The sequence below is a fragment of the Streptococcus mitis genome (assembly GCA_001560895.1).
GTDB classification, from domain to species: Bacteria; Bacillota; Bacilli; order Lactobacillales; family Streptococcaceae; genus Streptococcus; species Streptococcus mitis_Q.
On record CP014326.1, the window covers coordinates 721,372 to 779,042 of the forward strand.

The 57,671-nt window shown below is 41.0% G+C and carries 59 protein-coding genes (2 of these 59 only partly in view); 51 read left to right on the top strand and 8 right to left on the bottom strand.

What is annotated here, in order from left to right; genetic code table 11:
* Together AXK38_03595 and AXK38_03600 are read right to left on the bottom strand one after the other, a co-directional pair.
* Window positions 1-953: the 5' portion of an ATP-dependent Clp protease ATP-binding subunit gene (locus AXK38_03595; protein ID AMH88389.1), read on the bottom strand. It extends 1,306 nt beyond the left edge of the window; only the first 953 of its 2,259 coding nucleotides appear in the window; the start codon lies at window positions 951-953; the stop codon falls past the left edge of the window.
* A 229-nt stretch (window positions 954-1,182) separates the two neighbouring features.
* A complete protein-coding gene (locus tag AXK38_03600) occupies window positions 1,183-1,413 on the bottom strand; it encodes a hypothetical protein (GenBank protein AMH88390.1) in 231 nt (76 codons plus the stop codon).
* A gap of 190 nt (window positions 1,414-1,603) precedes the next feature.
* On the opposite strand from AXK38_03600, the gene AXK38_03605 reads away from it, so the two are divergent.
* The 4 genes from AXK38_03605 (at window position 1,604) to AXK38_03620 (ending at window position 5,020) form a co-directional block, all read left to right on the top strand.
* Window positions 1,604-2,287, top strand: coding sequence for a glutamine ABC transporter permease (locus AXK38_03605; protein AMH88391.1), 684 nt, complete (start codon window positions 1,604-1,606; stop codon window positions 2,285-2,287).
* Window positions 2,287-3,021 (top strand): glutamine ABC transporter ATP-binding protein, encoded by a 735-nt coding sequence (gene glnQ, locus AXK38_03610; GenBank protein AMH88392.1) that lies wholly within the window; start codon window positions 2,287-2,289, stop codon window positions 3,019-3,021. Before AXK38_03605 ends, glnQ begins: the two co-directional genes overlap by 1 nt.
* Before the next feature lie 153 nt (window positions 3,022-3,174).
* Window positions 3,175-4,032, top strand: a complete 858-nt coding sequence (locus AXK38_03615) for a bifunctional 5,10-methylene-tetrahydrofolate dehydrogenase/5,10-methylene-tetrahydrofolate cyclohydrolase (protein AMH88393.1) — start codon at window positions 3,175-3,177, stop codon at window positions 4,030-4,032.
* 133 nt (window positions 4,033-4,165) lie between these two features.
* Complete coding sequence (locus AXK38_03620; protein ID AMH89621.1) at window positions 4,166-5,020, top strand: carbohydrate kinase; 855 nt, start codon at window positions 4,166-4,168, stop codon at window positions 5,018-5,020.
* A 253-nt stretch (window positions 5,021-5,273) separates the two neighbouring features.
* On the opposite strand, the gene AXK38_03625 is transcribed toward AXK38_03620, so the two are convergent.
* Window positions 5,274-6,515, bottom strand: coding sequence for a D-alanyl-D-alanine carboxypeptidase (locus AXK38_03625; GenBank protein AMH88394.1), 1,242 nt, complete (start codon window positions 6,513-6,515; stop codon window positions 5,274-5,276).
* Window positions 6,516-6,617: 102 nt separating this feature from the next.
* On the opposite strand from AXK38_03625, the gene AXK38_03630 reads away from it, so the two are divergent.
* Together AXK38_03630 and tuf are read left to right on the top strand one after the other, a co-directional pair.
* On the top strand, window positions 6,618-7,727 hold the full coding sequence (locus tag AXK38_03630) for a hypothetical protein (protein AMH88395.1): 1,110 nt from the start codon (window positions 6,618-6,620) through the stop codon (window positions 7,725-7,727).
* Between the two features lie 206 nt (window positions 7,728-7,933).
* Window positions 7,934-9,130, top strand: a complete 1,197-nt coding sequence (gene tuf, locus AXK38_03635; GenBank protein ID AMH88396.1) for an elongation factor Tu — start codon at window positions 7,934-7,936, stop codon at window positions 9,128-9,130.
* A 147-nt stretch (window positions 9,131-9,277) separates the two neighbouring features.
* On the opposite strand, the gene AXK38_03640 is transcribed toward tuf, so the two are convergent.
* The 3 genes from AXK38_03640 to AXK38_03650 all read right to left on the bottom strand — a co-directional run bounded on the left by AXK38_03640 (window position 9,278) and on the right by AXK38_03650 (window position 12,757).
* Complete coding sequence (locus AXK38_03640) at window positions 9,278-10,534, bottom strand: transposase (protein ID AMH89622.1); 1,257 nt, start codon at window positions 10,532-10,534, stop codon at window positions 9,278-9,280.
* Window positions 10,535-10,700: 166 nt separating this feature from the next.
* Entirely contained in the window at window positions 10,701-11,783 is a 1,083-nt protein-coding gene (locus AXK38_03645) for an RNA helicase (protein ID AMH88397.1), read from the bottom strand.
* Window positions 11,780-12,757, bottom strand: coding sequence for a dehydrogenase (locus AXK38_03650; GenBank protein AMH88398.1), 978 nt, complete (start codon window positions 12,755-12,757; stop codon window positions 11,780-11,782). The genes AXK38_03645 and AXK38_03650 overlap by 4 nt, the downstream gene beginning before the upstream one ends.
* 153 nt (window positions 12,758-12,910) lie before the next feature.
* On the opposite strand from AXK38_03650, the gene AXK38_03655 reads away from it, so the two are divergent.
* The 21 genes from AXK38_03655 to AXK38_03755 all read left to right on the top strand — a co-directional run bounded on the left by AXK38_03655 (window position 12,911) and on the right by AXK38_03755 (window position 30,522).
* Window positions 12,911-13,603, top strand: a complete 693-nt coding sequence (locus AXK38_03655) for a hypothetical protein (protein ID AMH89623.1) — start codon at window positions 12,911-12,913, stop codon at window positions 13,601-13,603.
* Between the two features lie 182 nt (window positions 13,604-13,785).
* A complete protein-coding gene (locus AXK38_03660; protein AMH88399.1) occupies window positions 13,786-14,100 on the top strand; it encodes a 50S ribosomal protein L21 in 315 nt (104 codons plus the stop codon).
* Between the two features lie 15 nt (window positions 14,101-14,115).
* Window positions 14,116-14,460, top strand: a complete 345-nt coding sequence (locus AXK38_03665; protein ID AMH88400.1) for a hypothetical protein — start codon at window positions 14,116-14,118, stop codon at window positions 14,458-14,460.
* 16 nt (window positions 14,461-14,476) lie between these two features.
* Window positions 14,477-14,770, top strand: coding sequence for a 50S ribosomal protein L27 (locus AXK38_03670; GenBank protein AMH88401.1), 294 nt, complete (start codon window positions 14,477-14,479; stop codon window positions 14,768-14,770).
* 344 nt (window positions 14,771-15,114) lie between these two features.
* Window positions 15,115-16,023, top strand: coding sequence for a LysR family transcriptional regulator (locus tag AXK38_03675; protein AMH88402.1), 909 nt, complete (start codon window positions 15,115-15,117; stop codon window positions 16,021-16,023).
* Complete coding sequence (locus tag AXK38_03680; protein ID AMH88403.1) at window positions 16,020-16,481, top strand: signal peptidase II; 462 nt, start codon at window positions 16,020-16,022, stop codon at window positions 16,479-16,481. Before AXK38_03675 ends, AXK38_03680 begins: the two co-directional genes overlap by 4 nt.
* Complete coding sequence (locus AXK38_03685) at window positions 16,471-17,358, top strand: pseudouridine synthase (protein AMH88404.1); 888 nt, start codon at window positions 16,471-16,473, stop codon at window positions 17,356-17,358. Before AXK38_03680 ends, AXK38_03685 begins: the two co-directional genes overlap by 11 nt.
* Before the next feature lie 2 nt (window positions 17,359-17,360).
* Window positions 17,361-19,244, top strand: coding sequence for a choline-binding protein (locus AXK38_03690; protein AMH88405.1), 1,884 nt, complete (start codon window positions 17,361-17,363; stop codon window positions 19,242-19,244).
* 100 nt (window positions 19,245-19,344) lie between these two features.
* Window positions 19,345-20,454, top strand: coding sequence for a glutamate 5-kinase (locus AXK38_03695; GenBank protein AMH88406.1), 1,110 nt, complete (start codon window positions 19,345-19,347; stop codon window positions 20,452-20,454).
* A 9-nt stretch (window positions 20,455-20,463) separates the two neighbouring features.
* Window positions 20,464-21,726: a gamma-glutamyl-phosphate reductase gene (locus AXK38_03700; protein AMH88407.1), complete on the top strand. Its 1,263-nt coding sequence runs from the start codon at window positions 20,464-20,466 to the stop codon at window positions 21,724-21,726.
* Window positions 21,727-21,729: 3 nt separating this feature from the next.
* The gene (locus AXK38_03705; protein AMH88408.1) at window positions 21,730-22,527 is read left to right on the top strand and encodes a pyrroline-5-carboxylate reductase; all 798 of its coding nucleotides are present in this window, start codon (window positions 21,730-21,732) and stop codon (window positions 22,525-22,527) included.
* A gap of 113 nt (window positions 22,528-22,640) precedes the next feature.
* On the top strand, window positions 22,641-23,279 hold the full coding sequence (locus AXK38_03710; GenBank protein ID AMH88409.1) for a thymidylate kinase: 639 nt from the start codon (window positions 22,641-22,643) through the stop codon (window positions 23,277-23,279).
* Window positions 23,276-24,166 carry a DNA polymerase III subunit delta' gene (locus AXK38_03715; GenBank protein ID AMH88410.1) on the top strand — a complete coding sequence of 297 codons (891 nt, stop codon included), beginning with the start codon at window positions 23,276-23,278 and terminating at the stop codon, window positions 24,164-24,166. The genes AXK38_03710 and AXK38_03715 overlap by 4 nt, the downstream gene beginning before the upstream one ends.
* Before the next feature lie 39 nt (window positions 24,167-24,205).
* Window positions 24,206-24,523 carry a DNA replication initiation control protein YabA gene (locus AXK38_03720; GenBank protein AMH88411.1) on the top strand — a complete coding sequence of 106 codons (318 nt, stop codon included), beginning with the start codon at window positions 24,206-24,208 and terminating at the stop codon, window positions 24,521-24,523.
* A gap of 2 nt (window positions 24,524-24,525) precedes the next feature.
* The gene (locus tag AXK38_03725; GenBank protein AMH88412.1) at window positions 24,526-25,395 is read left to right on the top strand and encodes a 16S rRNA methyltransferase; all 870 of its coding nucleotides are present in this window, start codon (window positions 24,526-24,528) and stop codon (window positions 25,393-25,395) included.
* A 186-nt stretch (window positions 25,396-25,581) separates the two neighbouring features.
* Complete coding sequence (locus tag AXK38_03730; protein AMH88413.1) at window positions 25,582-26,916, top strand: tRNA (uracil-5-)-methyltransferase; 1,335 nt, start codon at window positions 25,582-25,584, stop codon at window positions 26,914-26,916.
* Between the two features lie 83 nt (window positions 26,917-26,999).
* Window positions 27,000-27,737, top strand: coding sequence for a UMP kinase (gene pyrH / locus AXK38_03735; protein ID AMH88414.1), 738 nt, complete (start codon window positions 27,000-27,002; stop codon window positions 27,735-27,737).
* An 8-nt stretch (window positions 27,738-27,745) separates the two neighbouring features.
* Window positions 27,746-28,303 carry a ribosome recycling factor gene (locus AXK38_03740; protein ID AMH89624.1) on the top strand — a complete coding sequence of 186 codons (558 nt, stop codon included), beginning with the start codon at window positions 27,746-27,748 and terminating at the stop codon, window positions 28,301-28,303.
* A 59-nt stretch (window positions 28,304-28,362) separates the two neighbouring features.
* On the top strand, window positions 28,363-29,217 hold the full coding sequence (locus tag AXK38_03745; GenBank protein AMH88415.1) for an RNA-binding protein: 855 nt from the start codon (window positions 28,363-28,365) through the stop codon (window positions 29,215-29,217).
* An 8-nt stretch (window positions 29,218-29,225) separates the two neighbouring features.
* Entirely contained in the window at window positions 29,226-29,441 is a 216-nt protein-coding gene (locus AXK38_03750) for a hypothetical protein (protein AMH88416.1), read from the top strand.
* A gap of 85 nt (window positions 29,442-29,526) precedes the next feature.
* On the top strand, window positions 29,527-30,522 hold the full coding sequence (locus AXK38_03755) for a phosphate starvation-inducible protein PhoH (GenBank protein ID AMH88417.1): 996 nt from the start codon (window positions 29,527-29,529) through the stop codon (window positions 30,520-30,522).
* Window positions 30,523-30,578: 56 nt separating this feature from the next.
* Here the strand turns inward: AXK38_03755 and AXK38_03760 are convergent, their stop codons facing one another.
* The gene (locus AXK38_03760) at window positions 30,579-31,691 is read right to left on the bottom strand and encodes an alanine dehydrogenase (protein AMH88418.1); all 1,113 of its coding nucleotides are present in this window, start codon (window positions 31,689-31,691) and stop codon (window positions 30,579-30,581) included.
* Between the two features lie 170 nt (window positions 31,692-31,861).
* On the opposite strand from AXK38_03760, the gene AXK38_03765 reads away from it, so the two are divergent.
* From AXK38_03765 to AXK38_03820, 12 genes are all read left to right on the top strand, one after another.
* On the top strand, window positions 31,862-32,431 hold the full coding sequence (locus AXK38_03765; GenBank protein ID AMH88419.1) for a GNAT family acetyltransferase: 570 nt from the start codon (window positions 31,862-31,864) through the stop codon (window positions 32,429-32,431).
* Window positions 32,432-32,498: 67 nt separating this feature from the next.
* The gene (locus AXK38_03770) at window positions 32,499-33,137 is read left to right on the top strand and encodes a competence protein CelA (GenBank protein AMH88420.1); all 639 of its coding nucleotides are present in this window, start codon (window positions 32,499-32,501) and stop codon (window positions 33,135-33,137) included.
* A complete protein-coding gene (locus tag AXK38_03775; protein ID AMH88421.1) occupies window positions 33,121-35,370 on the top strand; it encodes a competence protein ComEC in 2,250 nt (749 codons plus the stop codon). Before AXK38_03770 ends, AXK38_03775 begins: the two co-directional genes overlap by 17 nt.
* Window positions 35,371-35,539: 169 nt before the next feature.
* Window positions 35,540-35,728, top strand: a complete 189-nt coding sequence (locus AXK38_03780; GenBank protein ID AMH88422.1) for a hypothetical protein — start codon at window positions 35,540-35,542, stop codon at window positions 35,726-35,728.
* Between the two features lie 20 nt (window positions 35,729-35,748).
* The gene (locus tag AXK38_03785) at window positions 35,749-36,336 is read left to right on the top strand and encodes a peptide ABC transporter ATP-binding protein (GenBank protein ID AMH88423.1); all 588 of its coding nucleotides are present in this window, start codon (window positions 35,749-35,751) and stop codon (window positions 36,334-36,336) included.
* Window positions 36,337-36,339: 3 nt separating this feature from the next.
* Window positions 36,340-37,524, top strand: coding sequence for a hypothetical protein (locus AXK38_03790; GenBank protein ID AMH88424.1), 1,185 nt, complete (start codon window positions 36,340-36,342; stop codon window positions 37,522-37,524).
* A gap of 307 nt (window positions 37,525-37,831) precedes the next feature.
* On the top strand, window positions 37,832-38,362 hold the full coding sequence (locus tag AXK38_03795; protein AMH89625.1) for a translation initiation factor IF-3: 531 nt from the start codon (window positions 37,832-37,834) through the stop codon (window positions 38,360-38,362).
* A 32-nt stretch (window positions 38,363-38,394) separates the two neighbouring features.
* A complete protein-coding gene (rpmI, locus tag AXK38_03800) occupies window positions 38,395-38,595 on the top strand; it encodes a 50S ribosomal protein L35 (GenBank protein ID AMH88425.1) in 201 nt (66 codons plus the stop codon).
* A 51-nt stretch (window positions 38,596-38,646) separates the two neighbouring features.
* Entirely contained in the window at window positions 38,647-39,006 is a 360-nt protein-coding gene (locus AXK38_03805) for a 50S ribosomal protein L20 (protein ID AMH88426.1), read from the top strand.
* Between the two features lie 58 nt (window positions 39,007-39,064).
* A complete protein-coding gene (locus tag AXK38_03810; GenBank protein AMH88427.1) occupies window positions 39,065-39,445 on the top strand; it encodes a lactoylglutathione lyase in 381 nt (126 codons plus the stop codon).
* A gap of 248 nt (window positions 39,446-39,693) precedes the next feature.
* Complete coding sequence (locus AXK38_03815; protein ID AMH88428.1) at window positions 39,694-40,494, top strand: dihydroorotate dehydrogenase electron transfer subunit; 801 nt, start codon at window positions 39,694-39,696, stop codon at window positions 40,492-40,494.
* Window positions 40,495-40,504: 10 nt separating this feature from the next.
* Window positions 40,505-41,443: a dihydroorotate dehydrogenase gene (locus AXK38_03820; protein ID AMH88429.1), complete on the top strand. Its 939-nt coding sequence runs from the start codon at window positions 40,505-40,507 to the stop codon at window positions 41,441-41,443.
* Between the two features lie 73 nt (window positions 41,444-41,516).
* Here the strand turns inward: AXK38_03820 and AXK38_03825 are convergent, their stop codons facing one another.
* Window positions 41,517-43,172 (bottom strand): dihydroorotate dehydrogenase, encoded by a 1,656-nt coding sequence (locus tag AXK38_03825; GenBank protein ID AMH88430.1) that lies wholly within the window; start codon window positions 43,170-43,172, stop codon window positions 41,517-41,519.
* Between the two features lie 104 nt (window positions 43,173-43,276).
* Between AXK38_03825 and AXK38_03830 the strand changes: the two genes are divergently transcribed.
* The 12 genes from AXK38_03830 to AXK38_03885 form a co-directional block, all read left to right on the top strand.
* Entirely contained in the window at window positions 43,277-43,774 is a 498-nt protein-coding gene (locus AXK38_03830) for an rRNA maturation RNase YbeY (protein AMH88431.1), read from the top strand.
* Window positions 43,755-44,150, top strand: a complete 396-nt coding sequence (locus AXK38_03835) for a UDP kinase (GenBank protein ID AMH88432.1) — start codon at window positions 43,755-43,757, stop codon at window positions 44,148-44,150. The genes AXK38_03830 and AXK38_03835 overlap by 20 nt, the downstream gene beginning before the upstream one ends.
* Before the next feature lie 16 nt (window positions 44,151-44,166).
* Window positions 44,167-45,066: a GTPase Era gene (gene era / locus AXK38_03840; GenBank protein AMH88433.1), complete on the top strand. Its 900-nt coding sequence runs from the start codon at window positions 44,167-44,169 to the stop codon at window positions 45,064-45,066.
* 48 nt (window positions 45,067-45,114) lie between these two features.
* Window positions 45,115-45,939, top strand: coding sequence for a 5-hydroxymethyluracil DNA glycosylase (locus AXK38_03845; GenBank protein AMH88434.1), 825 nt, complete (start codon window positions 45,115-45,117; stop codon window positions 45,937-45,939).
* The gene (locus AXK38_03850) at window positions 45,939-46,529 is read left to right on the top strand and encodes a dephospho-CoA kinase (GenBank protein ID AMH88435.1); all 591 of its coding nucleotides are present in this window, start codon (window positions 45,939-45,941) and stop codon (window positions 46,527-46,529) included. The genes AXK38_03845 and AXK38_03850 overlap by 1 nt, the downstream gene beginning before the upstream one ends.
* A gap of 76 nt (window positions 46,530-46,605) precedes the next feature.
* The gene (locus AXK38_03855; protein ID AMH88436.1) at window positions 46,606-46,746 is read left to right on the top strand and encodes a multidrug transporter; all 141 of its coding nucleotides are present in this window, start codon (window positions 46,606-46,608) and stop codon (window positions 46,744-46,746) included.
* Entirely contained in the window at window positions 46,737-46,886 is a 150-nt protein-coding gene (locus AXK38_03860; GenBank protein AMH88437.1) for a 50S ribosomal protein L33, read from the top strand. Before AXK38_03855 ends, AXK38_03860 begins: the two co-directional genes overlap by 10 nt.
* Before the next feature lie 39 nt (window positions 46,887-46,925).
* Window positions 46,926-47,159 carry a preprotein translocase subunit SecG gene (locus AXK38_03865; GenBank protein ID AMH88438.1) on the top strand — a complete coding sequence of 78 codons (234 nt, stop codon included), beginning with the start codon at window positions 46,926-46,928 and terminating at the stop codon, window positions 47,157-47,159.
* 101 nt (window positions 47,160-47,260) lie between these two features.
* Window positions 47,261-49,615 (top strand): ribonuclease R, encoded by a 2,355-nt coding sequence (locus AXK38_03870; GenBank protein ID AMH88439.1) that lies wholly within the window; start codon window positions 47,261-47,263, stop codon window positions 49,613-49,615.
* On the top strand, window positions 49,578-50,045 hold the full coding sequence (locus tag AXK38_03875; protein AMH88440.1) for an SsrA-binding protein: 468 nt from the start codon (window positions 49,578-49,580) through the stop codon (window positions 50,043-50,045). Before AXK38_03870 ends, AXK38_03875 begins: the two co-directional genes overlap by 38 nt.
* Before the next feature lie 14 nt (window positions 50,046-50,059).
* On the top strand, window positions 50,060-50,920 hold the full coding sequence (locus tag AXK38_03880) for a tellurite resistance protein TehB (protein ID AMH88441.1): 861 nt from the start codon (window positions 50,060-50,062) through the stop codon (window positions 50,918-50,920).
* A 240-nt stretch (window positions 50,921-51,160) separates the two neighbouring features.
* Window positions 51,161-57,671 carry the start of a hypothetical protein gene (locus AXK38_03885; GenBank protein AMH88442.1) on the top strand. 6,698 nt of this gene lie beyond the right edge of the window, so only the first 6,511 of its 13,209 coding nucleotides appear in the window; its start codon is at window positions 51,161-51,163; the stop codon falls past the right edge of the window.

The following is a 57,671-nucleotide window of genomic DNA, read 5'->3' on the forward strand; positions in this document are numbered from 1 at the left end:
TCGGTATACTGAACGTGGTGGTAGTCTTCGTATTTCTTTTGAATTCCTTTGAGGATAGTGATTGTTTCTTCCACTGTTGGTTCATCGACCTTAACAGGTTGCATACGACGCTCTAGGGCAGCATCCTTTTCAATGATACGGTATTCATTGAGGGTAGTAGCACCGACCAGTTGCAGTTCACCACGAGCGAGGGCTGGCTTGAGGATATTTCCAGCATCCATATTGCCATCGCCTGCAGAACCTGCACCGACAATTTCATGGATTTCATCGATAAAGAGGATAATATCCTCACGTTTGCGAATTTCTTCCATGAGTTTTTGCATGCGTTCTTCAAATTGTCCACGGATACCCGTTCCTTGAACCAAGCTAACCACATCCAAACGGATGACTTGTTTTCCTTGGAGTTTATGTGGAACATCGCCATCAACGATTTTCTGAGCTAGACCTTCGACAACGGCCGTTTTACCGACACCTGGTTCACCGATAAGAACAGGATTATTCTTAGTTCTGCGATTGAGAATTTCGATGACACGGATAATTTCATCATCTCGTCCAATAACGGGGTCGATATCTCCACGACGGGCAATTTCAGTTACGTTGATACCAAATTCTTCTAGTAGGCCTTTTTCTTGGCTAGGTGGAGGAGTTTGAGCAGGTCCACGATTTTGGGAGCCATAACCGCCGTTTCCACCGTAACCTCCACCTGATTGGGTTGGGGGAATAGGAGGAGTATTGCTAGAAGGTCTGAAATTGTTTAGATCATTGAAGAAATCACCAAAGGGATCGAAGTCACGATTGTTCAAATCTGTCATTCCTTTAAAGAGACTGTTGTTAGGATCAGTCTTGATAATCTTGTAGCAGTTTTGACAGAGGTCAATTTGTTTTTGTTTTCCATTGAGATTGGTGTAAAGATGAATTGTTGAGTCGTTGATTTTACAGTTTTGACAAAGCATACATCTACCTCATTTCTTTCTTTAGCCTGACCTGTTTAAAGGTCAAAAATAGTCAAATTTCTATACTCTCATTATAACAGGATTGGACTGTAAAGCAAGTAAAAAGATTGCAGCTTTGAGAAGTTGTTACAATGAAAATTTTTGTGAATTTGGACTATAAAAAAATCCTATTTGTGAGACAAAAAGGATTTTGGTTAGACATGCAGGGACAATCCCAGCTTGTTTTAGATTAGTAGAGGAGTTCGTAAATCTCCATTGCAATCAAGTCAATGCTGTCAAAAGTATAAGTTTCGCGAGCCTCTACATCACGAAGGGTAAAGATTGATCCGTTTTCTTCGTCGTGGCTGTATGCAACTTCTGCAACAACAACTCCTTCGCGTTCAAAATTACGTTTTAAATTTCCGCCGTCTTTTGCCATTGCTTCAAGGCGGTTGATGATTCTAACCAAATGTGATTCCATTTTGATTCTCCTTCATTTCTTATCGTTACTATTTTACCATAAAGGAGGCCAACTTGACTAGAAAAAACTAAGATTTCTCGCTAATTCTACCAGCTTAAAGTTTTTTTGAATAAATTGGATAAAAGGTTTGAATTTTAATTCAATACATGTTATAATCATACAGTATTCTATTTTAGAAAGCAGTGTGACTATGAATTTTTCTTTTTTACCTAAGTATTTACCTTATTTTAACTATGGGGCTGTTGTGACGGTTCTCATTTCTATCTGTGTTGTCTTTTTGGGAACTATTTTGGGTGTTGTCTTGGCTTTTGGGCAACGTTCAAAGTTTAAACCGCTTGTTTGGCTCGCCAACTTGTACGTTTGGATTTTCCGTGGGACACCGATGATGGTTCAGATTATGATTGCCTTTGCTCTTATGCATATCAATGCTCCGACTATTCAGGTTGGAATTTTGGGTGTCGATCTTTCTCGCTTGATTCCAGGGATTTTGATTATCTCTATGAACAGTGGTGCTTATGTTTCTGAGACTGTTCGTGCCGGAATCAATGCGGTTCCAAAAGGTCAGCTAGAGGCGGCTTATTCGCTAGGGATTCGTCCTAAAAATGCGATGCGCTATGTGATTTTGCCACAAGCAATCAAAAATATTTTGCCAGCTTTGGGGAACGAATTTATCACCATTATCAAGGATAGCTCCCTCTTATCAGCTATTGGTGTCATGGAGTTGTGGAACGGGGCTACAACAGTTTCTACAACAACCTATCTACCTTTGACACCACTTTTATTTGCAGCCTTTTACTACTTGATTATGACCTCTATTTTGACAGTGGCTTTGAAAGCTTTTGAAAAACGTATGGGACAAGGAGATAAGAAATAATGACAGAAACCTTGATAAAAATTGAAAATTTACATAAATCATTTGGAAAGAATGAAGTATTGAAGGGTATCAACCTTGAGATTAAAAGAGGTGAAGTTGTGGTTATCATTGGTCCTTCAGGTAGCGGGAAATCTACCTTGCTTCGCTCTATGAATTTGTTGGAAGAAGCAAGCAAGGGGAAGGTTATCTTTGAGGGAGTCGATATTACGGACAAGAAGAATGACCTGTTTGCCATGCGTGAGAAGATGGGCATGGTTTTCCAACAATTTAATCTCTTTCCTAATATGACTGTGATGGAAAATATCACCTTGTCACCTATCAAGACCAAAGGTGAGAGCAAGGCTGTTGCTGAGAAGAGAGCTCAAGAACTTTTGGAAAAAGTTGGTTTACCAGATAAGGCAACTGCTTATCCACAGAGTTTGTCAGGTGGGCAGCAACAACGGATTGCCATCGCGCGTGGTTTGGCCATGGAACCAGATGTTTTGCTCTTTGACGAGCCAACTTCAGCCTTGGATCCTGAGATGGTTGGAGAAGTTCTGGCTGTTATGCAAGACCTTGCCAAATCAGGAATAACTATGGTTATCGTAACACATGAAATGGGATTTGCCCGTGAGGTGGCAGATCGTGTTATCTTTATGGCAGACGGTGTAGTTGTTGAAGATGGAACACCTGAGCAGATTTTTGAACAAACCCAAGAACAACGGACTAAAGACTTCTTGAGTAAGGTTTTATAATCTATTTTAAAATTTCAAGACAAGATTAATGAAAAGCTCGACCCGAGCTTTTTCTTATAGTTTGAAACTATAGGATTGCCTAGGAAAGAAGTGTTAGAGGGGACCAACAGTTTTTGGTATAATGGAAGATATTTGAAAGAAAAGAGAATTGATATGACACAGATTATTGATGGGAAAGCTTTAGCGGCCAAATTGCAGGGGCAGTTGGCTGAAAAGACTGCAAAATTAAAGGAAGAAACAGGTCTAGTGCCTGGTTTGGTAGTGATTTTGGTTGGGGATAATCCAGCCAGCCAAGTCTACGTTCGCAACAAGGAACGTTCTGCCCTTGCGGCTGGTTTCCGTAGCGAAGTAGTGCGAGTTCCAGAGACCATTAGTCAAGCGGAATTGTTAGACTTGATTGCTAAATACAATCAAGATTCAGCTTGGCATGGGATTTTGGTTCAGTTACCATTACCAAAACACATTGATGAAGAGGCGGTTTTATTGGCTATTGACCCAGAAAAGGATGTAGATGGTTTCCATCCTCTAAATATGGGACGTCTTTGGTCTGGACATCCAGTTATGATTCCATCAACACCTGCAGGAATTATGGAAATGTTTCATGAATATGGGATTGACTTGGAAGGTAAAAATGCGGTCGTCATCGGTCGTTCAAATATCGTTGGAAAACCCATGGCTCAGCTTCTTTTGGCCAAGAATGCAACAGTGACCTTGACTCACTCAAGGACTCATAATCTTGCTAAGGTGGCTGCGAAAGCAGATATTCTTGTGGTCGCAATCGGTCGTGCTAAGTTTGTGACTCCTGACTTTGTGAAACCAGGTGCGGTAGTCATTGACGTTGGGATGAACCGCGATGAAAATGGCAAGCTTTGTGGAGATGTTGACTATGATACCGTTGCACCACTTGCTAGGCATATCACACCAGTTCCTGGAGGCGTTGGTCCTATGACCATTACTATGCTAATGGAGCAAACCTATCAGGCAGCAGTTCGGACATTGGAAAGAAAATAAGAGAAAATTCGCTGAAGAGAGTGTATTTTCAATAGCTATATCTAAAATGGCATACAATAATTGTAAAAATAAAATTACAAAAGGAGGTCTGCGCCTCCTTTTTGTTGTATAATAAATGCGAGAGGAAAAAACGATGAAAGTGATTGATCAAGCCTTACTAGAAAAAGTTATTATTGAACGTTCTCGTACAAGTCATAAAGGAGACTACGGTCGCTTACTTCTGTTAGGTGGTACCTATCCTTATGGTGGTGCTATTATCATGGCTGCTTTGGCAGCTGTTAAAAGCGGTGCAGGATTGGTAACTGTTGGAACAGATAGAGAAAATATCCCTGCTCTACACAGCCATTTACCTGAGGCTATGGCCTTTGCTCTTCAAGACAAGCAATTATTAAAAGAGCAGTTGGAGAAGGCAGAAGTGGTCTTAGTGGGGCCTGGTTTACGAGACGATACTTTTGGAGAAGAACTAGTCAAACAGGTCTTTGCTAGCTTAAGCCAGAATCAGATTTTGATTGTAGACGGAGGGGCCTTGACCATACTTGCTAGGGCAAGATTGTCATTTCCTTTGAGTCAGCTTATCCTAACTCCTCACCAAAAGGAGTGGGAAAAACTGTCTGGAATTACGATTGAAAAGCAAAACGAAGCTATAACAGCTAGTGCCTTGATTTCCTTCCCTCAAGGAACAATTTTGGTAGAGAAAGGTCCAGCTACTCGTATTTGGCAAGCTGGCCAATCTGATTATTACCAGTTACAGGTTGGCGGTCCATATCAGGCGACTGGGGGAATGGGAGACACTCTGGCTGGAATGATTGCAGGATTTGCAGGCCAGTTTAAACAAGCTAATCTCTATGAACGTGTGGCAGTAGCGACTCATCTTCATTCAGCCATTGCTCAAGAGCTAGCTCAAGAACATTATGTGGTCTTGCCGACGGAAATTAGTAATTGTCTTCCTAAAGTAATGAAAAAAATATCTCAAAAAAGACTGGGATAAACTTCAATTTCATACTCAATGAAAATCAAAGAGCAAACTAGGAAGCTAGCCGTAGCCTGTACTTGAGTACGGTAAAGCGACGCTGACGTGGTTTGAAGAGATTTTCGAAGAGTACCGGGAGAAAACGAAGTGAATATTACCACAATAAAACGCATAATATCAAGTTTTTTTTAATACCTGATATTATGCGTTTTTGACTTTAAAGCCTTTTTTCTCTGTCTCTATTTTGGAGCAAGCTTCTGCTCAGAATGTTTTATAATTTCTCGTTGATAAATCGGATAAACTGATTCCACCAAACTTTTAAGAAGAAAGCTTTTTCAATTTTCTTTTCTGCTACCATTTCGAAACTAGGATGTTCTGTGGTAATGTAACCTTGACCAATCAAATCCTTGTCTTCGTAAGTCAAATGGCCGACCACTGTTCCAGCTTCAAGTGGTGCTGGGATTGCTTTGGAATCAGGAGTGAATTGAACAGATTGGGAAGATTGATTCCCAACACGTTCAATTAGATAGATATCCTCTGGGGCCACTGCAGTGACCGTATCTTCTTTTCCATCTTCTACAGGGGCTTTGCTATCTTGATAGGCATCACCTTTTTGCACGATTTTACGAAGTGTAAATGTAGAAGAAATATAATCCATTAGGGAAGATGTAGCTGTAAAACGAGCGTAAGGATTATTATCTTGATGGTCTGCATTCAAAACAACTGTAATAACTCTCATACCTTTTTCGACAGTGGTACCAACAAAAGACTCTCCAGCCTTATCTGTTGTTCCTGTTTTCAGTCCATCAAAACCACCACGGTAAGCAGGCAGACCTTCTAACATGTAGTTGGTCGAAGTGATTGTCATCCCAGCAAAAGTAGAAGAAGGTTTTTTGGTAATTTCTAAGACTTGTGGGTATTTTTTGATGAGGTTACGAGCAACGATAGCAACATCATAAGCACTGAGCTTATTTTCATCATCTTTATTAGACCCTGGGTAAATGTTATCTCCTAGAGTCTCGTTGTTAAGACCAGTTGTATTGACAAGGGTGGCATCTTTGATTCCCCATTCCAAGAGTTTGGCACGCATCATATCGACGAAGTCTTTCTCTGAGCCAGCAATTTTCTCAGCTAAGGCAATAGCGGCACTGTTGGCACTAGATACCAGGGTTGCTTCAAGCAACTCTTCGACAGTATAATTACGTGCCTCCATAGGAACATTACTGGCTTCAGAATTTGTCGTTAATTGATAAGGATAATCAGAAATATCTACTGGGGTGGAGAGTGTGATACTTCCATTTTCTAGAGCCTCATAGACAAGATAAACCGTAAGTAGTTTTGTTATAGAAGCAATTTCGACAGGTTGAGTTGCATCTTTCTCATAGAGAATTTTACCAGTATTGGCCTCAACAGCAATCGCATGTTTAGCAGCAATATTAAAATCTTGAGCAGCAACAGTAGATGCAGAGCCAAGTACGGATAAGCTTAGTAGAGTTAAAATGATTTTTTTCATAGCAAGTTTATTCTAACATAAAGAAAAAAATATTCCCAGTTTCATGATGGAAGAAAGAAGCTTTTTTGAAAGTATGGTAAAATAGATGAATGGAGGTAGCTCATGTTTCGTAAGAATAAATTATTTTTTTGGACCAGTGAGATTTTATTAGTAACAATCATTTTTTATTTATGGAGAGAGATGGGGGCGATTATCACGCCTTTTGTAAGCGTCGCAAACACCATCATGATTCCTTTTCTTCTAGGTGGTTTTTTATATTATTTGACCAATCCTATTGTAATTTTTTTACAAAAGTATTTCAAAATTAATCGTATCATTGGTATTCTACTAACCTTGTGTGCCTTGGTTTGGGGTCTTGTCATTGGGGTAGTCTATCTGTTACCGATTTTGGTCAATCAGTTGACCAGCTTGATTGCGACTAGCCAGACTATCTATAGTCGTTTACAAGATTTGATTGTGGATTTATCTACTTATCCAGCCTTTCAAAATTTGGATATTCAAGCGACGATTCAACAGTTAAATCTATCCTATGTAGATATTTTACAAAATATCCTAAATAGTGTGACAAATAGTGTCGGAAGTGTCATATCAGCTCTCTTTAGTACCGTTTTGATTATTATTATGACCCCCGTGTTTTTGGTTTATTTTTTGTTAGATGGTAACAAATTTTTACCGATGCTTGAGCGCACTGTTTTAAAGAGAGATAAGTTGCATATTGCAGGTCTCTTAAAGAATTTGAATGCGACAATTGCTCGCTATATTAGTGGAGTCGCAATTGATGCGATTATTATCGGTTGTTTGGCCTTTATCGGATATAGCGTGATTGGTTTGAAATACGCTTTGGTCTTTGCCATCTTTTCAGGATTGGCCAATCTCATTCCTTATGTGGGACCAAGTATTGGCTTGATTCCGATGATTATTGCCAATGTCTTTACGGATCCTCATAGAATGCTAATTGCAGTTGTTTACATGCTAATCATTCAACAAGTGGATGGAAATATCCTTTACCCTCGAATCGTAGGTGGGGTAATGAAAGTCCATCCAATAACAATTTTAGTATTACTTTTGTTATCAAGCAATATCTATGGGGTTATTGGTATGATTGTCGCTGTACCAACTTATTCTATCTTAAAAGAAATTTCTAAGTTCTTATCACGTTTGTATGAAAATCATAAAACAATGAAAGAACGAGAAAGAGAATTAGCTAAGTAAAAGTCAGGAAATTCCTGATTTTTCTTTTTCTTTAGGTAAATTATAGGAGTAGAAGTGCCATTTAGATTAGCCGATTAAGAATAATTCACAAAAACTTTGTAAAACACTTGCAATTTAGCTGAAATTTGATAAAATAGTAAGGAAAGTTAGACTGTATTGCCTACTGTCTATCTATAAAATATATTTTATTGGAGGCTTTTACTCAAATGGCAAAAGAAAAATACGATCGTAGTAAACCACACGTTAACATTGGTACTATCGGACACGTTGACCACGGTAAAACTACCCTAACTGCAGCTATCACAACTGTTTTGGCACGTCGCTTGCCTTCATCAGTTAACCAACCTAAAGACTATGCGTCTATCGATGCTGCTCCAGAAGAACGCGAACGCGGTATCACTATCAACACTGCGCACGTTGAGTACGAAACTGAAAAACGTCACTACGCTCACATCGACGCTCCAGGACACGCGGACTACGTTAAAAACATGATCACTGGTGCCGCTCAAATGGACGGAGCTATCCTTGTAGTAGCTTCAACTGACGGACCAATGCCACAAACTCGTGAGCACATCCTTCTTTCACGTCAGGTTGGTGTTAAACACCTTATCGTCTTCATGAACAAAGTTGACTTGGTTGACGACGAAGAATTGCTTGAATTGGTTGAAATGGAAATCCGTGACCTATTGTCAGAATACGACTTCCCAGGTGACGATCTTCCAGTTATCCAAGGTTCAGCTCTTAAAGCCCTTGAAGGTGACACTAAATACGAAGACATCGTTATGGAATTGATGAACACAGTTGATGAGTACATCCCAGAACCAGAACGTGACACTGACAAACCATTGCTTCTTCCAGTCGAAGACGTATTCTCAATCACTGGACGTGGTACAGTTGCTTCAGGACGTATCGACCGTGGTATCGTTAAAGTTAACGACGAAATCGAAATCGTTGGTATCAAAGAAGAAACTCAAAAAGCAGTTGTTACTGGTGTTGAAATGTTCCGTAAACAACTTGACGAAGGTCTTGCCGGAGATAACGTAGGTGTCCTTCTTCGTGGTGTTCAACGTGATGAAATCGAACGTGGACAAGTTATCGCTAAACCAGGTTCAATCAACCCACACACTAAATTCAAAGGTGAAGTTTACATCCTTACTAAAGAAGAAGGTGGACGTCATACTCCATTCTTCAACAACTACCGTCCACAATTCTACTTCCGTACTACTGACGTTACAGGTTCAATCGAACTTCCAGCAGGTACTGAAATGGTAATGCCTGGTGATAACGTGACAATCGACGTTGAGTTGATCCACCCAATCGCCGTAGAACAAGGTACTACATTCTCTATCCGTGAGGGTGGACGTACTGTTGGTTCAGGTATGGTTACAGAAATCGAAGCTTAATTCGATTTAGTTCCCAGAAGAACAATTATTTAAGTCAGACACTAAAAGAATCTTGCTTTGCAAGATTCTTTTTTCGAATATTGAACTAAAATTGAAGAATTGCTTATAAAAAAGGCTCTTTGTCAACTGTAGTGGGTTGAAGAAAAGCTAAGCTCGAGAAAGGACAAATTTCGTCCTTTCTTTTTTGATATTCAGAGCGATAAAAATCCGTTTTTTGAAGTTTTCAAAGTTCCGAAAACCAAAGGCATTGCGTTTGATAAGTTTGATGAGATTATTGGTTGCTTCTAATTTGGCATTAGAATAGGGTAACTGAAGGGCATTGACGATTTTCTCTTTGTCCTTTAGAAAGGTTTTAAAGACAGTCTTAAAAAGAGGATGAACTTTCTTTAGATTTTCCTCAATGAGTCCGAAAAATTTCTCCGGTTCCTTATTCTGAAAGTGAAAAAGCAAGAGTTGATAGAGATGATAGTGGTGTTTCAAGTCTTCTGAATAGCTCAAAAGCTTGTCAATAATCTCTTTATTGGTTAAGTGCATGCGAAAAGTAGGGCGATAAAATCGCTTATCACTCAGTTTACGGCTATCCTGTTGAATGAGTTTCCAGTAGCGCTTGATAGCCTTATATTCATGAGATTTTCGCTCAAATTGCTTCATGATTTGGACACGAACACGACTCATAGCACGGCTAAGATGTTGTACAATGTGGAAGCGATCTAGAACGATTTTGGCATACGGAAAAAGATGTTTAGCCAAGTCATAGTAAGGACTAAACATATCCATAGTAATGATTTTCACCTGACAACGAACAGAGCGATTGTAGCGCAGAAAATGATTTCTTATGATAGTTTGTGTTCTACCCTCAAGAACAGTGATAATATTGAGCTTATCAAAATCTTGAGCAATGAAACTCATCTTTCCCTTAGTGAAGGCATATTCGTCCCAGGACATAATCTCAGGGAGGTAAGAAAAATCAGACTTAAAACAGAAGTCATTGAGCTTGCGAATAACAGTTGAAGTTGAAATAGACAGCTGACGGGCAATATCGGTCATAGAAGTCTTCTCAATTAGCTTCTGGGCAATCTTTTGGTTGATGATACGAGGGATTTGGTGATTCTTCTTGACGAGAGAAGTCTCAGCTACCATCATTTTCGAGCAATGATAGCACTTGAATCGACGTTTTCTAAGGAGAATTCTAGTAGGCATACCAGTCGTTTCAAGGTAAGGAACCTTAGACGGTTTTTGGAAGTCATATTTCTTCATTTGACTTCCACACTCAGGACAAGATGGAGCGTCGTAGTCCAGTTTAGCGATGATTTCCTTGTGGGTATTCCTATTAATGACATCCATAATTTGGATATTTGGGTCTTTAATGTCTAGTAATTTTGTGATAAAATGTAATTGTTCCATAGGATTCTTTCTAATGATGGTTTGGTTGCTTTTCATTATAGATCTTATGGGACTTTTTTTCTACAACAAAATAGGCTCCATAATATCCATAGGGGATTTACCCACTACAAATATTATAGAGCCATAAAAAAGCCCTATACACTAGATGTGCATAGAGCAATGAAGATTATTTGATATAGAGTTCTTGATTTTTTAGGACAATTTCTCGTACACTTGTATACTTTTTGAGTTTTTTGATTTCTTCTGGATGAGTGACGAGAGTGATAACATAGCCTTCTTTACCCATGCGACCTGTACGACCAGCACGGTGAGTGTAGGTTTCAATATCTCTAGGAACATCAAAGTTTACGACGCATTCTAGACTATCGATATCAATTCCACGAGCCAAAAGGTCAGTTGCAAGGAGTAGGGTTAGTTGCTTATCTTTAAACTTTTCTAAGATGACTTTTCTAAATTTGACATTAACATCACTAGCGAGGGAAACAGCCAAGATATCCCGATACTGTAGTTTTTCTTCTGCGCTTCCAAGGTCTGATAGGCTGTTAAAAAAGACTAGTCCGCGGAAATCCTCAACATGAGCCAGTTTTCGTAGCATATCCACTCGGTGACGTTGGTCTACCTGCATGTAGAAATGCTGGATATTGTCCAGTTTTTGATCAGAGAGATTAATAGTGCGTGTATTCGGCACAATCTTTTCTTGGTCAAACTTGGTCGTCGCACTCATGTAGATGAGTTGGTGGTCACGAGGTGCGTAGTGAGTGATTTTCTCGACAAAGTGAATCTGAGAATCATCAAGCAATTGGTCAAATTCATCCAAGATGATGGTTTCTACATTCATCATCTTGATTTTTTTCAATTTAATTAACTCAAAGATACGACCAGGGGTTCCAATCAGAATTTCTGGTCCTTTTTTGAGGCGTTCAATCTGGCGTTTCTGACTTGAACCTGATAAGAATAGTTGGGCTGTCAAACCGATAGCTTCTGACCACGTTTTACATACATCAAAAATCTGTCCAGCCAGTTCTGTATTTGGTGCTAGAATCAAGAGTTGTTGCGCTTTTTTCTTTTGTAGTCGGAGAAGACTTGGTAGGAGGTAAGCTAGTGTCTTACCAGTTCCTGTTGGGCTCACTCCTAGAAGATTTTTTCCTGAAAGAATGGGCTCAAATAGTTGAATTTGAATGGGGGTGAATTCTTGGAAACCGAGCTGGTCACTCAATTCTTGCCATTCAGTCGGTAGTTTAGTTTTCATTTTTCTGCCTCAAATCTAATGCCAGCAGTCTGGCGCATGGTATATAGTAGGTCATGAACAGAGCTTGCATCGTCCAGCCAAGTCTGGTAGAGTGTCTGGTCTGGTTGCTGAATCATCTGTGCAAATGCAGCGACTTCTTCAGTCATCGTATGAGGAGCCTGTTGGATAGGGAGTTGGACTTGATTGCCTTGATGGTCGGTAAAAATAGCCGAACGAACATGCTCAATTGTGTTGAGCGTCAGGGTTCCATCTGTCGTATAAATCTCGCAAGGAAGATTGGAAGTGATGTTTTTCCCAGCCTTGATGTGAACTTGAAAGTCTGGGTAGAAGAGGATACCATCTCCATTTAGGTCAATGCTATTGTCAAGCTGTTGAGCTTGATAGGTTGCGACCTTAGCTTTTCCAAAAAGACGAACGGCAGCGTAGAGAGGATAAATCCCTAAATCCATAAGAGCTCCACCAGCAAAACGGTCTGAGAAGACATTTGGTGTCTGACCAGCCAACAAGTCAGGCATCTTGGAAGAGTATTTGGCATAATTGAAATCAGCTCCTAAGATTTGCTTGTCTGCTAAAAAGTTTTTGATAGTAGTGAAAGCTTTCTCGTGATAATTACGAGCTGCCTCAAAGATAAAACAGTGATTTTTATTAGCTGTTTGAATCAAATCCAGCCATTCTTGTGGCTGCGTGACAGCTGGCTTTTCAAGAATGACATGTTTACCTGCAGACAATGCAGCTTTTGCCTGAGAAAAATGTAAGGAGTTTGGACTGGCGATATAGACTACATCAAAGGAGCTCTTAAAGAAGTCCTCTACTTGATCGAATAGTTGGATATTTTCATAGCGAGAAGCAAAGGTTGCTGCAGTTTCTAGTTTTCTAGAATAGACTGCGACCAACTGATATTCTCCACTGGTATGGGCTGCTTCTATGAAGTGATGGCTGATAGCGCCAGTTCCGATGACACCTAATTTTAGCATAAATACTCCTTTTCCAATTTTAAATCCTTCTTTCATTATAACATAGATAGACGTGACTATCCAACAAGGGGTAAAAAATTTCAAATAAGCTACTAGGACTTTCCCAAAGAAAGTGGTACAATAATGAGATGAGTAAATGAAATGGGAGGAAAAATGAGGTTACTACCTATAAGAAAAATATCACGTCAGTCTAAGAGGCTAGCGCTTTTTTTGACTTTTTGTGCAGGATATGTAGATGCCTATACTTTTATTGTGAGAGGGAATACTCTTGTAGCTGGACAAACTGGGAATGTCGTCTTTCTATCAGTGGAACTCATTCAACACAATGTCTCAGATGCCAGTGCCAAAGTAATGACCTTGCTAGCTTTTATGATGGGGGTCTTTTTACTAACTGTTTATAAGGAAAAATTGAGAATTGTAAAAAAACCTATTTTATCATTGATTCCTTTGGCAATCCTATCAATCATTATTGGTTTTGTACCGCAAACTGTAGATAATATCTATCTAGTACCGCCCTTGGCCTTTTGTATGGGCTTGGTGACAACCGCTTTTGGAGAAGTGTCAGGTATAGCTTATAATAACGCGTTCATGACAGGGAATATCAAACGGACCATGCTGGCTTTTGGAGATTATTTCAGAACTAAGCACACTCATTTTTTACGTGAAGGTTTCATATTTGTTAGCCTGCTTAGCAGTTTTGTCCTCGGCGTTGTCTTTTCGGCTTATTTGACGATTTTTTATCATGAAAAGACCATTCTTGGTGTTCCTATTATGATGAGCATTTTTTACCTCAGTATGCTTTTTGCTTCGTGGCGGAAAAAAGTAAAAGAAAAAGCTTCATTTTAGGTGTTATTACTTGTAAGAAAATAGGAGATATGCTATACTTGAAGAGTTGACTATGCACGATCCTGTGCAACCGCACGAACATCGTTGCTTGATTATTCAAGTTTAAGTGGTTCGTCCCACGATGCTAGGCGAGTCTTCACAAAAAATTCGGGGAAACCCATAAAAATCATAGGAGGTGCATAATGAGCACATACGCAATTATCAAAACTGGCGGAAAACAAGTTAAAGTTGAAGTTGGTCAAGCAATTTACGTTGAAAAATTGAACGTTGAAGCTGGTCAAGAAGTTACTTTTAACGAAGTTGTTCTTGTTGGTGGTGAAAACACTGTTGTCGGAACCCCACTTGTTGCTGGAGCTACTGTAGTTGGAACTGTTGAAAAACAAGGAAAACAAAAGAAAGTTGTTACTTACAAGTACAAACCTAAAAAAGGTAGCCACCGTAAACAAGGTCACCGTCAACCATATACAAAAGTTGTCATCAACGCAATCAACGCTTAATTTTAAGGAGAACACATGATACAAGCAGTCTTTGAGAGAGCCGAAGATGGCGAGCTGAGGAGTGCGGAAATTACTGGACACGCCGAGAGTGGCGAATACGGCTTAGATGTCGTGTGTGCATCGGTTTCTACGCTTGCCATTAACTTTATCAATTCCATTGAAAAATTTGCAGGCTATGAACCAATCCTAGAATTAAACGAAGATGAAGGTGGCTATCTGATGGTTGAAATTCCAAAAGATCTTCCTTCACACCAGAGAGAAATGACCCAGTTATTTTTTGAATCATTTTTCTTAGGTATGGCAAACTTATCGGAGAACTCTTCTGAGTTCGTCCAAACCAGAGTTATCACAGAAAACTAACACGGAGGAAAACATTATGTTAAAAATGACTCTTAACAACTTGCAACTTTTTGCCCACAAAAAAGGTGGAGGTTCTACATCAAACGGACGTGATTCACAAGCAAAACGTCTTGGAGCTAAAGCAGCTGACGGACAAACTGTAACAGGTGGATCAATCCTTTACCGTCAACGTGGTACACACATCTACCCAGGTGTAAACGTTGGACGTGGTGGAGACGATACTTTGTTCGCTAAAGTTGAAGGCGTAGTACGCTTTGAACGTAAAGGACGCGATAAAAAACAAGTTTCTGTTTACCCAATCGCTAAATAAAAAGGTCCAGTGAACCTTTTTATCCCGAGCCTTGAAATGTAAAGGTGAGGAAGCTAGAGATAGCATAAAAATAGGCTTTCCGAGTTTTCGGAGAGCCTATTTTTTTGTTTTGATACCCATATTATGAGAATTGTATTTGCATCATATTATAAACGGTAAATCAACAAGATTTGCTGTTTTTATTTGTTTGAAATAAAATGAGGACTGAAAAAAGATATCATTCTAATTCTTGCATTGGAATGTTAGAATCTTCATTGAGACTTGACAATTTCCATACTTTTTTCCTTTTTGGAAAACTTCTAAAATATGGTATAATGAAAAGATAAAGAAGTTGGGGGTAGAAGATGAACATTCAACAATTACGCTATGTTGTTGCTATTGCCAATAGTGGTACTTTCCGTGAAGCTGCTGAAAAGATGTATGTAAGTCAGCCGAGTCTGTCTATTTCTGTTCGTGATTTGGAAAAAGAATTGGGCTTTAAGATTTTCCGTCGGACCAGCTCAGGGACTTTCTTGACTCGTCGCGGTATGGAATTTTATGAAAAAGCGCAAGAATTGGTCAAGGGATTTGATATTTTTCAAAATCAGTATGCTAATCCTGAGGAAGAAAAAGATGAATTTTCCATTGCTAGCCAGCACTATGACTTCTTGCCACCAACTATTACGGCTTTTTCAGAGAGCTATCCTGACTACAAGAACTTCCGCATTTTTGAATCAACTACTGTTCAAATCTTAGATGAAGTAGCGCAAGGGCATAGTGAGATTGGGATTATCTACCTCAACAATCAAAATAAAAAGGGGATTATGCAACGTGTTGAAAAGTTAGGCCTAGAGGTTATTGAACTAATTCCCTTCCATACCCATATTTATCTCCGTGAGGGGCATCCTTTAGCCCAGAAAGAGGAATTGGTCATGGAGGATTTAGCGGATCTACCAACGGTTCGTTTCACTCAAGAGAAAGACGAGTACCTTTATTATTCAGAGAACTTTGTTGATACTAGCGCTAGCTCGCAGATGTTCAATGTGACAGACCGTGCTACCTTGAATGGTATTTTGGAGCGGACGGACGCCTATGCTACAGGTTCTGGATTTTTAGATAGTGACAGTGTTAATGGCATCACAGTTATTCGTCTCAAGGATAATTTGGATAATCGCATGGTCTATGTTAAACGTGAGGAAGTGGAGCTCAGTCAAGCTGGGACTCTCTTTGTAGAAGTCATGCAAGAATATTTTAATCAAAAGAGGAAATCATGAAAAAAAGAGGAATAGTGGCAGTCATTGTACTGCTTTTGATTGGGCTTGATCAGTTAGTTAAATCCTATATCGTCTGGCAGATTCCACTGGGTGAAGTACGTTCTTGGATTCCCAATCTCGTTAGCTTGACCTACCTGCAAAATCGAGGGGCAGCCTTTTCTATCTTACAAGACCAGCAGTGGTTATTTGCTGTCATTACACTGGTCGTTATGGTAGGTGCCATTTGGTATCTACATAAACACATGGAGGACTCACTCTGGATGGTCTTGGGCTTGACCTTGATAATTGCAGGTGGTCTTGGAAACTTTATTGACAGGATCAGTCAGGGTTTTGTTGTGGATATGTTTCACCTTGACTTTATCAATTTTGCAATTTTCAATGTGGCAGATAGCTATCTGACTGTTGGAGTGATTATTTTATTGATTGCAATGCTAAAAGAGGAAATAAATGGAAATTAAAATTGAAACTGGTGGCCTGCGTTTGGATAAGGCTTTGTCGGATTTGACAGAATTATCACGTAGTCTCGCGAATGAACAAATTAAATCAGGCCAGGTCTTGGTCAATGGCCAAGTCAAGAAAGCTAAATACACAGTTCAAGAGGGTGATGTCGTCACTTACCATGTGCCAGAACCAGAGGTATTAGAGTATGTGGCTGAGGATATTCCGCTAGAAATAGTCTACCAAGATGAGGATGTGGCTGTTGTCAACAAACCTCAGGGGATGGTGGTGCATCCGAGTGCTGGTCATACTAATGGAACTCTAGTAAATGCTCTTATGTATCATATCAAGGATTTGTCGGGTATCAATGGGGTTCTACGTCCAGGAATTGTTCACCGTATTGATAAGGATACGTCAGGTCTTCTTATGATTGCTAAAAATGACGATGCGCATCTAGCACTTGCTCAAGAACTTAAGGATAAAAAGTCTCTCCGAAAATATTGGGCGATTGTTCATGGAAATCTGCCTAATGATCGTGGTGTAATTGAAGCACCGATTGGCCGGAGTGAAAAAGACCGTAAAAAACAGGCTGTGACTGCTAAAGGGAAGCCTGCAGTGACTCGTTTCCACGTCTTGGAACGCTTTGGTGATTACAGCTTAGTGGAGTTGCAGCTGGAAACAGGACGTACTCACCAAATCCGTGTTCACATGTCTTATATTGGCCATCCAGTTGCTGGTGATGAAGTCTATGGTCCACGTAAGACTCTGAAAGGACATGGACAATTTCTTCATGCCAAGACTCTAGGATTTACCCATCCGAGAACAGGTGAGAGCTTGGAATTTACAGCAGATATCCCAGAGATTTTTAAGGAAACCTTGGAGAGATTGAGAAAGTAAGAATGAAAAAGAAATTAACTAGTTTAGTACTTGCAGGCGCTTTTTTAGGTTTGTCATGGTATGGAAATGTTCAAGCTCAAGAAAGTTCAGGAAATAAAATTCACTTTATCAATGTTCAAGAAGGTGGCAGTGATGCGATTATTCTTGAAAGCAATGGACATTTTGCCATGATTGATACAGGAGAAGATTATGATTTTCCAGATGGTAGTGATTCTAGTTATCCATGGAGAGAAGGAATTGAAACATCTTATAAGCATGTTCTAACAGACCGTATCTTTCGTCGTTTGAAGGAATTGGGTGTTCAAAAACTTGATTTTATTTTGGTAACCCATACTCACAGTGACCATATTGGAAATGTTGATGAATTACTGTCTACCTATCCAGTTGACCGAGTCTATCTTAAAAAATATAGTGATAATCGTATTACTAATTCTGAACGTTTATGGGATAATCTGTACGGTTATGATAAGGTTTTACAGACTGCCGCCGAAAAAGGTGTTTCAGTTATTCAAAACATCACACAGGGAGATGCTCATTTTCAGTTTGGGGACATGGATATTCAGCTCTATAATTATGAAAATGAAACAGATTCATCAGGTGAATTAAAGAAAATTTGGGATGACAATTCCAATTCTCTGATTAGTGTAGTGAAAGTCAATGGCAAGAAAATTTACCTTGGGGGAGACTTAGATAATGTTCATGGAGCAGAAGACAAGTATGGTCCTCTCATTGGAAAAGTTGATTTGATGAAGTTTAATCATCACCATGATACCAACAAATCAAATACCAAGGATTTCATCAGAAATTTGAGTCCGAGTTTGATTGTTCAAACTTCGGATAGTCTACCTTGGAAAAATGGTGTTGATAATGAGTATGTCAATTGGCTTAAAGAACGTGGAATTGAGAGAATCAACGCAGCTAGCAAAAACTATGATGCAACAGTTTTTGATATTCGACAAGACGGTTTAGTAAACATTTCAACATCCTACAAGCCGATTCCAAGTTTTCAAGCTGGTTGGCATAAGAGTGCATATGGGAATTGGTGGTATCAAGCACCTGATTCTACAGGAGAGTACGCTGTTGGTTGGAATGAAATCGAAGGTGAATGGTACTATTTTAATCAGAGGGGAATCCTGTTATATAATCAATGGAAAAAATGGAACAATCATTGGTTCTATTTGACAGACTCTGGTGCTTCTGCTAAAAATTGGAAGAAAATCGATGGAATCTGGTATTATTTCAACAAAGAAAATCAGATGGAGATTGGTTGGCTTAGTACTGGAGGACAGACCTATTATCTATCAAACGATGGCTCTATGAAGACAGATTGGCTTCAATATAAGGGTCAATGGTATTATTTTGCTCAATCAGGGGAAATGAAAACGGGTTGGGTAAAAGATAAAGAAACCTGGTACTATATGGATTCTACTGGTATCATGAAGACAGGCGAGATAGAAGTTGCTGGTCATCATTACTATCTAGAAGATTCAGGAGCTATGAAGCAAGGCTGGCTTAAAAAGGCAAACGATTGGTATTTCTACAAGGAAGATGGTTCACGAGCCGTGGGTTGGATCAAGGACAAGGATAAATGGTACTTCTTGAAAGAAAATGGTCAATTACTTGTGAACGGCAAGACGCCAGAAGGTTATACTGTTGATTCAAGTGGTGCCTGGTTAGTGGATGTTCCGGTTGAGAAATCTGCTACAACTAGAGATACAAGTAACTCAGAAATAAAAGAATCCAGTGAAGTAGTGAAAAAAGATCTTGAAAATAGAGAAACGAGTCAACATGAAGATGTTACAAGTTCTTCAACTAGTCAAGATTTGACTTCAGTAATTTCGCAAAGCTCTGAAACGAGTGCAAACAAATCGGAATCAGAACAGTAGTAAAAAAGAAGGTTTTAGGGCCTTCTTTTTCCTATCAACTCTTTTCTATTTCCTGTTATTCATGTTATAATGGATAAATATGAAGAATCGGAGTGAGACTATGAAATACAAACGGATTGTCTTTAAGGTGGGGACTTCTTCTCTGACGAATGAGGATGGAAGTTTATCACGTAGTAAGGTAAAGGCTATTACCCAGCAGTTGGCTATGTTGCACGAGGCTGGTCATGAATTGATTTTGGTGTCATCAGGTGCCATTGCGGCTGGTTTTGGAGCCTTAGGATTTAAAAAGCGTCCGACTAAGATTGCTGATAAGCAGGCTTCAGCAGCGGTAGGGCAAGGGCTTTTGTTGGAAGAATACACGACCAATCTTCTCTTGCGCCAAATCGTTTCTGCACAAATTTTGCTGACCCAGGATGACTTTGTGGATAAGCGCCGTTATAAAAATGCCCATCAGGCTTTGTCAGTTCTACTTAGCCGTGGGGCGATTCCTATCATCAACGAGAATGATAGTGTCGTCATTGATGAGCTCAAGGTGGGTGACAATGACACTCTTAGTGCCCAGGTAGCGGCCATGGTCCAAGCAGACCTTTTGGTTCTCTTGACAGATGTGGACGGTCTCTATACTGGAAATCCTAATTCAGATCCAACAGCCAAACGCTTGGAGAAAATCGAGACCATCAATCGTGAGATTATTGATATGGCTGGTGGAGCTGGTTCTTCAAACGGAACTGGAGGAATGCTGACAAAAATCAAAGCAGCGACTATTGCGACAGAATCAGGAGTTCCTGTTTATATCTGTTCATCATTGAAGGCAGATGCTATGATTGAGGCGGCTGAGGAGACCAAGGATGGTTCTTACTTTGTTGCGCAAGAGAAGGGACTTCGTACCCAGAAACAATGGCTTGCATTCTATGCTCAGAGCCAAGGTTCTATTTGGGTTGATAAAGGGGCTGCAGAAGCTCTCTCTCAACATGGGAAGAGTCTTCTTTTATCTGGTGTTGTTGATGCAGAAGGTGCCTTTTCTTACGGTGATATCGTGACAGTATTTGGCAAGGAAAGTGGAAATTCACTTGGAAAAGGGCGCGTGCAATTTGGAGCCTCTGCTTTGGAGGATATGTTGCGTTCTCAAAAAGCCAAGGGTGTTCTGATTCACCGTGATGACTGGATTTCCATTACTCCTGAAATCCAACTACTTTTTACAGAATTTTAGAGGTAAACTATGGTAAGTACACAAGAACAATTTGAACAGGTACAGGCTGTTAAAAAATCAATCAACACAGCTAGTGAAGAAGTGAAAAACCAGGCCTTGCTAGCCATGGCTGATCACTTAGTAGCTGCTACTGAGGAGATTTTAGCGGCTAATGCTCTCGATATGGCAGCGGCCAAGGGAAAAATCTCAGATGTGATGCTGGATCGTCTTTATTTGGATGCAGGACGCATAGAAGCAATGGCAACTGGGATTCGTGAAGTGGTTGCTTTACCAGATCCAATAGGTGAAGTTTTAGAAACGAGTCAGCTTGAAAATGGCCTGGTTATTACCAAGAAACGGGTGGCTATGGGGGTCATCGGTATTATCTATGAAAGTCGTCCAAATGTGACGTCTGACGCGGCTGCTTTGGCTCTTAAGAGTGGAAATGCGGTTGTTCTTCGTAGTGGGAAGGATGCCTATCAAACTGCCCATGCTATTGTTAAAGCCTTAAAAAAAGGCTTGGAGACAACGACCATTCACCCAGATGTGATTCAACTGGTGGAAGATACTAGCCGTGAAAGTAGCTATGCTATGATGAAGGCCAAGGGCTATTTAGATCTTCTCATTCCTCGTGGAGGGGCTGGTTTGATCAATGCCGTGGTTGAAAATGCTATCGTACCTGTTATTGAGACAGGAACTGGGATTGTCCATGTTTATGTGGACAAGGATGCAGACGAAGACAAGGCGTTGTCTATCATCAACAATGCCAAAACCAGTCGTCCTTCTGTATGTAATGCCATGGAGGTCCTTCTCGTTCATGAAGACAAGGCAGCAAGCTTCCTTCCTCGCTTGGAGCAAGTTCTAGTTACAGAGCGTAAGGAAGCTGGACTGGAGCCAATTCAATTCCGCTTGGATAGCAAAGCAAGCCAATTCGTTTCAGGTCGAGCAGCTGAGGCCCAAGACTTTGACACCGAGTTTTTAGACTATGTCCTAGCTGTTAAGGTTGTGAGCAGTTTAGAAGAAGCGGTTGCCCATATTGAAACCCACAGTACTCATCATTCGGATGCCATTGTGACAGAAAATGCTGAATCTGCAGCTTACTTTACAGATCAAGTGGACTCTGCAGCAGTCTATGTCAATGCCTCAACGCGTTTCACCGATGGTGGCCAATTTGGTCTGGGTTGTGAAATGGGGATTTCAACTCAGAAATTGCACGCGCGTGGTCCCATGGGCTTGAAGGAGTTGACTAGTTACAAGTATGTGGTTGCTGGTGACGGACAGATAAGGGAGTAAGAGATGAAGATTGGATTTATTGGTTTGGGGAATATGGGTGCTAGTCTGGCTAAGGCTGTTTTGCAGGCCAAGACGGGCGATAACCTTCTCCTTGCCAATCGCAGTCAAGCCAAGGTGGATGCTTTCATTACCGACTTTGGCGGTCAAGCTTCTAGCAATGAAGAAATCTTTGCAGAAGCAGATGTGATTTTTCTAGGAGTTAAGCCTGCTCAGTTCTCAGACTTGCTTTCTCAATATCAGACTATCCTTGAAAAACGAGAGAGTCTTCTTTTGATTTCGATGGCAGCTGGATTGACTTTAGAAAAACTAGCAAGTCTTATCCCAAGTCAACACCGAATTATTCGTATGATGCCAAATACCCCTGCTTCTATCGGCCAAGGAGTGATTAGTTATGCCTTGTCTTCTAATTGCAGGGCTGAGGACAGTGAGCTCTTTTGTCAGCTGTTAGCCAAGGCAGGTCTCTTGGTTGAACTAGGAGAAGGTTTAATCGACGCAGCGACAGGTCTTGCAGGTTGTGGACCAGCCTTTGTCTATCTTTTTATCGAGGCCTTGGCAGATGCAGGTGTTCAGACTGGATTGCCAAGAGAAACGGCATTGAAAATGGCGGCTCAAACTGTGGTAGGAGCTGGGCAATTGGTCTTAGAAAGCCAGCAACATCCTGGAGTTTTGAAAGACCAAGTATGCAGCCCAGGCGGTTCGACTATCGCTGGTGTAGCAAGCTTAGAAGCACATGCCTTTAGAGGAACCGTTATGGAGGCAGTCAAAAAAGCCTACAAACGAACTAAAAAACTGGGTAAATAAGAGGTGGCTTTGACTGCCTCTTTTATGGTGGTTGAAATGAGAAGACAAAAAGATTGTCACAAACCCCTATTTTTTTGATAGAATAGAAGTAGTAAAAAAGAAATGAGTTAGACATGTCAAAAGGATTTTTAGTCTCTCTTGAGGGGCCAGAGGGAGCAGGCAAGACCAGTGTTTTAGAGGCTCTACTCCCAATTTTAGAGGAAAAAGGAGTAGAGGTGCTGATGACCCGTGAGCCAGGCGGAGTCTTGATTGGGGAGAAGATTCGTCAAGTGATTTTAGACCCAAGTCATACTCAGATGGATGCTAAGACAGAACTCCTTCTCTATATTGCTAGTCGTAGACAGCACTTGGTGGAAAAAGTTCTTCCAGCCCTTGACGCTAGTAAGTTGGTCATTATGGACCGCTTCATCGATAGTTCTGTTGCCTATCAGGGATTTGGTCGAGGCTTAGATATCGAGGCCATTGATTGGCTTAATCAATTTGCTACAGATGGACTAAAACCCGATTTAACCCTTTATTTTGATATTGAGGTGGAAGAAGGACTGGCGCGTATTGCAGCAAATAGCAATCGAGAGGTCAATCGTTTAGACCTAGAAGGCTTAGACTTGCATAAAAAGGTCCGTCAAGGATATCTTTCTCTTTTGGAGAAAGAAGGAGACCGTATTGCCAAGATTGATGCCAGTCTTCCTTTGGACCAAGTGGTGGAAGATACCAAGTCTGTCTTGTTTGAGAGAATGGGATTAAGTAAATGAAGCAAGAGCGATTAAATGATTTGCAACCAGAGCAGTTTGACCGTTTTGTCCGTATCTTGGAGCAAAATCAGCTCAATCATGCTTACCTCTTTTCAGGTTTCTTTGGAAGCTTAGAAATGGCGCAGTTTTTGGCTAAGAGCCTCTTTTGTACAGATAAGGTAGGCGTTTTACCATGTGAGAAATGCCGAAACTGCAAGTTGATTGAACAGGAAGAGTTTCCCGATGTCACCTTGATTAAGCCAGTCAATCAGGTCATCAAGACAGAACGCATTCGGGAATTGGTGGGTCAGTTTTCCCAAGCAGGGATTGAAAGTCAACAACAGGTTTTTATTATCGAGCAAGCTGAGAAAATGCATCCTAACGCAGCTAACTCTCTGCTCAAGGTCATCGAAGAACCCCAGAGTGAGGTTTATATTTTCTTCTTGACCAGCGATGAGGAAAAGATGTTACCGACCATCCGTAGTCGAACCCAGATTTTCCATTTTAAAAAGCAAGAAGAAAAACTCATATTATTCTTAGAACAAATGGGGCTGGTTAAGAAAAAAGCGACTCTCTTAGCTCAGTTTAGTCAATCGCGAGCTGAAGCAGAAAAGTTGGCTAATCAGGCAAGTTTTTGGACCTTGATCGATGAAAGTGAACGCCTGCTGACCTGGTTAGTAGCTAAGAAAAAAGAAAGTTATCTGCAGGTTGCTAAATTAGCCAACTTGGCAGATGACAAGGAAAAACAAGATCAGGTCTTACGGATTCTCGAATTCCTCTGTGGGCAGGACCTTCTGCAAGCAAGAGTAAGGGTGATTCTACAAGATTTGTTAGAAGCTAGAAAAATGTGGCAAGCTAATGTCAGCTTTCAAAATGCCATGGAATATCTGATCTTGAAAGAAATATAAACTCAAAAATGAACGATAAAGAAAGGAAAGGGCTGTTTTATGGACAAAAAAGAATTATTTGACGCGCTGGATGATTTTTCCCAACAGTTATTGGTGACCTTGGCCGATGTGGAAGCTATCAAGAAAAATCTCAAGAGCCTGGTAGAGGAAAATACAGCTCTTCGCTTGGAAAATTCTAAGTTGCGAGAACGCTTGGGTGAGGTGGAGGCAGATGCTCCTGTCAAGGCCAAGCATGTTCGCGAAAGTGTCCGTCGCATTTACCGTGATGGATTTCACGTATGTAATGATTTTTATGGACAACGTCGAGAACAGGACGAGGAATGTATGTTCTGTGACGAGTTGTTATACAGGGAGTAAGCATGCAGATTCAAAAAAGTTTTAAGGGGCAGTCTCCCTATGGCAAGCTTTATCTAGTGGCAACGCCGATTGGCAATCTAGATGATATGACTTTTCGCGCCATCCAGACCTTGAAAGAAGTGGATTGGATTGCTGCTGAGGACACGCGCAATACAGGTCTTCTGCTCAAGCATTTTGACATTTCGACCAAGCAGATCAGTTTTCATGAGCACAATGCTAAGGAAAAAATTCCTGATTTGATTAGTTTTCTGAAAGCAGGGCAAAGTATTGCTCAGGTCTCCGATGCGGGTCTGCCTAGTATCTCAGACCCTGGGCATGACTTGGTTAAGGCAGCTATTGAGGAAGGAATTACAGTTGTTACAGTTCCAGGTGCCTCTGCAGGGATTTCAGCCTTGATTGCCAGTGGTTTAGCACCACAGCCACATATCTTTTACGGCTTTTTACCCAGAAAATCAGGCCAGCAAAAGCAATTTTTCGACTCGAAAAAAGACTATCCAGAAACCCAGATTTTCTATGAATCGCCTCATCGTGTGGCAGATACATTGAAAAATATGCTAGAAGTCTACGGTGACCGCTCGGTAGTCTTGGTCAGAGAATTGACCAAGATTTATGAAGAATACCAAAGAGGAAAGATCTCTGAATTGCTAGAAAGCATTGCTGAAACGCCACTCAAGGGCGAATGCCTTCTCATTGTTGAAGGTGCCAGCCAAGATGTGGAGGAAAAAGACGAGGAAGACTTGTTCTTAGAAATCCAATCCCGCATCCAGCAAGGTATGAAGAAAAATCAAGCTATCAAGGAAGTTGCTAAGATTTACCAGTGGAATAAAAGCCAGCTCTATGCTGCTTACCACGATTGGGAAGAAAATGACTAAACAGGGAAGTTTGCCTTCTTCCCTTTTTTTGTTATACTAGTAGAAGAAAAAAATAGAAAGATTTGTGGGAGTGAAAAAGTCCTGTGGACTTTTTCAGCCTGAGCCAAGAAATTCGAAAGTGAGTAAGTTCGGTTGGCTTTTTCAATGTGAATCTTGACTTCACACTCCCAAAGAGGTATTAGTGTCGTGTCTCAATCTTATATCAATGTTATCGGTGCTGGTTTGGCAGGTTCTGAAGCAGCCTACCAAATTGCAGAACGTGGTATTCCAGTTAAACTCTATGAAATGCGTGGTGTCAAGTCAACACCTCAGCACAAAACAGACAATTTTGCAGAGTTAGTTTGTTCCAATTCTCTACGTGGAGATGCTTTGACAAATGCTGTCGGGCTTCTCAAGGAAGAAATGCGTCGCTTGGGTTCTGTCATCTTAGAGTCTGCTGAAGCTACTCGTGTTCCCGCTGGAGGAGCCCTTGCGGTGGACCGTGATGGTTTCTCCCAAATGGTGACCCAAAAAGTTGCCAACCACCCCTTGATTGAAGTGGTGCGTGATGAAATTACAGAATTACCAACTGATGTTATTACAGTTGTCGCTACTGGTCCTTTGACTAGCGATGCCCTAGCTGAGAAGATTCATGCCCTTAATGACGGCGATGGTTTCTATTTCTACGATGCGGCAGCGCCTATTATCGATGTCAACACCATTGATATGAGCAAGGTTTATCTCAAGTCTCGTTATGACAAGGGAGAGGCGGCCTACCTCAATGCCCCTATGACCAAGCAAGAGTTTATGGATTTCCATGAAGCCTTGGTCAATGCGGAAGAAGCGCCGCTGAATTCTTTTGAAAAAGAAAAGTACTTTGAAGGATGTATGCCTATCGAAGTCATGGCCAAACGTGGTATTAAAACTATGCTTTATGGTCCTATGAAGCCAGTCGGTTTGGAGTATCCAGACGACTATACAGGACCTCGTGATGGAGAGTTTAAAACACCGTACGCGGTTGTCCAACTTCGTCAGGACAATGCGGCTGGTAGTCTCTATAATATTGTCGGTTTCCAGACCCATCTCAAATGGGGAGAACAAAAGCGTGTCTTTCAAATGATTCCAGGTCTTGAAAATGCTGAGTTTGTTCGCTATGGTGTCATGCACCGCAATTCTTACATGGATTCACCAAATCTTCTGGAGCAGACCTATCGTTCTAAGAAACAGCCAAACCTCTTCTTTGCTGGTCAAATGACGGGTGTGGAAGGCTATGTTGAGTCAGCAGCTTCAGGCTTAGTTGCGGGGATTAACGCAGCTCGTCTCTTCAAGGGAGAAAGCGAGGTTATTTTCCCAGAGACGACAGCTATTGGAAGCTTGGCTCATTACATCACCCATGCGGACAGCAAACATTTTCAACCAATGAATGTCAATTTTGGGATTATCAAAGAGTTGGAAGGCGAGCGTATCCGTGATAAGAAGGCTCGTTATGAAAAAATTGCAGAGCGTGCCCTTAACGATTTAGAGGAATTTTTAACGGTCTAATTTTTTTGAAAGAATTGCTCATGGTACTATAAAAATCTTAGAAATTGTGATAAAATAGGTAGGATAAAAGAAGGAGAGTGAAAATGGCGAATCCCAAGTATAAACGTATTTTAATCAAGTTATCAGGTGAAGCCCTTGCCGGTGAACGTGGCGTAGGGATTGATATCCAAACAGTTCAAACAATCGCAAGAGAGATTCAAGAAGTTCATAGCTTAGGTATCGAAATTGCCCTTGTTATTGGTGGAGGAAATCTCTGGCGTGGAGAACCTGCTGCTGAAGCAGGAATGGACCGCGTTCAGGCAGATTACACAGGAATGCTTGGGACTGTTATGAATGCTCTTGTGATGGCAGATTCATTGCAACAAGTTGGTGTCGATACGCGTGTACAAACAGCTATTGCCATGCAACAAGTGGCAGAGCCTTATGTCCGTGGACGTGCCCTTCGTCACCTTGAAAAAGGTCGTATCGTTATCTTTGGTGCCGGAATTGGTTCACCTTACTTCTCAACAGATACAACAGCGGCTCTTCGTGCAGCTGAAATCGAAGCAGATGCCATCCTTATGGCTAAAAATGGCGTCGACGGTGTTTACAATGCCGATCCTAAGAAAGACAAGACAGCCGTTAAGTTTGAAGAATTGACTCACCGTGACGTTATCAATAAAGGTCTTCGTATCATGGATTCAACAGCTTCAACCCTCTCAATGGACAACGACATTGACTTGGTTGTCTTCAATATGAACCAACCAGGCAACATCAAACGTGTCGTATTTGGTGAAAATATCGGAACGACAGTTTCAAACAATATCGAAGAAAAGGAATAAGAATGATTATGGCTAACGCAATTATTGAAAAAGCTAAAGAGAGAATGACCCAGTCTCACCAATCACTTGCTCGTGAATTTGGTGGTATCCGTGCCGGTCGTGCCAATGCAAGCTTGCTGGACCGTGTACATGTAGAATACTATGGAGTAGAAACTCCTCTTAACCAAATCGCTTCAATTACGATTCCAGAAGCGCGTGTTTTGTTGGTAACACCATTTGACAAATCTTCATTGAAAGATATCGAACGTGCCTTGAACGCTTCTGATCTTGGTATTACACCAGCTAATGATGGTTCTGTGATTCGCTTGGTTATCCCTGCTCTTACAGAAGAAACTCGTCGTGACCTTGCTAAAGAAGTGAAGAAGGTCGGTGAGAATGCTAAAGTGGCTGTCCGCAATATTCGTCGTGATGCTATGGACGAAGCTAAGAAACAAGAAAAAGCAAAAGAAATCACTGAAGACGAATTGAAGACTCTTGAAAAAGATATTCAAAAAGTAACAGACGATGCTGTTAAACACATCGACGACATGACTGCCAACAAAGAAAAAGAACTCTTGGAAGTCTAAAAATAAACAGAAAAACTCAGTTGGCATTGCTGGCTGAGTTTTATTCGAAAGAAGGAAATATGAATACAAATCTTGCAAGTTTTATCGTTGGATTCATCATCGATGAAAATGACCGTTTTTACTTTGTGCAAAAGGATGGTCAGACCTATGCTCTCGCTAAGGAAGAAGGCCAACATACAGTAGGGGATACGGTTAAAGGTTTTGCCTATACAGATATGAAGCAAAAGCTCCGCTTGACAACTCTAGAAGTGACTGCCACTCAGGATCAATTTGGTTGGGGCCGTGTCACAGAAGTTCGTAAGGACTTGGGTGTCTTTGTGGATACAGGCCTACCTGACAAGGAAATCGTAGTGTCACTTGATATCCTTCCTGAGCTCAAGGAACTCTGGCCTAAGAAGGGCGATCAACTCTACATCCGTCTTGAAGTAGACAAGAAAGACCGAATCTGGGGACTCTTGGCTTATCAAGAAGACTTCCAACGTCTGGCTCGTCCTGCCTATAACAACATGCAGAACCAAAACTGGCCAGCCATTGTGTACCGCCTCAAGCTGTCAGGAACTTTTGTTTACTTACCAGAAAATAATATGCTTGGTTTTATTCACCCTAGCGAGCGCTATGCAGAGCCACGTTTGGGTCAAGTTTTAGATGCGCGTGTCATTGGTTTCCGTGAAGTGGACCGTACCTTGAACCTCTCTCTCAAACCACGTTCCTTTGAAATGTTGGAAAACGATGCTCAGATGATTTTGACCTACTTGGAAAGCAATGGCGGTTTCATGACCTTAAATGATAAGTCATCTCCTGATGATATCAAGGCAACCTTTGGCATTTCTAAAGGTCAGTTCAAGAAAGCACTCGGTGGCTTGATGAAGGCTGGTAAAATCAAGCAAGACCAGTTTGGGACAGAGTTGATCTAGGGTGACATATGAGAAAATCATTTTACACTTGGCTCATGACTGAGCGCAATCCTAAAAGTAACAGTTCTAAGGCTATCTTAGCAGATCTGGCTTTTGAAGAGTCGGCCTTTCCAAAACATACGGATGATTTTGATGAGGTGAGTCGCTTTTTGGAAGAACATGCCAGTTTCTCTTTTAACCTAGGAGACTTTGACGCCATCTGGCAAGAATACTTAGAACACTAGACTTTATTCATTAGGTTTGGGCTAGTAATTTATCCATCCCTTTGCTATAATAAAAAGAAATAAAAGGATTAGAGAGGTTCTTTATTTGAAGGAACATTCAATAGACATTCAACTGAGTCATCCAGATGACCTGTTTCATCTTTTTGGTTCCAATGAACGCCATCTTCGTTTGATGGAAGAAGAGCTTGATGTGGTGATTCATGCTCGTACGGAGATTGTCCAGGTTTTGGGAGAAGAATCTGCCTGTGAGGAAGCCCGTCAGGTTATTCAAGCCTTGATGGTTTTGGTAAATCGTGGGATGACCGTTGGTACGCCAGATGTGGTGACTGCGATTAGCATGGTCAAAAACGATGAAATTGATAAGTTTGTCGCCCTTTACGAAGAAGAAATTATCAAAGACAATACTGGGAAACCAATCCGCGTCAAAACCTTAGGTCAAAAACTTTATGTAGACAGTGTCAAACAGCATGATGTGACCTTTGGAATCGGGCCTGCAGGGACAGGTAAGACCTTTCTTGCAGTGACCTTGGCAGTGACAGCTCTTAAACGCGGGCAGGTCAAGAGGATTATCCTGACTCGTCCAGCAGTGGAAGCAGGAGAAAGTCTAGGATTTCTTCCGGGTGACCTCAAGGAGAAGGTAGATCCTTACCTTCGACCTGTTTATGATGCCTTGTATCAGATTCTGGGCAAAGACCAAACGACTCGTCTCATGGAGCGTGAAATTATCGAAATCGCGCCCCTTGCCTATATGCGTGGCCGGACCTTGGATGATGCCTTTGTCATTCTCGATGAGGCGCAAAATACGACCATCATGCAGATGAAGATGTTCTTGACTCGTTTAGGCTTTAATTCTAAAATGATTGTCAATGGAGATATCAGTCAGATTGACCTGCCACGTAATGTCAAGTCCGGTTTGATTGATGCTCAAGAGAAACTCAAGAATATCCATCAAATTGACTTTGTTCATTTTTCAGCCAAGGATGTGGTTCGCCATCCAGTTGTCGCTCAGATTATCCGAGCTTATGAACCAGCTCCAGTTAAAAATGAAGAGAGCGAAGAAGTCCAAGAAGAAACAGAATAGTAAAAAAGAGCAGTTCAGGTGGAATTGCTCTTTCTTTTATCTGATAATTAGATTTTTTAGATTAGTTCATCAATTAGAGTATGTTTCTTATCGAGACCTTGGGCTACTGGAAGACTGGTTAAGTAACCTTGATAAGTAGTAACACCTTGGCGCAAGCCCTCATCTTCAGAGATTGCTTGTACAAAACCTTTACCAGCCAAAGCTTCGATATAAGGAAGAGTGACATTGGTTAGGGCAATGGTTGAAGTACGAGCAACCGCACCAGGGATATTGGCAACGGCATAGTGGAGCACACCGTGTTTTTCATAGACAGGCTCATCGTGCGTTGTCACACGGTCAGCTGTCTCGATAACACCACCTTGGTCAACGGCAACGTCAACGATGACAGAGCCTGGACGCATTTGCTTGACCATCTCATCTGTCACCAATTTTGGTGCTTTGGCACCTGGAATGAGAACCGCTCCGATCACCACATCCGCATCTCTCACACTGGCTTCGATGTTAAATGAATTGGACATGAGAGTTTGAATTTGATGACCAAAGACCTCCTCTAAAACGGAGAGACGTTTAGCACTGATATCAAGGATGGTTACTTGTGCACCAAGACCAAGAGCAATTCGAGCAGCATGGGTCCCTACGACACCGCCACCGATGATGGTTACTTTCCCTTTAGGTACACCAGGCACACCACCCAGTAAGACACCAGAACCTCCTGCTTGCTTAGTTAGGAAATGAGCACCGATTTGGACTGCCATACGGCCAGCAACCTCACTCATAGGTACGAGGAGCGGTAATTGACCTTGGGAATCACGGACAGTTTCATAGGCAATCCCAGTTGTTTTTGCTTCCAACATAGCATCTGCTAATTCTGGAGCAGCGGCCATGTGCAAGTAGGTGAAGAGAAGCAGGTCGTCACGTAAGTAACCATATTCAGAAGCTAGTGGTTCTTTTACTTTCACGACCAACTCAGCTGCCCAGGTTTCACCAGCAGTAGCGACAATTTCAGCTCCTTGCTTTTGATAGTCAGCATCAGTAAAGCCAGAACCGATACCAGCATTTGTTTCGATAAGAACGCGATGACCACGGCCGACTAAGCTGTGGACACCAGCAGGTGTTAGGGCAACACGATTTTCATTATTCTTAATTTCTTTTGGAATTCCGATTAACATAGAGAAAAACTCCCTTTCTATTGACGGGTTGTAAATGATTTATCACATTATCTATAAAATAAGGTGATGATTTCATTCTATATGAAACCGCTTTAAAAAGCAAGAAAAATTTGTTGTAATTTATTTTTTATGCTAGACTGGTAGAAAATATTTTTAAATGTAGGAGAAGTATGGAATCAATTTTTGTAAAACTTGCCCAGTATCCGTCTATAGAAGCAGAGCATTTATTGCTTAGACCTGTAACCTTGGATGATGCGGAAGCTATGTTTGAGTATGCCTCAGACAGAGAAAATACGCGCTACACTTTTCCAACAAATCAAAGCTTGGAAGAAACCAAGAATAACATTGCTCAGTTCTACTTGGCTAATCCTTTGGGACGTTGGGGAATCGAATTAAAAGATAACGGCAAGTTTATAGGAACCATTGACTTGCACAAGATTGATCCTGTTCTTAAGAAGGCAGCTATTGGTTACATTATCAATAAAAAGTATTGGAATCAAGGTTTGGCGACAGAAGCCAATCGTGCCGTGATTGAGCTGGCTTTTGAGAAGATTGGAATGAACAAGTTGACCGCCCTTCACGATAAGGACAATCCTGCATCTGGAAAGGTCATGGAGAAATCAGGCATGTGTTTTTCCCATGCAGAACCATATGCTTGTATGGACCAGCATGAAGAAGGCCGAATTGTTACAAGAGTTCATTATGTCTTGACTAAGGAAGACTATTTTGCAAATAAATAAGCAGTTGAGAAGAAATTTTCAACTGTTTTTTCTTCCTCTTACGAATAATCTAAGAGAGGAGAAAAATATGGAAGTAATTATCGAGAAAATCAAAGAGTATAAAATCATCGTCACCTGTACTGGTCTGGGCTTGCTTGTTGGCGGATTTTTCCTGCTAAAACCAGTTCCACAAACACCTGTCAAAGAAACAAATTTGCAGGCTGAAGTTGCAGCTGTTTCCAAGGATTCATCGACCGAAAAGGAAGTGAAGGAAGAACCGGTTGAACAAGATCTAATCACAGTAGATGTGAAAGGTGCTGTCAAATCGCCAGGAATTTATGATTTGCCTGTAGGTAGTCGGGTCAATGATGCTGTTCAGAAGGCTGGTGGTTTGACAGATCAAGCAGACAGCAAGTCACTCAATCTAGCTCAGAAAGTTAGTGATGAGACTCTAGTTTACGTTCCCACTAAGGGCGAAGAAGCAGCTAGTCAACAGACTACTTTGGGGACAGCTTCTTCAACAAGCAAGGAAAAGAAGGTCAATCTCAACAAGGCTAGTCTGGAAGAGCTTAAACAGGTCAAAGGATTAGGTGGCAAACGAGCTCAGGACATTATCGACCATCGTGAAACAAATGGCAAATTCAAGTCGGTTGATGAACTTAAGAAGGTCTCTGGCATTGGTGCTAAAACGATAGAAAAGCTAAAAGACTATGTTACAGTGGATTAAGAATTTCCCCATTCCCCTAATTTACCTGAGTTTTCTGTTACTTTGGCTTTATTACGCTATTTTCTCATCATCCTATCTTGCTTTGTTGGGCTTCGTTTTTCTGCTAATCTGTCTTTTTTTACAATTTCCTTGGAAATCTGCTAGCAAAGTTCTAATGATTTGCGGAATCTTTGCCTTCTGGTTTCTGTTTCAAAATTGGCAACAGAGTCGAGCGAGTCAAAATTTGGTGGATTCTGTTGAAAGGGTACGGATTCTGCCTGACACTATCAAGGTCAATGGTGATAGTCTGTCCTTTCGTGGTAAGTCTAGCAGTCGTACCTTCCAAGTTTACTATAAGCTTCAGTCCGAGAATGAAAAAGAAGCCTTTCAAGTCTTAACAGATCTTCATGAGATAGAGTTAGAAGGGAAGTTTTCGGAGCTAGAAGGGCAGAGAAATTTTGGTGGATTTGACTACCAAGCCTATCTGAAGACTCAGGGAATTTACCAGACTCTCAATATCAAAAAAATTCAGTCACTTCAAAAGGTTGGCAGTTGGGATATAGGTGAAAACCTGTCCAGTTTACGTCGAAAGGCTGTAGTTTGGATTAAGACGCACTTTCCAGATCCTATGCGAAATTACATGACAGGGCTTCTATTAGGAAATCTGGACACCGACTTTGAGGAGATGAATGAGCTTTATTCTAGTCTAGGAATTATCCACCTTTTTGCCTTGTCAGGCATGCAGGTAGGTTTTTTCATGGATGGATTTAAGAAACTTCTCTTGCGATTGGGTTTGACCAAAGAAAAGTTGAAATGGCTGACTTATCCCTTTTCCCTTATTTATGCAGGTCTGACAGGATTTTCAGCCTCGGTCATTCGCAGTCTTTTGCAAAAGTTACTGGCTCAACATGGTGTTAAGGGCTTAGATAATTTTGCCTTGACGGTGCTTGTCCTCTCTATCATCATGCCTAACTTTTTCTTGACAGCAGGAGGAGTCTTGTCCTGCGCTTATGCTTTTATCTTGACCATGACCAGCAAAGAAGGGGAGGGGCTTAAGGCTGTTGCTAGAGAAAGTCTAGTCATTTCCTTGGGAATATTGCCCATTTTATCTTTCTATTTTGCAGAATTTCAGCCATTGTCCATCCTCTTGACCTTTGTCTTTTCCTTTCTATTTGACTTGGTCTTCTTACCGCTCTTGTCCATCTTATTTGCACTTTCCTTTCTCTATCCAGTCATTCAGCTGAATTTTATTTTTGAGTGGTTGGAGGGGATTATTCGCTTGGTATCGCAGGTGACAAGTAGACCTCTGGTCTTTGGACAACCCAATGCATGGCTTTTAATCTTATTGTTAATTTCCTTGGCTTTGGTCTATGATTTGAGGAAAAACATTAAAAGGCTAGCAGTGTTGACCTTATTGATTACAGGGCTCTTTCTTCTGACCAAGCATCCACTGGAAAATGAAATTACCATGCTAGATGTTGGGCAAGGTGAGAGTATTTTCCTACGGGATGTAACCGGTAAGACCATTCTCATAGATGTCGGTGGCAAGGCAGAATCTGATAAGAAAATAGAAAAATGGCAAAAAAAGACGATGACCAGCAATGCCCAGCGAACCTTAATCCCCTATCTTAAAAGTCGAGGAATATCTAAGATTGATCAGCTGATTTTAACCAATACGGACAAGGAACATGTTGGAGATTTGTTGGAGGTGACCAAGTCTTTTCATGTCGGAGAGATTTTAGTATCAAAAGGCAGTTTGAAACAGAAGGAATTTGTGGCAGAACTACAGGCGACTCAAACCAAGGTGCGTAGTGTGACAGTAGGAGAGAACTTGCCAATTTTCGGAAGTCAGTTAGAAGTCCTATTTCCAAGGAAAATTGGAGATGGAGATCATGAAGACTCCCTAGTTCTGTATGGAAAACTACTGGATAAGAACTTTCTTTTTACAGGAAATATGGAGGAAAAAGGAGAGAAGGACATGCTGAAGTATTATCCTGACCTAGAGGTGGATGTTTTGAAAGCTGGCCAACATGGCTCTAAAAACTCATCAAGTTCAGCCTTTCTAGAACAGCTCAAACCAGAGATGACTATCATTTCAGTTGGAAAGAGCAATCGAATGAAACTCCCCCATCAGGAAACTTTGACCCGACTGGAAGCTATAAATAGCAAAGTATATCGAACTGACCAGCAAGGAGCTATACGCTTTAAAGGGTGGAATAGTTGGAAAATAGAAAGCGTTCGATGGGAAGGATAAATACTATATATTAGTAAAATAAACTAAAAATCTGTTGCATAATAATGATAAAAACGATATAATGAAAACGTATTCAATGTTAATGATATAAAACCATTAAAAATTAGTAAAAACCGTTTAATTAGTTAGTTTATGATCTATTGGTCTTTTTCAGTCTAGTGTATCTGCTGTGATAGTGACTAAAAGTTATAGGTATGATTGGAATACCTACTATAAGTCTAGTATGAATTGCCAGAGATATAACTATATTAATTCCCTGTTATGGTATCGTTATGACAGCTATTCAGAGTATAAAGTTGGTTCTGGTTTGAATTACAATCGTTATGAGGTACTAAACTACTACAGCGGAAGCTATTAATCCAAAAAGGAGGGCTAGATATGTTGCAACTTACTCATGTGACCTTAAAAACGCGACAAGTCATCTTACAAGATGTTGATTTTACATTTGAAAAGGGTAGAATTTATGGTATTCTTGCTATCAATGGTTCTGGAAAGACGACACTATTCCGCGCCATTAGCAATTTAATTCCTATAAGTAGCGGAAATATCGCAGTCTCTCCTTCTTTGTTTTATTATGAGAGTATTGAATGGCTGGATGAAAACTTAAGTGGGATGGACTATCTTCACCTTATCAAAAACATCTGGAAGTCAGGTCTGAACTTGAGGGATGAAATTGCCTATTGGGAAATGTCGGACTATGTCAGACTTCCCATTCGCAAGTATTCCTTAGGCATGAAGCAACGCTTGGTGATTGCTATGTATTTCCTCAGTCAGGCGAAATGCTGGCTTATGGATGAGATTACAAATGGCTTAGATGAGTATTATCGACAGAAGTTTTTTGATAGGCTAGCACAAATCGATAGACAAGAACAACTGGTTCTTTTAAGTTCCCACTATAAGGAAGAGTTGGTTGATGTCTGTGATAGAGTAGTAACCATTCATCAGGGGCAGATAGAAGAGGTTTAGTTTATGAAAGATGTTGGTCTATTTTTATTAAAAAAAGTTTTCAAAAGTCGCTTAAACTGGATTATCTTAGCTTTATTTGTATCTGGACTCGGTGTTACCTTTTATTTTAATAGTCAGACTGCAAACTCCGTCAGCTTGGAGAGCGAGTTGGAAACCCGTCTTGTAAAAGATGAGAGAGTCATCAATGAATATGAAGAGAAACTCTCCCAAATATCTGATACCAACTCGGAGGAATACCAGATTGCTAAAATTAATTTAGAATCGGAAAAAAATCTTTCGACTCAAAAGAAAGAAATTCTGGCTTTGTTAAGAGAAGGACGCTGGAAAGAAGCCTACTATTTGCAGTGGCAAGATGAGGAAAAGAGTTATGAAATTTTATCGAAGCAACCGACTTCTAGTTCTGACTTAAAAATGGCGGTTGACCGCGAACGAAAGACTTACCAAGCCCTATATCCCTTGAACATAAAAGCCCACAATTTAGTTTATCCGACCCACGGGATTGATCAGATTGTCTGGATTTTAGAGCTTATCATCCCAAGCTTGTTTGTGGTTGCTATTATTTTTATGCTAACGCAACTATTTGCAGAAAGATATCAAAATCATCTGGATACAGCTCACTTATATCCTTTTTCAAAAGTGACATTTGCAATGTCTTCTCTTGGAGTTGGGGTGGGCTATGTAACTGTGCTGTTTATCGGAATCAGCGGATTTTCTTTTCTAGTGGGAAGTCTGACAAGTGGTTTTGGACAGTTAGATTATCCCTACCCGATTTATAGCTTAGTGAATCAAGAGGTAACTATTGGAAAGATACAAGATGTGTTATTTCCTGGCTTGTTCTTAGCTTTCTTAGCTTTTATCGTTATTGTGGAAGTCGTCTACTTGATTGCATACTATTTCAAGCAAAAAATGCCTGTCCTTTTTCTTTCACTCATTGGGATTGTTGGCTTATTGTTTGGTATCCAAACAATTCAGCCTCTTCAAAGAATTGCACATCTGATTCCTTTTACTTACTTGCGTTCAGTGGAGATTTTATCTGGAAGATTACCTAAGCTGATTGATAATGTCAATCTAAATTGGGACATGGGGCTAGTTTTACTTCCTTGCCTGATTATCCTTTTGTTAGTGGGGATTCTATTTATTGAGAAATGGGGAAGTTCACAGAAAAAAGAATTTTTTAATAGATCCTAGCTTACCTATAGGGAAAATAAGTAAAAACTAACATAGAGAGGGAATCAACTTGATTCTCTCTTTTTGATGCGGAAACCAAGGCAAAATATAAAAACAAACTTTTCAAAAAAATAACTTTTTATCTTGACAAGAGCTAGAAAACTTGGTATCATATAAAAGTTGAGAAAAGCAGAAGTGAGAGCTTCTCGCCTTGTGACATTAAGTTGCCTGGCCCTACGGATGAAAAGTTTCTAAGAAACGCTATCATAACGTGCGGGCTTGTATATTTACGAGTCCGCTATTGTTTTTCTCTAATAAAACAAAAGAGGTGAAAACCATAGCAAAGCAAGACTTATTCATCAATGATGAGATTCGTGTACGTGAAGTTCGCTTGATTGGTCTTGAAGGAGAACAGCTAGGCATCAAGCCACTCAGTGAAGCGCAAGCTTTGGCTGATAACGCTAATGTTGACCTAGTATTGATTCAACCCCAAGCCAAACCACCTGTTGCAAAAATTATGGACTACGGTAAGTTCAAATTTGAGTACCAGAAGAAGCAAAAAGAACAACGTAAAAAACAAAGTGTTGTTACTGTGAAAGAAGTTCGTCTAAGTCCAACTATTGACAAGGGTGACTTTGATACAAAACTTCGCAATGCACGCAAATTCCTTGAAAAAGGAAATAAAGTTAAGGTATCTATTCGCTTTAAGGGTCGTATGATTACCCATAAAGAGATTGGTGCAAAAGTTTTAGCCGAGTTTGCTGAAGCAACTCAAGATATTGCAATCATCGAACAACGTGCTAAAATGGATGGACGTCAAATGTTCATGCAATTGGCGCCAGCGACTGACAAAAAATAATTGTCAGAAAGTTAAATAAAGGAGAAAAAATCATGCCAAAACAAAAAACACACCGCGCATCAGCTAAACGTTTCAAACGTACAGGTTCTGGTGGACTTAAACGTTTCCGTGCTTACACTTCTCACCGTTTCCACGGAAAAACTAAGAAACAACGTCGTCATCTTCGTAAAGCATCTATGGTGCATTCAGGAGATTACAAACGTATCAAAGCAATGCTTACTCGCTTGAAATAATAGCTTGACTGTAAGTAAACAATTCTAGGAAATATTTGGAGGAAATAAAACATGGCACGTGTTAAAGGTGGCGTTGTATCACGCAAACGTCGTAAACGTATTCTTAAATTAGCAAAAGGTTACTATGGAGCTAAACACATCTTGTTCCGTACTGCAAAAGAACAAGTAATGAACTCTTACTACTATGCATACCGTGACCGTCGTCAGAAAAAACGTGACTTCCGCAAATTGTGGATCACTCGTATCAACGCGGCAGCTCGTATGAACGGACTTTCATACTCACAATTGATGCATGGTTTGAAATTAGCTGAGATCGAAGTTAACCGTAAAATGCTTGCTGACTTGGCTGTTAACGATGCAGCAGCTTTCACAGCTCTTGCAGATGCAGCTAAAGCAAAACTTGGTAAATAATCACTGATGAGACTGGAACAGGATTGTCCCAGTCTTTTTGAAAATAAAGGAGAAAAATATGGCTTCAAAAATGCTACACACTTGCTTGCGAGTAGAAAATCTTGAAAAATCAATCGCATTTTATCAAGATGCTTTTGGTTTTAAAGAATTGCGTCGCAGAGATTTTCCAGATCATGCCTTCACGATTGTCTATCTAGGACTTGAAGGTGACGACTATGAGTTGGAATTGACTTATAACTACGATCACGGTCCTTATGTGGTTGGAGATGGGTTTGCCCATATCGCCCTCAGTACACCTGATCTTGAAGCTCTTCATCAAGAGCACAGTGCAAAAGGCTATGAAGTGACTCAGCCAAATGGTCTACCAGGAACTGCACCAAACTATTATTTTGTCAAGGACCCTGATGGATACAAGGTCGAAGTCATTCGTGAAAAATAATCTCGTGAAGTCAAGTAGAATGTTCGTTTTCTACTTGACTTTTTTTAGCTGAAAGAGTATACTAATAAAAATTTAACCTTTAAGGGGAGTCCAGAGAGACTCACAAGGTGTCAGATAAAAGAATAGTACAATTTTCTAGAGGAGACTTCTTGAGTGTGCTCTATTGTTTTGTACGATTTTAACTGAGGCCTTGCAATCGCAAGGTCTTTTATTTATCTGGTCCCCTTAAAATTTAAGGAGGAAAAGTCATGAATCCCACATGTAAGAAACGTTTGGGTGCCATTCGTTTGGAAACTATGAAGGTGGTTAAACAAGAGGAAATCGCGCCAGCAATTTTTGAATTAGTCCTAGAAGGGGAAATGGTTGAAGCTATGCGAGCAGGCCAATTTCTTCACCTGCGTGTGCCTGATGATGCCCATCTCTTGCGCCGCCCTATTTCAATTTCGTCTATTGATAAGGTAAACAAGCAGTGTCATCTCATTTATCGGATTGAGGGGGCTGGGACTGCCATTTTTTCAACCTTAAGTCAGGGAGATACTCTGGATGTGATGGGGCCTCAGGGAAATGGTTTTGACTTGTCTGAACTAGATGAGCAGAGCCAGGTTCTCCTTGTTGGTGGGGGGATTGGTGTTCCTCCCTTGCTTGAGGTGGCCAAGGAATTGTATGGACGTGGAGTGAAAGTAGTGACAGTTCTCGGTTTTGCTAATAAGGATGCTGTTATTCTCGAAAAGGAATTAGCCCAATATGGGCAGGTCTTTGTAACGACAGATGATGGTTCTTATGGCATTAAGGGGAATGTTTCTGTTGTCATCAATGATTTAGATAGTCAGTTTGATGCTGTTTACTCGTGTGGGGCGCCTGGAATGATGAAGTATATCAATCAAACCTTCTATAACCATCCAAGAGCCTATCTATCTTTGGAATCTCGTATGGCTTGTGGGATGGGGGCATGCTATGCCTGCGTCCTAAAAGTTCCAGAAAGCGAGACGGTCAACCAACGCGTCTGTGAAGATGGCCCTGTCTTCCGTACTGGAACAGTTGTATTATAAGGAGAAAATCATGACTAAAAATCGTTTACAAGTTTCTCTACCTGGTTTGGATTTGAAAAATCCCATCATTCCAGCATCAGGCTGTTTTGGTTTTGGCCAAGAGTATGCCAAGTATTATGATTTAGATCTTTTAGGTTCTATTATGATTAAGGCGACGACGCTTGAACCACGTTTTGGGAATCCAACTCCAAGGGTAGCAGAAACACCTGCTGGTATGCTCAATGCAATCGGCCTGCAAAATCCTGGTTTAGAGGTTGTTTTGGCTGAAAAACTTCCTTGGCTGGAGAGAGAGTATCCAAATCTTCCTATTATTGCCAATGTAGCTGGTTTTTCAAAACAAGAGTATGCTGCCGTTTCTCATGGTATTTCCAAGGCAGCTAATGTGAAGGCTATTGAGCTCAATATTTCTTGCCCTAACGTAGATCACTGTAATCATGGACTCTTGATTGGTCAAGATCCAGATTTGGCTTATGATGTGGTGAAAGCAGCTGTGGAAGCGTCTGATGTACCAGTTTATATCAAACTAACCCCTAGTGTAACGGATATCGTCACTGTCGCAAAAGCTGCAGAAGATGCGGGAGCAAGTGGCTTGACCATGATCAATACTCTAGTTGGAATGCGCTTTGACCTCAAAACCAGAAAACCAATCTTGGCCAATGGAACAGGTGGAATGTCTGGTCCAGCAGTCTTTCCAGTAGCCCTCAAACTCATCCGCCAAGTCGCCCAAACAACAGACCTGCCTATCATTGGAATGGGGGGAGTGGATTCGGCTGAAGCTGTCTTAGAAATGTATCTGGCTGGGGCATCTGCAATCGGAGTTGGAACAGCTAACTTTACCAATCCATATGCTTGTCCTGACATCATTGAAAATCTACCAAAGGTTATGGATAAATATGGTATCAGCAGTCTAGAAAATCTACGCAAGGAAGTAAAAGAGTCTCTGAGGTAAACTGCAATCAATCTGTTATAAATTTTTTAATGATTAGTAAGTAAACAAGCTAAAAATCCTGATTTCAAGTAAATCAGGATTTTTTCATGGATGTGATTTTTTCTGGGTCAGGTGTGACACGAAGGGTCTTTTGTCCTGTGTAAGTGACAAAGCCGGGTTTGCCACCAGTTGGTTTGTTGAGTTTCTTGACTTCAATCATATCTACTTGAACCAGATTTGACAGGCGCCCTTGAGAGAAGTAGGCAGCTAGTTCTGCCGCGTCTGTCTTGACTTCATCGGATGGGTCAAGATTGCCTGAGATGACAACATGGCTTCCAGGAATGTCCTTGGCATGGAACCAAAGTTCCTCCTTGCGGGCCATTTTAAAGGTTAGTTCCTCATTTTGCAGGTTATTGCGGCCAACATAGATGATGGTTTTGCCATCGCTTGCTAGATATTGTTCTGGTTTTTTGCGTTTCTGTATTTTCTCCCGCTGTCTTCTGCGGATAAAACCTGTTTGTATCAATTCTTCACGGATTTCAGCGATTTCTTCCAGTCCAGCTTGGTTGAGGACGGTTTCTACACTTTCCAAATAGAGAATAGTTGCCTTGGTTTCCTCAATCAGATCAGTCAAGTATTTGACAGCTTCTTTGAGTTTCTGATACCGTTTAAAATAGCGTTGGGCATTCTGGTTGGGAGTCAGAGCCTTATCAAGCGCAATCGTGATAGGTTGGTTGGTGTAGTAGTTGTCTAGGATAACCTGGTCTTGGTCGTTAGGCACTTGATGGAGGAAGGTTGTTAGCAATTCCCCTTTTTGGCGAAATTCTTCAGCATTGTCTGTCGCCAGTAATTCTTTTTCCTGTTTTTTGAGTTTGTGGCGGTTTTTCTGAAGTTCATTTTCAACACGGCGAATGAGTTCACTGGCTTGCTGTTTGACGCGGTCGCGTTCAGCCTTATCCTTATAGTAGGTGTCCAACAAATCAGAAAGACTGGCAAAAGGCTCTCCCACCTGATTTGCAAAAGGAACTGGGCTGAAGGAAGTCTCAGTCAAGCATGGTTTGGTTTCTTGATTGAAAAAGTTTCGGAAAGTAGATAGTTTATCACTAACCAGTATGCTTTCCAATTCATTTGCCGTATCACGTCCCAGACCTTGAAAGAGGTTTTGAAGGTTCTTAGCTCTCGTTTCCTGAGTTTGTAGGATTTCAAAGAGCTTTTCATCCTTGATCGTGAAAGGATTGAGAGATTCCGTACTTGGCGGAGCGATGTAGGTCGATCCAGGAAGCAAGGTACGGTAGCTATTTTGTGAAAAGCCAACGTGTTTGATAACTTCGAGGATTTTATGACTGCTTTTATCAACCAGTAGAATATTACTGTGTTTCCCCATGATTTCGATAATCAAGGTAGCCTGAATATGGTCTCCAATCTCGTTTTTATTAGAAACCGTAATTTCCACAATTCGGTCATTTTCCACTTGCTCAATCGACTCAATCAGGGCCCCCTGCAAATACTTTCTCAAAACCATGATAAAGGTAGAAGGCTGGGCTGGATTTTCAAAAGTCGTTTGGGTCAGCTGAATGCGTCCAAAAACAGGATGGGCAGAAAGGAGCAGGCGATGGCTTTGGCGATTGCTGCGGATTTGCAAGACTAATTCTTGTTCAAAAGGCTGATTGATTTTCTGGATGCGACCATTCACTAACTCTCTTCGCAATTCCTCAACCATGTGGTGTAAAAAAAATCCGTCAAATGACATCGTTCTCTCCTTGTGATTGTATTCCATAGTATTATATCAAAAAGGTAGAATAAAATCATGGAAATGTGGTATAATAAAGCCAAGTAAAGAGAAACGAGAAGCACATGTATATTGAAATGGTAGATGAAACTGGTCAAGTTTCAAAAGAAATGTTGCAACAAACCCAAGAAATTTTGGAATTTGCAGCCCAAAAATTAGGCAAAGAAGACAAGGAGATGGCAGTCACTTTTGTGACCAATGAGCGTAGTCATGAACTCAATCTGGAGTACCGTGACACGGACCGCCCGACAGATGTTATCAGTCTTGAATATAAACCAGAGTTGGAAATTGCCTTTGACGAAGAGGATTTACTTGAAAATCCAGAATTGGCAGAGATGATGTCTGAGTTTGATGCCTATATTGGGGAACTTTTCATCTCTATCGATAAGGCTCATGAGCAGGCCGAGGAATACGGTCACAGCTTTGAGCGTGAGATGGGCTTCTTGGCAGTACACGGCTTTTTACATATCAACGGCTATGATCACTACACTCCGGAAGAAGAAGCGGAGATGTTCGGTTTACAAGAAGAAATTTTGACAGCCTATGGACTCACAAGACAATAAACGAAAATGGAAAAATCGTGACCTGATATCCAGTTTAGAATTTGCTCTCACAGGAATTTTTACTGCTATCAAGGAAGAACGCAATATGCGAAAACATGCAGTGACGGCTCTTGTAGTCATTCTTGCAGGTTTTGTTTTTCAGGTGTCACGAATTGAATGGCTCTTTCTCCTATTGAGCATTTTCTTGGTAGTAGCTTTTGAAATTATCAATTCTGCTATTGAAAATGTGGTGGATTTGGCCAGTCACTATCACTTTTCTATGCTGGCTAAAAATGCCAAGGATATGGCGGCTGGCGCGGTATTAGTGGTCTCTCTTTTCGCAGCCTTAACAGGCGCATTGATTTTTCTCCCACGAATCTGGGATTTATTATTTTAAATATCAAGAGGAAATTATGACTTTTAAATCAGGCTTTGTAGCCATTTTAGGACGTCCCAATGTTGGGAAGTCAACCTTTTTAAATCACGTTATGGGGCAAAAGATTGCCATCATGAGTGACAAGGCGCAGACAACGCGCAACAAAATCATGGGAATTTACACGACTGATAAGGAGCAAATTGTCTTTATCGACACACCAGGGATTCACAAACCTAAAACTGCCCTTGGAGATTTCATGGTTGAGTCTGCTTACAGCACCCTTCGTGAAGTGGACACCGTTCTTTTTATGGTGCCTGCTGATGAAGCGCGTGGTAAGGGGGACGACATGATTATCGAGCGTCTCAAGGCTGCCAAGGTTCCTGTGATTCTGGTGGTGAACAAGATTGATAAGGTCCACCCAGACCAGCTTTTGTCTCAGATTGATGATTTCCGTAATCAGATGGACTTCAAGGAAATTGTTCCTATCTCAGCCCTTCAGGGAAATAATGTGTCTCGTCTTGTGGATATTTTGAGTGAAAATCTAGATGAAGGTTTCCAATATTTCCCGTCTGATCAAATCACAGACCATCCAGAGCGTTTCTTGGTTTCAGAAATGGTTCGCGAGAAAGTCTTGCACCTAACTCGTGAAGAGATTCCGCATTCTGTCGCAGTAGTTGTGGATTCTATGAAACGAGATGAAGAGACAGACAAGGTTCACATCCGTGCAACCATCATGGTTGAGCGCGATAGTCAGAAAGGGATCATCATCGGTAAAGGTGGCGCTATGCTTAAGAAAATTGGTAGTATGGCCCGTCGTGATATTGAACTCATGCTAGGAGACAAGGTTTTCCTAGAAACATGGGTCAAGGTCAAGAAAAACTGGCGCGATAAAAAACTAGATTTGGCTGACTTTGGCTATAATGAAAAAGAATATTAAGTAGAGGTGGGCTCATGCCTGCTTCTTGTTTTTACAGAAGGAGGACTTATGCCAGAATTACCAGAGGTTGAAACCGTTCGTCATGGCTTAGAAAAATTGATTTTGGGAAAGAAGATTTCCAGTGTAGAAATTCACTATCCTAAGATGATTAAGACAGATTTGGACCAGTTTCGAAAGGAAGTGCCTGGTCAGATTGTTGAGTCAATGGGACGTCGTGGCAAATATTTGCTTTTTTACCTGACAGACAAGGTCTTGATTTCCCATCTGCGGATGGAGGGCAAGTATTTTTACTATCCAGACCAGGTTCCTGAACGCAAGCATGCCCATGTTTCCTTCCAGTTTGAGGACGGTGGAACGCTTGTTTATGAGGATGTTCGTAAGTTTGGTACTATGGAACTGCTGGCACCAGACCTTTTGCAAGCCTACTTTATTTCTAAAAAACTAGGTCCTGAACCAAGCGAAGAAGAATTTGATGTGCAGGTCTTTAAAAATGCCCTCGCTAAGTCCAAAAAGCCTATCAAATCCCATCTCCTAGACCAAACCTTGGTAGCTGGCCTTGGTAATATCTATGTAGATGAGGTCCTATGGCGAGCTCAGGTTCATCCAGCTAGACCTTCCCAAACTTTGACAGCAGAAGAAGCGTCAGCCATTCATGACCAGACCATTGCTGTTTTGGGTCAGGCTGTTGAAAAGGGTGGCTCAACCATTCGGACCTATACCAATGCCTTTGGGGAAGACGGAACCATGCAGGATTTTCATCAAGTCTATGACAAGGCTGGTCAAGAATGTTCTCGCTGTGGAGCCATCATCGAAAAAATTCAACTCGGTGGTCGTGGAACCCATTTTTGTCCTCAGTGCCAAAGGAGGAATTGATGGGAAGAATCATTGGAATCACTGGGGGAATTGCCTCAGGTAAGTCAACTGTGACAAATTTTCTAAGAGAGCAAGACTTTCAAGTAGTGGATGCCGACGCAGTCGTCCATCAACTACAGAAACCTGGTGGTCGTCTGTTTCAGGCTTTAGTCCAGCATTTTGGCCAAGAAATCATTCTAGAAAGCGGAGAACTCAATCGTCCTCTTCTAGCTAGTCTTATCTTTTCAAATCCTGAAGAGCGAGAATGGTCGAAGCAAATCCAAGGGGAGATTATCCGTGAGGAACTGGCTGTTTTAAGAGACCAGTTGGTTCAGACTGAAGCTATCTTTTTCATGGATATTCCCTTACTCTTTGAGCAGGACTACGTCTCTTGGTTTGATGAGACTTGGCTGGTCTATGTGGACAGGGATATCCAAGTGAAACGCTTAATGAAAAGGGACCACTTGTCCAAAGATGAAGCTGAGTCGCGTCTGGCAGCCCAGTGGCCTTTAGAGAAAAAGAAAGATTTGGCCAGCCAAATTCTAGACAACAATGGCAATCAGGATCAACTTCTAACACAAGTACTTTCTCTACTTGACGGAAGTCAGTAAGATAACTCTAAAATCAGGTATTTCAAGGATTTACTCCTCCAACCAAGTTTTTTATATTGGTGGAGTTATCGGACCTATGGCAGGTTCTGCAGTAGCAGGTCAATTTGGCTACCATGCTGTCTTTTATGCGACAAGTCTTTGTGTTGCCTTTAGTTGTCTCTTTAACCTGCTTCAATTTCGAACATTATTAAAAGTAAAGGAAATCCAGTGCGAGTAAAAATTAATCTCAAATGCTCCTCTTGTGGCAGTATCAATTACCTAACCAGTAAAAATTCAACAACCCATCCAGACAAGATCGAGGTTTTAAAGTATTGTCCCAAGGAAAGAAAAGTAACCCTACATCTTGAATCTAAGTAGATTTTATGGTAAAATAATAAGGATTTTAAGGAGTTTGATATGTATAACCTATTATTAACCATTTTATTAGTATTATCTGTTGTGATTGTGATTGCGATTTTCATGCAACCAACCAAAAACCAATCCAGCAATGTATTTGATGCTAGCTCAGGTGATTTGTTTGAACGCAGTAAAGCACGCGGTTTTGAAGCTGTAATGCAGCGTTTGACAGGGATTTTAGTCTTTTTCTGGCTAGCCATTGCCTTAGCATTGACGGTATTATCAAGTAGATAAGAAAATAATGGGCAGGACTAGGTCTTTGCCTGTTTTTATTTTTAAAGGATGTTTGAGAAGGTTTTACAGTAAAAGGAAATTAAAAAATCTAGAAAGAAAATATGAAAGATAGAATAAAAGAATATTTACAAGACAAGGGAAAGGTGACTGTCAATGGCTTGGCTCAGGCTTTGGGAAAAGATGGTTCCAAGGATTTTCGTGAGTTGATTAAAACCTTGTCCCTAATGGAAAGAAAGCACCAGATTCGCTTTGAAGAAGATGGCAGTCTGACATTAGAAATTAAGAAAAAACATGAGATTACTCTCAAGGGGATTTTTCATGCCCATAAAAATGGCTTTGGCTTTGTCAGTCTGGAAGGCGAGGAGGACGACCTTTTTGTAGGGAAAAACGATGTCAACTATGCTATTGATGGTGATACCGTTGAGGTCGTGATTAAGAAAGTTGCTGACCGAAATAAGGGAACAGCAGCTGAAGCCAAAATTATCGATATCCTAGAACACAGTTTGACAACTGTTGTCGGCCAAATTGTTCTAGATCAGGAAAAGCCTAAGTATGCTGGCTACATCCGTTCGAAAAATCAGAAAATCAGTCAACCGATTTATGTGAAGAAACCAGCCCTTAAACTAGAGGGAACAGAAGTTCTTAAGGTCTTTATCGACAAATACCCAAGCAAGAAACATGATTTCTTTGTAGCTAGTGTCCTCGATGTGGTGGGGCATTCAACGGATGTCGGAATTGATGTTCTTGAGGTTTTGGAGTCTATGGATATTGTATCCGAGTTTCCAGAAGCTGTTGTCAAGGAAGCAGAAAGTGTGCCTGATGCTCCGTCTCAAAAGGATATGGAAGGCCGTCTGAACTTGAGAGATGAGATAACCTTTACCATTGACGGTGCTGATGCAAAGGATTTGGACGATGCGGTGCACATCAAGGCCTTGAAAAATGGTAATATTGAACTTGGAGTTCACATCGCAGACGTTTCCTACTATGTGACTGAGGGTTCTGCCCTGGACAAGGAAGCCCTTAACCGCGCGACTTCAGTCTATGTGACAGACCGTGTTGTACCAATGCTTCCAGAACGACTATCAAATGGCATCTGCTCCCTCAATCCTCAAGTTGACCGCTTGACTCAGTCTGCCATTATGGAGATTGATAAACATGGTCGTGTAGTCAACTACACCATCACACAAACGGTTATCAAGACTAGCTTCAGGATGACCTACAGTGATGTTAATGATATCCTAGCTGGAGACAAGGAAAAGAGACAAGAATATCATAAAATTGTACCAAGTATCGAACTCATGGCCAAGCTTCATGAAACTTTAGAAAACATGCGTGTGAAACGTGGAGCCCTCAATTTCGATACCAATGAAGCCAAGATTTTAGTGGATAAACAAGGTAAGCCTGTCGATATCGTTCTTCGTCAGCGTGGTGTTGCCGAGCGCATGATTGAGTCCTTTATGTTGATGGCCAACGAAACAGTTGCCGAGCATTTCAGCAAGTTGGAGCTACCTTTCATTTATCGTATCCATGAGGAGCCTAAGGCTGAAAAGGTTCAGAAGTTTATTGATTATGCTTCGAGCTTTGGCTTGCGCATTTATGGGACTGCCAGTGAGATTAGCCAAGAGGCCCTCCAAGACATCATGCGTACTGTTGAGGGAGAACCTTATGCGGATGTATTGTCCATGATGCTTCTTCGTTCTATGCAGCAGGCTCGCTATTCGGAGCACAATCACGGCCACTATGGATTAGCGGCTGACTATTACACTCACTTTACTAGTCCGATTCGTCGTTATCCAGACCTTCTTGTTCACCGTATGATTCGGGATTACGGCCGTTCTAAAGAAATAGCCGAGCATTTTGAACAAGTTATTCCAGATATTGCGACCCAGTCTTCCAACCGTGAACGTCGTGCCATTGAGGCTGAACGTGAAGTCGAAGCCATGAAAAAAGCTGAGTACATGGAGGAATATGTAGGCGAAGAGTATGATGCAGTTGTATCCAGCATCGTTAAATTTGGTATCTTTGTTGAATTGCCAAACACGGTTGAAGGTTTGATTCACATCACAAATCTACCTGAATTTTACCATTTCAATGAACGTGATTTGACTCTTCGTGGAGAGAAATCAGGAACAACCTTCCGTGTAGGTCAGCAAATCCGTATCCGAGTTGAAAGAGCGGATAAGATGACAGGTGAAATTGACTTTTCTTATATCCCAAGTGAGTTTGATGTGATCGAAAAAGGCTTGAAACAGTCTAGTCGTAGTGATAGAGGGCGTGGTTCAAGTCGTCGTTCAGATAAGAAGGAAGACAAGAGAAAATCAGGACGCTCAAATGATAAGCGCAAACATTCACAAAAAGACAAGAAGAAAAAAGGAAAGAAACCTTTTTACAAGGAAGTAGCTAAGAAAGGAGCCAAGCATGGCAAAGGGCGAGGGAAAGGTCGTCGCACAAAATAAAAAGGCACGCCACGACTATACAATCGTAGATACGCTAGAGGCAGGGATGGTTCTGACTGGAACTGAAATCAAGAGTGTACGAGCTGCTCGAATCAATCTCAAGGATGGCTTTGCCCAAGTAAAAAATGGGGAAGTCTGGTTGAGCAATGTTCATATCGCTCCTTACGAAGAGGGCAATATCTGGAACCAAGAACCAGAACGTCGCCGCAAACTCCTGCTCCATAAAAAGCAAATCCAAAAATTGGAACAAGAGACCAAAGGAACAGGAATGACGCTGGTTCCTCTTAAAGTCTATATCAAAGATGGCTATGCCAAGCTTCTTTTAGGTTTAGCTAAAGGGAAGCATGACTATGATAAACGGGAGTCAATCAAGCGACGTGAGCAGAATCGCGATATTGCGCGCGTGATGAAAGCAGTCAACCAGCGATAAAAAGAGGAATGAAGATGGAAAAACTAGTTGCCTATAAACGCATGCCCTTGTGGACTAAAGAAACCATGCCAGAGGCGGTTCAGCAGAAACACAATACCAAGGTCGGAACTTGGGGTAAGATTACAGTTGTAAAAGGAGCCCTCAAGTTTATTGAATTGACGGAAGAAGGTCAAGTTCTAGCTGAACACCTCTTTGAAGCAGGAGCTGACAATCCCATGGCCCAACCACAAGACTGGCACCGAGTGGAGGCGGCCACAGATGATGTGGAATGGTACTTGGAATTTTATTGTAAACCTGAGGATTATTTTCCTAAGAAATACAATACCAATCCTGTTCATTCAGAAGTTCTAGAAGCTATGCAGACAGTAAAACCAGGGAGAGCCTTGGATTTGGGCTGTGGTCAAGGCCGTAATTCCCTCTTTCTAGCACAGCAAGGTTTTGATGTGACAGCTGTGGATCAAAATGAACTGTCCCTTGAAATCTTGCAAAGCATTGTGGAACAGGAAGATTTGGATATGCCTGTTGGTCTTTATGATATCAATTCAGCCAGTATTGGGCAAGCGTATGATTTCATTGTATCAACAGTTGTTCTGATGTTTCTGCAAGCAGAGCGTATTCCAGCTATTATTAAAAATATGCAGGAGAAAACCACTGTTAGTGGTTACAACCTTATCGTCTGTGCCATGGATACGGAGGATTACCCTTGCTCAGTGAACTTCCCATTCACATTTAAAGAGGGAGAATTGGCAGACTATTACAAGGATTGGGACTTGGTTAAGTACAATGAAAATCCAGGCCATTTACACCGTCGCGATGAAAATGGCAATCGCATTCAACTACGCTTTGCGACCATGCTAGCTAAGAAAATCAAGTAAACACACATGAAGATTAGGAATTTCCTGATCTTTTTTTAAATGCTAAATGTTACAAAAATTTAATATTTCTGACTATATGATTTTTATTCCAAAAAATATATAATTATATCAAATAAGCTCCTATATATATATACGCATAAAATTATAATAGATTAAAAAATATGGAAAATGTTCTATTGAATTTTTATAGTAAAAGAGTATCATATAATATGATAAAATATTTTTTTTGGAGGAAATTAAATGTTTCATAAAGGTAAACACGATCGTGAAAAGCAATTACGTTTTTCTATTCGTAAGGTCAGCTTTGGTGCAGCTAGTGTCGCAGTAGCTGCATTGTTCATGTTTTTAGGAAATGGAGCAGTATCTGCTACAGAGCAAGGAGTGCCTTCAACTAATGGGGAGACTCTAGCACCGCAACCTAAAGATCAGAATATCCAGAATGGAACCTACGAAGGGAATACAGTAGCTAATAGTCCTGCTGCAACAGTAGAGACAAATACTCAACCTTCAACAGTTGAAAATAGTCCTTCTCCAGAATCAGCACCTCAGAAGGTGGAGACTCTAGATAAGAAGGAATTGACAGATTTAATCAAAGAAATTGATGGTAACCTTTCTCAAGGAACATACGCTAGTAAAACAGATGATAGTGTAAATCAATTAAAAACAGCTTTAGATGAAGCAAAATCTGTATTAAATAAAGCAAAAACACAAGCTGAATTATCACAAGCACATGCAAACTTAGTTGTAGCAACAACAAAACTACAAACAAAACCAGAAGATAAAAAAGAAGTAGCAGCAGTAGATACGACAAATGGAAAAGCTACTGTAGGTAAAAAAGCAACAAATACTGAGAAATCTTCAGAATCTAACTCGATTGCAAACTCAGGTTCTAAAGATGAACGTAATGGAAAAGTATTAGATACAAATAATCCATTCCGTACAGATACAACTCCTAGTACGACAGATGATACATCAGCAAATCAAGTATTTGATAATCCAGCAGAAGGTGCCGATGTAAAAACCCTTTCAAATAAGTTGAAATCATTGCCTGAGACGATTCAGAACAATGAAAAAATTCAGAGTATGGATGAACTTGGAAAAGCTAAAAATGTAGATAAAGGAAAAGTTGTTGAAATTGATGAATTTGGGGGATGGAAAGCAATCAATCAACCAGATGGCACTGCAGGGAAATTTGCTATCGCAAGAAAAACGGAAAGCGGTGTTTTTCCAATTGAAACTGTAAATACAGTATATAATGATGGAAAAAAATCATACGATACTTATGTAAGGGAACAAGCTTTCGATAGAACAAAAGAGTATATGTTATTCCTAGGGAAAGTTAGAACTATTGCTAGTGCAAAAGAAGAAACCTTTAATGGACAACCTTATCAGAGAACAGGTTTAGGAGGAAGTGATTCTTTTGGAATTAAGAGTTTTAGTGGGATTGAGAAAACTTTCAAGGCTCATTCACCAGCAACGGGGTCTAAGGTAAAAGTTTCCTTTAAAACAGGATTTACTGGAGATTTAAATGGTACCAAAGCAAAATATTTAGTTGAAGTAGTTTATCGTCAGAATGGTAGTGAAGTAACTGCTTATACATATACTTTTGCGCCACAACCAAGTGGAACTGTAAAAAATAAACAAGGTATAGTAACACCAGCTAAGGATGGAACAGGAAAACTGTTTATAAGAAGTAATTTTAATGACCATAATTTAAATAGAGCTGAAGTAGAGGCGAAAATGGCGGAAGACGCTTATAAGCCAAATGGTCAAGCTGGAACGTTTACAAGTTCAGATATAGATTTACCAGTAGGAGTTACTGAGTATACAGTTCGAATTAAAGTGACAGATACAGAAAGAATGGGTATGGGATACCAGTCTCCATTGAGACATTATGCGTTACCTGTTACAGGAACAGACTTTTCAATTGAACAAGATACAAAAAATGTTGCGAAGGATTTACTACAGAGAATCTATAATAGATTAGTAGAACAAAAATCAGAAGATACTAAGTGGTCTACTCCTGAAACTAAGGGTGCTTATGAAACAAAATTGACAGAGATTAATGCCTTACTTAATTCAGGAATAAATACTACAAGTAATTATAAAGAATCTGCTAAGTCACTTATTGAAAAATATAACTCTTTGAACAATAGAGATACAATTGTTGCAGCAGCGAAAGCGGACTTAGAAAAAGCAGCGCAAGCCGAAAAAGCAGAAATCGCAGCAGATAAGAGCTTAACAGAAGCTGAGCGTAAAGAAAAAGAAACAGCAGTAGATACTAAGAAAGCCGAAGAAGAAGCTAAGATTACAGCAGCCGAAAACGCTGATAAAGTAGCCGAAGCTAAAACAGCAGGTGTAACAGCCATTAAAGGAGTGCACACACCAGGAAACTTAGATACTGTAAAAGAAGCAGCGAAAGCGGACTTAGAAAAAGCAGCGCAAGCCGAAAAAGCAGAAATCGCAGCAGATAAGAGCTTAACAGAAGCTGAGCGTAAAGAAAAAGAAAACGCAGTAGATACTAAGAAAGCAGAAGAAGAAGCTAAGATTACAGCAGCCGAAAACGCTGATAAAGTAGCCGAAGCTAAAACAGCAGGTGAAGCTGCAGTCAAAGCAGTGCACACACCAGGAAACTTAGATACTGTAAAAGAAGCAGCGAAAGCGGACTTAGAAAAAGCAGCGCAAGCCGAAAAAGCAGAAATCGCAGCAGATAAGAGCTTAACAGAAGCTGAGCGTAAAGAAAAAGAAAACGCAGTAGATACTAAGAAAGCAGAAGAAGAAGCTAAGATTACAGCAGCCGAAAACGCTGATAAAGTAGCCGAAGCTAAAACAGCAGGTGAAGCTGCAGTCAAAGCAGTGCACACACCAGGAAACTTAGATACTGTAAAAGAAGCAGCGAAAGCGGACTTAGAAAAAGCAGCGCAAGCCGAAAAAGCAGAAATCGCAGCAGATAAGAGCTTAACAGAAGCTGAGCGTAAAGAAAAAGAAAACGCAGTAGATACTAAGAAAGCAGAAGAAGAAGCTAAGATTACAGCAGCCGAAAACGCTGATAAAGTAGCCGAAGCTAAAACAGCAGGTGAAGCTGCAGTCAAAGCAGTGCACACACCAGGAAACTTAGATACTGTAAAAGAAGCAGCGAAAGCGGACTTAGAAAAAGCAGCGCAAGCCGAAAAAGCAGAAATCGCAGCAGATAAGAGCTTAACAGAAGCTGAGCGTAAAGAAAAAGAAAACGCAGTAGATACTAAGAAAGCAGAAGAAGAAGCTAAGATTACAGCAGCCGAAAACGCTGATAAAGTAGCCGAAGCTAAAACAGCAGGTGAAGCTGCAGTCAAAGCAGTGCACACACCAGGAAACTTAGATACTGTAAAAGAAGCAGCGAAAGCGGACTTAGAAAAAGCAGCGCAAGCCGAAAAAGCAGAAATCGCAGCAGATAAGAGCTTAACAGAAGCTGAGCGTAAAGAAAAAGAAAACGCAGTAGATACTAAGAAAGCAGAAGAAGAAGCTAAGATTACAGCAGCCGAAAACGCTGATAAAGTAGCCGAAGCAAAAACAGCAGGTGTAACAGCCATTAAAGGAGTGCACACACCAGGAAACTTAGATACTGTAAAAGAAGCAGCGAAAGCGGACTTAGAAAAAGCAGCGCAAGCCGAAAAAGCAGAAATCGCAGCAGATAAGAGCTTAACAGAAGCTGAGCGTAAAGAAAAAGAAAACGCAGTAGATACTAAGAAAGCAGAAGAAGAAGCTAAGATTACAGCAGCCGAAAACGCTGATAAAGTAGCCGAAGCAAAAACAGCAGGTGTAACAGCCATTAAAGGAGTGCACACACCAGGAAACTTAGATACTGTAAAAGAAGCAGCGAAAGCGGACTTAGAAAAAGCAGCGCAAGCCGAAAAAGCAGAAATCGCAGCAGATAAGAGCTTAACAGAAGCTGAGCGTAAAGAAAAAGAAAACGCAGTAGATACTAAGAAAGCAGAAGAAGAAGCTAAGATTACAGCAGCCGAAAACGCTGATAAAGTAGCCGAAGCTAAAACAGCAGGTGAAGCTGCAGTCAAAGCAGTGCACACACCAGGAAACTTAGATACTGTAAAAGAAGCAGCGAAAGCGGACTTAGAAAAAGCAGCGCAAGCCGAAAAAGCAGAAATCGCAGCAGATAAGAGCTTAACAGAAGCTGAGCGTAAAGAAAAAGAAACAGCAGTAGATACTAAGAAAGCCGAAGAAGAAGCTAAGATTACAGCAGCCGAAAACGCTGATAAAGTAGCCGAAGCAAAAACAGCAGGTGTCACAGCCATTAAAGGAGTGCACACACCAGGAAACTTAGACACTGTAAAAGAAGCAGCGAAAGCGGACTTAGAAAAAGCAGCGCAAGCCGAAAAAGCAGAAATCGCAGTAGATAAGAGCTTAACAGAAGCTGAGCGTAAAGAAAAAGAAAACGCAGTAGATACTAAGAAAGCAGAAGAAGAAGCTAAGATTACAGAAGCAGAAAACGCTGATAAAGTAGCCGAAGCTAAAACAGCAGGTGAAGCTGCAGTCAAAGCAGTGCACACACCAGGAAACTTAGATACTGTAAAAGAAGCAGCGAAAGCGGACTTAGAAAAAGCAGCGCAAGCCGAAAAAGCAGAAATCGCAGCAGATAAGAGCTTAACAGAAGCTGAGCGTAAAGAAAAAGAAAACGCAGTAGATACTAAGAAAGCCGAAGAAGAAGCTAAGATTACAGCAGCCGAAAACGCTGATAAAGTAGCCGAAGCAAAAACAGCAGGTGTAACAGCCATTAAAGGAGTGCACACACCAGGAAACTTAGATACTGTAAAAGAAGCAGCGAAAGCGGACTTAGAAAAAGCAGCGCAAGCCGAAAAAGCAGAAATCGCAGCAGATAAGAGCTTAACAGAAGCTGAGCGTAAAGAAAAAGAAAACGCAGTAGATACTAAGAAAGCAGAAGAAGAAGCTAAGATTACAGCGGCCGAAAACGCTGATAAAGTAGCCGAAGCAAAAACTGCAGGTGAAACAGCCATTAAAGGCGTGCACACACCAGGAAACTTAGATACTGTAAAAGAAGCAGCGAAAGCGGACTTAGAAAAAGCAGCGCAAGCCGAAAAAGCAGAAATCGCAGCAGATAAGAGCTTAACAGAAGCTGAGCGTAAAGAAAAAGAAACAGCAGTAGATACTAAGAAAGCCGAAGAAGAAGCTAAGATTACAGCAGCCGAAAACGCTGATAAAGTAGCCGAAGCTAAAACAGCAGGTGTAACAGCCATTAAAGGAGTGCACACACCAGGAAACTTAGATACTGTAAAAGAAGCAGCGAAAGCGGACTTAGAAAAAGCAGCGCAAGCCGAAAAAGCAGAAATCGCAGCAGATAAGAGCTTAACAGAAGCTGAGCGTAAAGAAAAAGAAAACGCAGTAGATACTAAGAAAGCAGAAGAAGAAGCTAAGATTACAGCAGCCGAAAACGCTGATAAAGTAGCCGAAGCTAAAACAGCAGGTGAAGCTGCAGTCAAAGCAGTGCACACACCAGGAAACTTAGATACTGTAAAAGAAGCAGCGAAAGCGGACTTAGAAAAAGCAGCGCAAGCCGAAAAAGCAGAAATCGCAGCAGATAAGAGCTTAACAGAAGCTGAGCGTAAAGAAAAAGAAAACGCAGTAGATACTAAGAAAGCAGAAGAAGAAGCTAAGATTACAGCAGCCGAAAACGCTGATAAAGTAGCCGAAGCTAAAACAGCAGGTGAAGCTGCAGTCAAAGCAGTGCACACACCAGGAAACTTAGATACTGTAAAAGAAGCAGCGAAAGCGGACTTAGAAAAAGCAGCGCAAGCCGAAAAAGCAGAAATCGCAGCAGATAAGAGCTTAACAGAAGCTGAGCGTAAAGAAAAAGAAAACGCAGTAGATACTAAGAAAGCAGAAGAAGAAGCTAAGATTACAGCAGCCGAAAACGCTGATAAAGTAGCCGAAGCAAAAACAGCAGGTGTAACAGCCATTAAAGGAGTGCACACACCAGGAAACTTAGATACTGTAAAAGAAGCAGCGAAAGCGGACTTAGAAAAAGCAGCGCAAGCCGAAAAAGCAGAAATCGCAGCAGATAAGAGCTTAACAGAAGCTGAGCGTAAAGAAAAAGAAAACGCAGTAGATACTAAGAAAGCAGAAGAAGAAGCTAAGATTACAGCAGCCGAAAACGCTGATAAAGTAGCCGAAGCAAAAACAGCAGGTGTAACAGCCATTAAAGGAGTGCACACACCAGGAAACTTAGATACTGTAAAAGAAGCAGCGAAAGCGGACTTAGAAAAAGCAGCGCAAGCCGAAAAAGCAGAAATCGCAGCAGATAAGAGCTTAACAGAAGCTGAGCGTAAAGAAAAAGAAAACGCAGTAGATACTAAGAAAGCAGAAGAAGAAGCTAAGATTACAGCAGCCGAAAACGCTGATAAAGTAGCCGAAGCTAAAACAGCAGGTGAAGCTGCAGTCAAAGCAGTGCACACACCAGGAAACTTAGATACTGTAAAAGAAGCAGCGAAAGCGGACTTAGAAAAAGCAGCGCAAGCCGAAAAAGCAGAAATCGCAGCAGATAAGAGCTTAACAGAAGCTGAGCGTAAAGAAAAAGAAACAGCAGTAGATACTAAGAAAGCCGAAGAAGAAGCTAAGATTACAGCAGCCGAAAACGCTGATAAAGTAGCCGAAGCAAAAACAGCAGGTGTCACAGCCATTAAAGGAGTGCACACACCAGGAAACTTAGACACTGTAAAAGAAGCAGCGAAAGCGGACTTAG

Bases quoted from the DNA above. Each gene is read 5' to 3' on its own strand.
- AXK38_03600 (AMH88390.1), bottom strand. From the start codon at position 1,413: ATGGAATCACATTTGGTTAGAATCATCAACCGCCTTGAAGCAATGGCA.
- AXK38_03605 (AMH88391.1), top strand. From the start codon at position 1,604: ATGAATTTTTCTTTTTTACCTAAGTATTTACCTTATTTTAACTATGGG.
- glnQ (AMH88392.1), top strand. From the start codon at position 2,287: ATGACAGAAACCTTGATAAAAATTGAAAATTTACATAAATCATTTGGA.
- AXK38_03615 (AMH88393.1), top strand. From the start codon at position 3,175: ATGACACAGATTATTGATGGGAAAGCTTTAGCGGCCAAATTGCAGGGG.
- AXK38_03620 (AMH89621.1), top strand. From the start codon at position 4,166: ATGAAAGTGATTGATCAAGCCTTACTAGAAAAAGTTATTATTGAACGT.
- AXK38_03625 (AMH88394.1), bottom strand. From the start codon at position 6,515: ATGAAAAAAATCATTTTAACTCTACTAAGCTTATCCGTACTTGGCTCT.
- AXK38_03630 (AMH88395.1), top strand. From the start codon at position 6,618: ATGTTTCGTAAGAATAAATTATTTTTTTGGACCAGTGAGATTTTATTA.
- tuf (AMH88396.1), top strand. From the start codon at position 7,934: ATGGCAAAAGAAAAATACGATCGTAGTAAACCACACGTTAACATTGGT.
- AXK38_03640 (AMH89622.1), bottom strand. From the start codon at position 10,534: ATGGAACAATTACATTTTATCACAAAATTACTAGACATTAAAGACCCA.
- AXK38_03645 (AMH88397.1), bottom strand. From the start codon at position 11,783: ATGAAAACTAAACTACCGACTGAATGGCAAGAATTGAGTGACCAGCTC.
- AXK38_03650 (AMH88398.1), bottom strand. From the start codon at position 12,757: ATGCTAAAATTAGGTGTCATCGGAACTGGCGCTATCAGCCATCACTTC.
- AXK38_03655 (AMH89623.1), top strand. From the start codon at position 12,911: ATGAGGTTACTACCTATAAGAAAAATATCACGTCAGTCTAAGAGGCTA.
- AXK38_03660 (AMH88399.1), top strand. From the start codon at position 13,786: ATGAGCACATACGCAATTATCAAAACTGGCGGAAAACAAGTTAAAGTT.
- AXK38_03665 (AMH88400.1), top strand. From the start codon at position 14,116: ATGATACAAGCAGTCTTTGAGAGAGCCGAAGATGGCGAGCTGAGGAGT.
- AXK38_03670 (AMH88401.1), top strand. From the start codon at position 14,477: ATGTTAAAAATGACTCTTAACAACTTGCAACTTTTTGCCCACAAAAAA.
- AXK38_03675 (AMH88402.1), top strand. From the start codon at position 15,115: ATGAACATTCAACAATTACGCTATGTTGTTGCTATTGCCAATAGTGGT.
- AXK38_03680 (AMH88403.1), top strand. From the start codon at position 16,020: ATGAAAAAAAGAGGAATAGTGGCAGTCATTGTACTGCTTTTGATTGGG.
- AXK38_03685 (AMH88404.1), top strand. From the start codon at position 16,471: ATGGAAATTAAAATTGAAACTGGTGGCCTGCGTTTGGATAAGGCTTTG.
- AXK38_03690 (AMH88405.1), top strand. From the start codon at position 17,361: ATGAAAAAGAAATTAACTAGTTTAGTACTTGCAGGCGCTTTTTTAGGT.
- AXK38_03695 (AMH88406.1), top strand. From the start codon at position 19,345: ATGAAATACAAACGGATTGTCTTTAAGGTGGGGACTTCTTCTCTGACG.
- AXK38_03700 (AMH88407.1), top strand. From the start codon at position 20,464: ATGGTAAGTACACAAGAACAATTTGAACAGGTACAGGCTGTTAAAAAA.
- AXK38_03705 (AMH88408.1), top strand. From the start codon at position 21,730: ATGAAGATTGGATTTATTGGTTTGGGGAATATGGGTGCTAGTCTGGCT.
- AXK38_03710 (AMH88409.1), top strand. From the start codon at position 22,641: ATGTCAAAAGGATTTTTAGTCTCTCTTGAGGGGCCAGAGGGAGCAGGC.
- AXK38_03715 (AMH88410.1), top strand. From the start codon at position 23,276: ATGAAGCAAGAGCGATTAAATGATTTGCAACCAGAGCAGTTTGACCGT.
- AXK38_03720 (AMH88411.1), top strand. From the start codon at position 24,206: ATGGACAAAAAAGAATTATTTGACGCGCTGGATGATTTTTCCCAACAG.
- AXK38_03725 (AMH88412.1), top strand. From the start codon at position 24,526: ATGCAGATTCAAAAAAGTTTTAAGGGGCAGTCTCCCTATGGCAAGCTT.
- pyrH (AMH88414.1), top strand. From the start codon at position 27,000: ATGGCGAATCCCAAGTATAAACGTATTTTAATCAAGTTATCAGGTGAA.
- AXK38_03740 (AMH89624.1), top strand. From the start codon at position 27,746: ATGGCTAACGCAATTATTGAAAAAGCTAAAGAGAGAATGACCCAGTCT.
- AXK38_03745 (AMH88415.1), top strand. From the start codon at position 28,363: ATGAATACAAATCTTGCAAGTTTTATCGTTGGATTCATCATCGATGAA.
- AXK38_03750 (AMH88416.1), top strand. From the start codon at position 29,226: ATGAGAAAATCATTTTACACTTGGCTCATGACTGAGCGCAATCCTAAA.
- AXK38_03760 (AMH88418.1), bottom strand. From the start codon at position 31,691: ATGTTAATCGGAATTCCAAAAGAAATTAAGAATAATGAAAATCGTGTT.
- AXK38_03765 (AMH88419.1), top strand. From the start codon at position 31,862: ATGGAATCAATTTTTGTAAAACTTGCCCAGTATCCGTCTATAGAAGCA.
- AXK38_03770 (AMH88420.1), top strand. From the start codon at position 32,499: ATGGAAGTAATTATCGAGAAAATCAAAGAGTATAAAATCATCGTCACC.
- AXK38_03775 (AMH88421.1), top strand. From the start codon at position 33,121: ATGTTACAGTGGATTAAGAATTTCCCCATTCCCCTAATTTACCTGAGT.
- AXK38_03785 (AMH88423.1), top strand. From the start codon at position 35,749: ATGTTGCAACTTACTCATGTGACCTTAAAAACGCGACAAGTCATCTTA.
- AXK38_03790 (AMH88424.1), top strand. From the start codon at position 36,340: ATGAAAGATGTTGGTCTATTTTTATTAAAAAAAGTTTTCAAAAGTCGC.
- rpmI (AMH88425.1), top strand. From the start codon at position 38,395: ATGCCAAAACAAAAAACACACCGCGCATCAGCTAAACGTTTCAAACGT.
- AXK38_03805 (AMH88426.1), top strand. From the start codon at position 38,647: ATGGCACGTGTTAAAGGTGGCGTTGTATCACGCAAACGTCGTAAACGT.
- AXK38_03810 (AMH88427.1), top strand. From the start codon at position 39,065: ATGGCTTCAAAAATGCTACACACTTGCTTGCGAGTAGAAAATCTTGAA.
- AXK38_03815 (AMH88428.1), top strand. From the start codon at position 39,694: ATGAATCCCACATGTAAGAAACGTTTGGGTGCCATTCGTTTGGAAACT.
- AXK38_03820 (AMH88429.1), top strand. From the start codon at position 40,505: ATGACTAAAAATCGTTTACAAGTTTCTCTACCTGGTTTGGATTTGAAA.
- AXK38_03825 (AMH88430.1), bottom strand. From the start codon at position 43,172: ATGTCATTTGACGGATTTTTTTTACACCACATGGTTGAGGAATTGCGA.
- AXK38_03830 (AMH88431.1), top strand. From the start codon at position 43,277: ATGTATATTGAAATGGTAGATGAAACTGGTCAAGTTTCAAAAGAAATG.
- AXK38_03835 (AMH88432.1), top strand. From the start codon at position 43,755: ATGGACTCACAAGACAATAAACGAAAATGGAAAAATCGTGACCTGATA.
- era (AMH88433.1), top strand. From the start codon at position 44,167: ATGACTTTTAAATCAGGCTTTGTAGCCATTTTAGGACGTCCCAATGTT.
- AXK38_03845 (AMH88434.1), top strand. From the start codon at position 45,115: ATGCCAGAATTACCAGAGGTTGAAACCGTTCGTCATGGCTTAGAAAAA.
- AXK38_03850 (AMH88435.1), top strand. From the start codon at position 45,939: ATGGGAAGAATCATTGGAATCACTGGGGGAATTGCCTCAGGTAAGTCA.
- AXK38_03855 (AMH88436.1), top strand. From the start codon at position 46,606: ATGGCAGGTTCTGCAGTAGCAGGTCAATTTGGCTACCATGCTGTCTTT.
- AXK38_03865 (AMH88438.1), top strand. From the start codon at position 46,926: ATGTATAACCTATTATTAACCATTTTATTAGTATTATCTGTTGTGATT.
- AXK38_03870 (AMH88439.1), top strand. From the start codon at position 47,261: ATGAAAGATAGAATAAAAGAATATTTACAAGACAAGGGAAAGGTGACT.
- AXK38_03875 (AMH88440.1), top strand. From the start codon at position 49,578: ATGGCAAAGGGCGAGGGAAAGGTCGTCGCACAAAATAAAAAGGCACGC.
- AXK38_03880 (AMH88441.1), top strand. From the start codon at position 50,060: ATGGAAAAACTAGTTGCCTATAAACGCATGCCCTTGTGGACTAAAGAA.